62 protein-coding genes, 2 pseudogenes and 1 riboswitch (1 of these 65 running past the window's edge) are annotated in these 54,128 nt (G+C 61.5%); of the genes and pseudogenes, 32 read left to right on the top strand and 32 right to left on the bottom strand.

Features of this window, described 5'->3' with window-relative positions; translation table 11 throughout:
* The 6 genes in view from G3572_RS20545 to hutC are tightly spaced (at most 24 nt apart) and all read left to right on the top strand, a layout consistent with a single transcriptional unit that may run on beyond the window.
* On the top strand, positions 1–611 hold the 3' portion of the coding sequence (locus tag G3572_RS20545; protein ID WP_164615370.1) for an ABC transporter substrate-binding protein. Its footprint begins 937 nt before the window's first position; 611 of the gene's 1,548 nt are visible here — the last part of the coding sequence; the start codon falls outside the window, past its left edge; it ends in the stop codon at positions 609–611.
* Between the two features lie 24 nt (positions 612–635).
* The gene (locus G3572_RS20540; RefSeq protein WP_164615368.1) at positions 636–1,577 is read left to right on the top strand and encodes an ABC transporter permease; all 942 of its coding nucleotides are present in this window, start codon (positions 636–638) and stop codon (positions 1,575–1,577) included.
* Positions 1,574–2,467: an ABC transporter permease gene (locus G3572_RS20535; RefSeq protein ID WP_164615366.1), complete on the top strand. Its 894-nt coding sequence runs from the start codon at positions 1,574–1,576 to the stop codon at positions 2,465–2,467. Before G3572_RS20540 ends, G3572_RS20535 begins: the two co-directional genes overlap by 4 nt.
* A complete protein-coding gene (locus G3572_RS20530; protein WP_164615364.1) occupies positions 2,464–3,486 on the top strand; it encodes an ABC transporter ATP-binding protein in 1,023 nt (340 codons plus the stop codon). Before G3572_RS20535 ends, G3572_RS20530 begins: the two co-directional genes overlap by 4 nt.
* The gene (locus G3572_RS20525) at positions 3,479–4,450 is read left to right on the top strand and encodes an oligopeptide/dipeptide ABC transporter ATP-binding protein (RefSeq protein ID WP_164615362.1); all 972 of its coding nucleotides are present in this window, start codon (positions 3,479–3,481) and stop codon (positions 4,448–4,450) included. Before G3572_RS20530 ends, G3572_RS20525 begins: the two co-directional genes overlap by 8 nt.
* A 3-nt stretch (positions 4,451–4,453) precedes the next feature.
* The gene (hutC, locus tag G3572_RS20520) at positions 4,454–5,182 is read left to right on the top strand and encodes a histidine utilization transcriptional repressor HutC (protein WP_164615360.1); all 729 of its coding nucleotides are present in this window, start codon (positions 4,454–4,456) and stop codon (positions 5,180–5,182) included.
* Between the two features lie 5 nt (positions 5,183–5,187).
* On the opposite strand, the gene G3572_RS20515 is transcribed toward hutC, so the two are convergent.
* From G3572_RS20515 to G3572_RS20500, 4 genes are read right to left on the bottom strand one after another with little or no spacing between them, the layout of a single operon-like run.
* Positions 5,188–5,619, bottom strand: coding sequence for a YqaA family protein (locus G3572_RS20515; protein ID WP_164615358.1), 432 nt, complete (start codon positions 5,617–5,619; stop codon positions 5,188–5,190).
* A gap of 2 nt (positions 5,620–5,621) precedes the next feature.
* A complete protein-coding gene (locus tag G3572_RS20510) occupies positions 5,622–6,929 on the bottom strand; it encodes an MFS transporter (RefSeq protein ID WP_164615356.1) in 1,308 nt (435 codons plus the stop codon).
* A gap of 9 nt (positions 6,930–6,938) precedes the next feature.
* Positions 6,939–8,306 carry a cation diffusion facilitator family transporter gene (locus G3572_RS20505; protein WP_164615355.1) on the bottom strand — a complete coding sequence of 456 codons (1,368 nt, stop codon included), beginning with the start codon at positions 8,304–8,306 and terminating at the stop codon, positions 6,939–6,941.
* Positions 8,307–8,318: 12 nt separating this feature from the next.
* A complete protein-coding gene (locus tag G3572_RS20500; protein WP_008030594.1) occupies positions 8,319–8,600 on the bottom strand; it encodes a metal-sensing transcriptional repressor in 282 nt (93 codons plus the stop codon).
* A 609-nt stretch (positions 8,601–9,209) separates the two neighbouring features.
* Here G3572_RS20500 and G3572_RS20495 point away from each other — a divergent pair.
* The 3 genes and pseudogenes from G3572_RS20495 to G3572_RS20485 form a co-directional block, all read left to right on the top strand.
* Positions 9,210–9,938, top strand: a complete 729-nt coding sequence (locus G3572_RS20495) for a HupE/UreJ family protein (protein ID WP_164615353.1) — start codon at positions 9,210–9,212, stop codon at positions 9,936–9,938.
* A gap of 15 nt (positions 9,939–9,953) precedes the next feature.
* On the top strand, positions 9,954–10,889 hold the full coding sequence (locus G3572_RS20490) for a hypothetical protein (RefSeq protein WP_205518837.1): 936 nt from the start codon (positions 9,954–9,956) through the stop codon (positions 10,887–10,889).
* Positions 10,890–10,954: 65 nt separating this feature from the next.
* Positions 10,955–11,242 (top strand): annotated as a pseudogene (locus G3572_RS20485) (helix-turn-helix domain-containing protein); the annotation flags it as partial.
* A 132-nt stretch (positions 11,243–11,374) separates the two neighbouring features.
* Here the strand turns inward: G3572_RS20485 and G3572_RS20480 are convergent.
* The 4 genes from G3572_RS20480 to G3572_RS20465 form a co-directional block, all read right to left on the bottom strand.
* Positions 11,375–12,130 carry a CbtA family protein gene (locus G3572_RS20480; protein WP_164615351.1) on the bottom strand — a complete coding sequence of 252 codons (756 nt, stop codon included), beginning with the start codon at positions 12,128–12,130 and terminating at the stop codon, positions 11,375–11,377.
* 18 nt (positions 12,131–12,148) lie between these two features.
* A complete protein-coding gene (locus G3572_RS20475) occupies positions 12,149–12,325 on the bottom strand; it encodes a CbtB domain-containing protein (RefSeq protein ID WP_164615349.1) in 177 nt (58 codons plus the stop codon).
* Between the two features lie 35 nt (positions 12,326–12,360).
* Positions 12,361–12,576, bottom strand: a riboswitch (cobalamin riboswitch).
* A gap of 17 nt (positions 12,577–12,593) precedes the next feature.
* Positions 12,594–13,064 (bottom strand): Cu(I)-responsive transcriptional regulator, encoded by a 471-nt coding sequence (cueR, locus tag G3572_RS20470; RefSeq protein ID WP_164615347.1) that lies wholly within the window; start codon positions 13,062–13,064, stop codon positions 12,594–12,596.
* A 12-nt stretch (positions 13,065–13,076) separates the two neighbouring features.
* Positions 13,077–15,554, bottom strand: a complete 2,478-nt coding sequence (locus G3572_RS20465) for a heavy metal translocating P-type ATPase (RefSeq protein ID WP_164615345.1) — start codon at positions 15,552–15,554, stop codon at positions 13,077–13,079.
* 169 nt (positions 15,555–15,723) lie between these two features.
* Here G3572_RS20465 and G3572_RS20460 point away from each other — a divergent pair, with 169 nt between their 5' ends.
* From G3572_RS20460 to G3572_RS20450, 3 genes are all read left to right on the top strand, one after another.
* Positions 15,724–15,912 carry a heavy-metal-associated domain-containing protein gene (locus G3572_RS20460; protein ID WP_164615343.1) on the top strand — a complete coding sequence of 63 codons (189 nt, stop codon included), beginning with the start codon at positions 15,724–15,726 and terminating at the stop codon, positions 15,910–15,912.
* 29 nt (positions 15,913–15,941) lie between these two features.
* Complete coding sequence (copM, locus tag G3572_RS20455; protein ID WP_164615341.1) at positions 15,942–16,367, top strand: CopM family metallochaperone; 426 nt, start codon at positions 15,942–15,944, stop codon at positions 16,365–16,367.
* Between the two features lie 78 nt (positions 16,368–16,445).
* Positions 16,446–18,545, top strand: coding sequence for a copper-translocating P-type ATPase (locus tag G3572_RS20450; protein ID WP_205518836.1), 2,100 nt, complete (start codon positions 16,446–16,448; stop codon positions 18,543–18,545).
* A 126-nt stretch (positions 18,546–18,671) separates the two neighbouring features.
* On the opposite strand, the gene G3572_RS20445 is transcribed toward G3572_RS20450, so the two are convergent.
* From G3572_RS20445 to G3572_RS20435, 3 genes are read right to left on the bottom strand one after another with little or no spacing between them, the layout of a single operon-like run.
* Entirely contained in the window at positions 18,672–19,259 is a 588-nt protein-coding gene (locus tag G3572_RS20445) for a cobalamin biosynthesis protein CobQ (RefSeq protein WP_164615339.1), read from the bottom strand.
* Positions 19,260–19,263: 4 nt separating this feature from the next.
* Positions 19,264–19,983 carry a DsbA family protein gene (locus tag G3572_RS20440; RefSeq protein WP_164615337.1) on the bottom strand — a complete coding sequence of 240 codons (720 nt, stop codon included), beginning with the start codon at positions 19,981–19,983 and terminating at the stop codon, positions 19,264–19,266.
* A 44-nt stretch (positions 19,984–20,027) separates the two neighbouring features.
* Positions 20,028–20,591 (bottom strand): L,D-transpeptidase, encoded by a 564-nt coding sequence (locus tag G3572_RS20435; protein WP_164615335.1) that lies wholly within the window; start codon positions 20,589–20,591, stop codon positions 20,028–20,030.
* A 524-nt stretch (positions 20,592–21,115) separates the two neighbouring features.
* Here G3572_RS20435 and G3572_RS20430 point away from each other — a divergent pair.
* The 10 genes from G3572_RS20430 to G3572_RS20385 all read left to right on the top strand — a co-directional run bounded on the left by G3572_RS20430 (position 21,116) and on the right by G3572_RS20385 (position 29,386).
* On the top strand, positions 21,116–21,676 hold the full coding sequence (locus G3572_RS20430; RefSeq protein WP_164615333.1) for a L,D-transpeptidase: 561 nt from the start codon (positions 21,116–21,118) through the stop codon (positions 21,674–21,676).
* A gap of 510 nt (positions 21,677–22,186) precedes the next feature.
* Positions 22,187–22,867, top strand: a complete 681-nt coding sequence (locus G3572_RS20425; protein WP_164615331.1) for a c-type cytochrome — start codon at positions 22,187–22,189, stop codon at positions 22,865–22,867.
* Between the two features lie 2 nt (positions 22,868–22,869).
* Entirely contained in the window at positions 22,870–23,853 is a 984-nt protein-coding gene (locus G3572_RS20420; RefSeq protein WP_435530994.1) for a c-type cytochrome, read from the top strand.
* Complete coding sequence (locus G3572_RS20415) at positions 23,843–24,271, top strand: FixH family protein (RefSeq protein WP_164615329.1); 429 nt, start codon at positions 23,843–23,845, stop codon at positions 24,269–24,271. The genes G3572_RS20420 and G3572_RS20415 overlap by 11 nt, the downstream gene beginning before the upstream one ends.
* Complete coding sequence (locus G3572_RS20410; protein WP_164615327.1) at positions 24,261–24,752, top strand: hypothetical protein; 492 nt, start codon at positions 24,261–24,263, stop codon at positions 24,750–24,752. The genes G3572_RS20415 and G3572_RS20410 overlap by 11 nt, the downstream gene beginning before the upstream one ends.
* A complete protein-coding gene (locus G3572_RS20405) occupies positions 24,749–25,492 on the top strand; it encodes a ferric reductase-like transmembrane domain-containing protein (protein ID WP_240335663.1) in 744 nt (247 codons plus the stop codon). Before G3572_RS20410 ends, G3572_RS20405 begins: the two co-directional genes overlap by 4 nt.
* Positions 25,479–27,434: a penicillin-binding protein 2 gene (mrdA, locus tag G3572_RS20400; protein WP_164615325.1), complete on the top strand. Its 1,956-nt coding sequence runs from the start codon at positions 25,479–25,481 to the stop codon at positions 27,432–27,434. Before G3572_RS20405 ends, mrdA begins: the two co-directional genes overlap by 14 nt.
* A complete protein-coding gene (locus G3572_RS20395) occupies positions 27,431–27,907 on the top strand; it encodes a c-type cytochrome (protein WP_164615323.1) in 477 nt (158 codons plus the stop codon). The genes mrdA and G3572_RS20395 overlap by 4 nt, the downstream gene beginning before the upstream one ends.
* Positions 27,908–28,013: 106 nt before the next feature.
* Complete coding sequence (locus G3572_RS20390) at positions 28,014–28,742, top strand: DsbA family protein (RefSeq protein WP_164615321.1); 729 nt, start codon at positions 28,014–28,016, stop codon at positions 28,740–28,742.
* On the top strand, positions 28,739–29,386 hold the full coding sequence (locus G3572_RS20385) for a hypothetical protein (RefSeq protein WP_164615319.1): 648 nt from the start codon (positions 28,739–28,741) through the stop codon (positions 29,384–29,386). Before G3572_RS20390 ends, G3572_RS20385 begins: the two co-directional genes overlap by 4 nt.
* A 39-nt stretch (positions 29,387–29,425) precedes the next feature.
* Here G3572_RS20385 and G3572_RS20380 read toward each other — a convergent pair whose 3' ends face one another.
* The gene (locus tag G3572_RS20380) at positions 29,426–29,893 is read right to left on the bottom strand and encodes a DUF411 domain-containing protein (RefSeq protein ID WP_164615317.1); all 468 of its coding nucleotides are present in this window, start codon (positions 29,891–29,893) and stop codon (positions 29,426–29,428) included.
* 94 nt (positions 29,894–29,987) lie between these two features.
* Positions 29,988–30,599, bottom strand: a complete 612-nt coding sequence (locus G3572_RS20375; protein ID WP_164615315.1) for a hypothetical protein — start codon at positions 30,597–30,599, stop codon at positions 29,988–29,990.
* A gap of 182 nt (positions 30,600–30,781) precedes the next feature.
* Between G3572_RS20375 and G3572_RS20370 the strand changes: the two genes are divergently transcribed.
* The 3 genes from G3572_RS20370 to G3572_RS20360 all read left to right on the top strand — a co-directional run bounded on the left by G3572_RS20370 (position 30,782) and on the right by G3572_RS20360 (position 33,249).
* Entirely contained in the window at positions 30,782–31,138 is a 357-nt protein-coding gene (locus tag G3572_RS20370) for a hypothetical protein (RefSeq protein WP_164615313.1), read from the top strand.
* Positions 31,139–31,200: 62 nt separating this feature from the next.
* Positions 31,201–32,670, top strand: coding sequence for a multicopper oxidase family protein (locus tag G3572_RS20365; RefSeq protein ID WP_164615311.1), 1,470 nt, complete (start codon positions 31,201–31,203; stop codon positions 32,668–32,670).
* A 57-nt stretch (positions 32,671–32,727) separates the two neighbouring features.
* Positions 32,728–33,249 (top strand): TlpA family protein disulfide reductase, encoded by a 522-nt coding sequence (locus G3572_RS20360; RefSeq protein ID WP_240335662.1) that lies wholly within the window; start codon positions 32,728–32,730, stop codon positions 33,247–33,249.
* Positions 33,250–33,309: 60 nt separating this feature from the next.
* Here the strand turns inward: G3572_RS20360 and G3572_RS20355 are convergent, their stop codons facing one another.
* From G3572_RS20355 to lnt, 7 genes are all read right to left on the bottom strand, one after another.
* Positions 33,310–33,780, bottom strand: a complete 471-nt coding sequence (locus G3572_RS20355) for a DUF411 domain-containing protein (RefSeq protein WP_164615309.1) — start codon at positions 33,778–33,780, stop codon at positions 33,310–33,312.
* Complete coding sequence (locus G3572_RS20350; protein ID WP_164615307.1) at positions 33,777–34,940, bottom strand: M23 family metallopeptidase; 1,164 nt, start codon at positions 34,938–34,940, stop codon at positions 33,777–33,779. Before G3572_RS20350 ends, G3572_RS20355 begins: the two co-directional genes overlap by 4 nt.
* 16 nt (positions 34,941–34,956) lie before the next feature.
* Positions 34,957–35,499: an SCO family protein gene (locus tag G3572_RS20345; RefSeq protein ID WP_205518835.1), complete on the bottom strand. Its 543-nt coding sequence runs from the start codon at positions 35,497–35,499 to the stop codon at positions 34,957–34,959.
* 38 nt (positions 35,500–35,537) lie between these two features.
* Positions 35,538–35,945 (bottom strand): copper chaperone PCu(A)C, encoded by a 408-nt coding sequence (locus G3572_RS20340; RefSeq protein ID WP_354004076.1) that lies wholly within the window; start codon positions 35,943–35,945, stop codon positions 35,538–35,540.
* A 69-nt stretch (positions 35,946–36,014) separates the two neighbouring features.
* Positions 36,015–36,608 carry an SCO family protein gene (locus tag G3572_RS20335; RefSeq protein WP_108437554.1) on the bottom strand — a complete coding sequence of 198 codons (594 nt, stop codon included), beginning with the start codon at positions 36,606–36,608 and terminating at the stop codon, positions 36,015–36,017.
* 104 nt (positions 36,609–36,712) lie between these two features.
* Complete coding sequence (locus tag G3572_RS21945) at positions 36,713–36,886, bottom strand: hypothetical protein (protein WP_174213677.1); 174 nt, start codon at positions 36,884–36,886, stop codon at positions 36,713–36,715.
* Complete coding sequence (lnt, locus tag G3572_RS20330; protein WP_240335661.1) at positions 36,883–38,445, bottom strand: apolipoprotein N-acyltransferase; 1,563 nt, start codon at positions 38,443–38,445, stop codon at positions 36,883–36,885. The genes G3572_RS21945 and lnt overlap by 4 nt, the downstream gene beginning before the upstream one ends.
* A gap of 267 nt (positions 38,446–38,712) precedes the next feature.
* On the opposite strand from lnt, the gene G3572_RS20325 reads away from it, so the two are divergent.
* From G3572_RS20325 to G3572_RS20315, 3 genes are all read left to right on the top strand, one after another.
* A complete protein-coding gene (locus G3572_RS20325) occupies positions 38,713–39,306 on the top strand; it encodes a L,D-transpeptidase (protein ID WP_108437555.1) in 594 nt (197 codons plus the stop codon).
* Positions 39,307–39,653: 347 nt separating this feature from the next.
* Positions 39,654–40,307, top strand: a complete 654-nt coding sequence (locus G3572_RS20320) for a L,D-transpeptidase (RefSeq protein ID WP_108437556.1) — start codon at positions 39,654–39,656, stop codon at positions 40,305–40,307.
* A gap of 749 nt (positions 40,308–41,056) precedes the next feature.
* Positions 41,057–41,791, top strand: coding sequence for a cytochrome c biogenesis CcdA family protein (locus G3572_RS20315; RefSeq protein WP_164615303.1), 735 nt, complete (start codon positions 41,057–41,059; stop codon positions 41,789–41,791).
* A gap of 3 nt (positions 41,792–41,794) precedes the next feature.
* On the opposite strand, the gene G3572_RS20310 is transcribed toward G3572_RS20315, so the two are convergent.
* Entirely contained in the window at positions 41,795–43,120 is a 1,326-nt protein-coding gene (locus G3572_RS20310) for an Nramp family divalent metal transporter (protein WP_164615301.1), read from the bottom strand.
* A 121-nt stretch (positions 43,121–43,241) separates the two neighbouring features.
* Between G3572_RS20310 and mntR the strand changes: the two genes are divergently transcribed.
* Entirely contained in the window at positions 43,242–43,694 is a 453-nt protein-coding gene (gene mntR, locus G3572_RS20305; RefSeq protein ID WP_164615299.1) for a manganese-binding transcriptional regulator MntR, read from the top strand.
* A 5-nt stretch (positions 43,695–43,699) separates the two neighbouring features.
* Here the strand turns inward: mntR and G3572_RS20300 are convergent, their stop codons facing one another.
* Genes G3572_RS20300 through G3572_RS20280 form a run of 5 tightly spaced genes read right to left on the bottom strand, consistent with a single transcriptional unit; the run spans position 43,700 to position 48,199 of the window.
* Positions 43,700–44,359 carry a DsbA family protein gene (locus G3572_RS20300; protein WP_164615297.1) on the bottom strand — a complete coding sequence of 220 codons (660 nt, stop codon included), beginning with the start codon at positions 44,357–44,359 and terminating at the stop codon, positions 43,700–43,702.
* Positions 44,356–44,793: a disulfide bond formation protein B gene (locus G3572_RS20295; RefSeq protein WP_240335660.1), complete on the bottom strand. Its 438-nt coding sequence runs from the start codon at positions 44,791–44,793 to the stop codon at positions 44,356–44,358. The genes G3572_RS20300 and G3572_RS20295 overlap by 4 nt, the downstream gene beginning before the upstream one ends.
* Positions 44,780–45,265: a signal peptidase II gene (gene lspA, locus G3572_RS20290; RefSeq protein ID WP_164615293.1), complete on the bottom strand. Its 486-nt coding sequence runs from the start codon at positions 45,263–45,265 to the stop codon at positions 44,780–44,782. The genes G3572_RS20295 and lspA overlap by 14 nt, the downstream gene beginning before the upstream one ends.
* Positions 45,262–45,885 (bottom strand): methyltransferase family protein, encoded by a 624-nt coding sequence (locus G3572_RS20285; RefSeq protein ID WP_089258441.1) that lies wholly within the window; start codon positions 45,883–45,885, stop codon positions 45,262–45,264. The genes lspA and G3572_RS20285 overlap by 4 nt, the downstream gene beginning before the upstream one ends.
* Positions 45,886–45,889: 4 nt before the next feature.
* Entirely contained in the window at positions 45,890–48,199 is a 2,310-nt protein-coding gene (locus tag G3572_RS20280; protein ID WP_164615291.1) for a heavy metal translocating P-type ATPase, read from the bottom strand.
* An 89-nt stretch (positions 48,200–48,288) separates the two neighbouring features.
* On the opposite strand from G3572_RS20280, the gene G3572_RS20275 reads away from it, so the two are divergent.
* Positions 48,289–48,726, top strand: coding sequence for a MerR family transcriptional regulator (locus tag G3572_RS20275; RefSeq protein ID WP_164615289.1), 438 nt, complete (start codon positions 48,289–48,291; stop codon positions 48,724–48,726).
* Between the two features lie 399 nt (positions 48,727–49,125).
* Here the strand turns inward: G3572_RS20275 and G3572_RS20270 are convergent, their stop codons facing one another.
* The 3 genes from G3572_RS20270 to G3572_RS20260 all read right to left on the bottom strand — a co-directional run bounded on the left by G3572_RS20270 (position 49,126) and on the right by G3572_RS20260 (position 51,190).
* Positions 49,126–49,968 carry a hypothetical protein gene (locus G3572_RS20270; RefSeq protein ID WP_164615287.1) on the bottom strand — a complete coding sequence of 281 codons (843 nt, stop codon included), beginning with the start codon at positions 49,966–49,968 and terminating at the stop codon, positions 49,126–49,128.
* A gap of 217 nt (positions 49,969–50,185) precedes the next feature.
* On the bottom strand, positions 50,186–50,830 hold the full coding sequence (locus G3572_RS20265; protein ID WP_164615285.1) for a hypothetical protein: 645 nt from the start codon (positions 50,828–50,830) through the stop codon (positions 50,186–50,188).
* 60 nt (positions 50,831–50,890) lie between these two features.
* Positions 50,891–51,190 (bottom strand): hypothetical protein, encoded by a 300-nt coding sequence (locus tag G3572_RS20260; protein WP_164615283.1) that lies wholly within the window; start codon positions 51,188–51,190, stop codon positions 50,891–50,893.
* Positions 51,191–51,359: 169 nt separating this feature from the next.
* Here G3572_RS20260 and G3572_RS20255 point away from each other — a divergent pair, with 169 nt between their 5' ends.
* Positions 51,360–51,680 carry a hypothetical protein gene (locus tag G3572_RS20255; RefSeq protein WP_164615281.1) on the top strand — a complete coding sequence of 107 codons (321 nt, stop codon included), beginning with the start codon at positions 51,360–51,362 and terminating at the stop codon, positions 51,678–51,680.
* Positions 51,652–51,990 carry a hypothetical protein gene (locus G3572_RS20250; RefSeq protein ID WP_164615279.1) on the top strand — a complete coding sequence of 113 codons (339 nt, stop codon included), beginning with the start codon at positions 51,652–51,654 and terminating at the stop codon, positions 51,988–51,990. The genes G3572_RS20255 and G3572_RS20250 overlap by 29 nt, the downstream gene beginning before the upstream one ends.
* Before the next feature lie 250 nt (positions 51,991–52,240).
* Here G3572_RS20250 and G3572_RS20245 read toward each other — a convergent pair whose 3' ends face one another.
* The 3 genes and pseudogenes from G3572_RS20245 to G3572_RS20235 all read right to left on the bottom strand — a co-directional run.
* Positions 52,241–53,263: a nucleotidyl transferase AbiEii/AbiGii toxin family protein gene (locus tag G3572_RS20245; protein WP_164615276.1), complete on the bottom strand. Its 1,023-nt coding sequence runs from the start codon at positions 53,261–53,263 to the stop codon at positions 52,241–52,243.
* On the bottom strand, positions 53,256–53,849 hold the full coding sequence (locus G3572_RS20240) for a DUF6088 family protein (RefSeq protein WP_164615275.1): 594 nt from the start codon (positions 53,847–53,849) through the stop codon (positions 53,256–53,258). Before G3572_RS20240 ends, G3572_RS20245 begins: the two co-directional genes overlap by 8 nt.
* Positions 53,850–53,906: 57 nt before the next feature.
* Positions 53,907–54,029: pseudogene (locus G3572_RS20235) on the bottom strand (antitoxin of toxin-antitoxin stability system); the annotation flags it as partial.
* Positions 54,030–54,128: the final 99 nt, after the last annotated feature.

Here is a 54,128-nt window from a genome sequence, read left to right as displayed (position 1 = left end):
CGACCACGGTGCCGACTGCTGGAGCGCGCACTCCAGTCCCGGCGCGCGATGTGGCCGCTGCGCAGGCCGCGCTGACGGCAGGCGGCTGGACGGGTGACGCTTCGGGCTGGACAAAGGACGGGGCGGCGCTGGAGATCGCTTTCCTCGTTTCGGAGGAATCCTTCCCGGGGTCTCGCCGCATTGCCGAGATGATCCAGGGCATGTTGATGGAGGTGGGCGTCAAGACCAACATCGAGACGGTCGACAACGCCACAATGCACGAGCGTCGCCCGAACTTCGACTATGACCTGACCTTCTTCGCCACCTACGGCGCGCCTTACGATCCGCATGGTTCGCTTGGAGCGTCCTTCGTAACCGCGTCGGACACCGGGCCGGATGGCAAGATCTATGTTCACCCCGATCTGGATGCACTGGTGGCGACCGCGCTGGAGACCGGCGGTGATGCCCGCGAAGGCGCGATGCAGGCGGTCTACGATTGGTTGCGAGACAACACGGCGGCCTGCCCGCTGGTGGTGACGCAGCGGCTGTGGGCCGTGAACCCGCGGGTGAAAGGTTTCACCCTGCCGGCCACGGACTATGACCTGCCGTTCAAAGGCATCACGCTGGGTTGACCTGACCCAAGGAGGGCGACTTCGATGCAACGCATGTTCATGCGGCGGGTGGGGCTTGCCCTCCTTCTGATGCTGGCGGCGACGGCGCTGACCTTTTGGCTGGTTACAGCCGCCCCCGGAAACGTGGCAGCCCTGATCGCTGAACGGGCAGCGGGTGCGGGCGCAGATGGCGAGATGATCGCCAAGATCGCCGATGATCTCGGCCTGAACGATCCCCTGCCTGTGCGCTATGCGCGCTGGCTAGGGGATGCCTTGACCGGGGATTTCGGAGTCAGTCTGCGAACTGGCAAGCCGATGGCCGAGGAATTCGCCGAGCGTATTCCGATGACGCTCGCGCTGTTGGCGGGCGGTGGGGTTCTGGCGCTGGTTTTGTCCTTGGCGATGGGCATCGCCGGGGCTGCGTCGAACGGCGGCATTGTTGACCGGGTGCTGCACGGGTTGGCGCTGGTCGGGGCCTCGACCCCGAACTTCTTTTTTGCGGCTATGCTGGTGATCGTGTTCTCGGTCTGGCTCGGGATGGTGCCGACCTTCGGTGTAGCCGGCCTGACCTCCTGGCTGCTGCCCTGGATCACCATCGCGCTCTTCCCGGCTTCGGTGTTGGCGCGCGTCGTGCGCGTGAATATGCAAGACACCATGTCGCGCCCCTTCGCCACCACGGGTTTTGCCAAGGGCCTGACCCGCAGCGCGGTCTTGCTGCGTGAAGCTCTGCCAAACATCGCTATCCCCTACATGACCACCTTCGGCGCGCAGTTCACGCTGATGATCATCGGCGCGATTGTGGTCGAGCGGGTGTTCGGCCTGAACGGCGTCGGCGCCTTCTTCATCGAGGCGATCCGGTTTCGGGATTTCATCGGGATGCAGGCGATCCTGACGCTGTTCGTGGTGTTCTTTGTCTCGATCAATTTGCTCGTCGACCTTCTAGCGATGCTCGCCGATCCCCGTCTGCGGAGACCGAGAAAAGCATGAAAAACTGGCCCTGGGCGATCCTTGCCCCCGCAGTCATCTTCGTCCTGATCGGCATCTTCTCGCCCTGGATCATGACCCATGACCCCGCCGCGCAGGACTACGGCGCGCTTCTGCAGGGGCCATCCGGCGCGCACTGGCTGGGCACCGACTATCTTGGCCGCGACATGTTCAGCCGCATCATCGGCGGCGCGCGCACCTCGCTTGTGGCGATGGCCTTCGTTCTGATGGCGGCGCTGGCGATTGGCGTCGTGATCGGGTCCTTTGCCGGGTATGTCGGCGGCAAGACGGAACTGGTGCTGATCTCGGTCATCGATATCGCACTGGCGCTGCCGTCGCTGGTCATCGCCCTTGCGCTGATGGGCGTGTTCGCGGGCGAGAATTTCAGTTGGATGAGCGACTACTGGAAGATGATAGTCGCCCTGACGCTGGCTTGGTGGGCGAACTACGCCCGCATGAGTCGTGCGGTCGTGGTAGCCGAACTTCAGCAGCCCTATATCGAGGCTGCCCGCGTGATGGGGGCGTCGCATATCTGGATCTTCACGCGCCACATCCTGCCGCATGTTCTGGGGCTGGTTGTGGTCTATGCCAGCGCCGATGCGGGTGCGCTGGTGCTGGCAATTGCCACGCTCTCGTTCCTGGGTCTTGGCGTCGCTCCGCCCACGCCCGAGTGGGGCCAGATGCTGGTCGATGGCATGTCCTATATCGAAGAGAACCCGGCGCTGGTGATCATACCGGGCTTGGCGCTGACCGCCGTTGTCGTCAGCTTCAACCTGCTGGGTGAGGCCTTCGCCCTGCAGAAGGTGCCCCGCGCTGTGCGAGGACGCTTCCTTGCCCGCAAGAAGGCCGCCCGCGCTGCCGAAGAAGCTGCCCGGAAAGAGGTGGAGGCATGAGCCGGCATAGCCAGAATGGGCCGATCTACGAGGTCGAAGGGCTGGTGATCGACCTTTACACACCGACAGTGTCGGTCCGCGCCGTGGATGGGGCGGGGTTTTATGTGGCTCCGGGAGAGACACTGGCGATTGTCGGTGAGAGCGGCTCGGGCAAGACGGTGATGACCCTGGGGCCGTTGGGACTCCTGCCTGAAGGCGTTGCAGTCGACCTGCGCGGAACTGCACGGGCGGACGGGAAGGACATTCTTTCCATGTCGCCCACCGACCTCAGCCGGCTGCGCGGCGGTTTCTTTGGCGTGATCTTTCAAGACCCGATGTCAGCCCTGAACCCGATGCTCAAGATCGGCCCGCAGTTGGCCGAGCAGGCCCGCCGCTTTGCAGGACTGTCGGCGGAGGAGGCGAAGAAGGAAGCCGTCTCGCTGCTGGCACGTTCCGGCATCCCTGACCCGGAAGACCGCTATGATCGCTACCCGCACGAACTGTCCGGCGGGATGCTGCAACGCGCGATGATTGCCCTTGCGCTCGCCGCCCGCCCCCGCGTGCTGATCGCAGATGAGCCGACCACGGCATTGGATGCCACGGTGCAGGCGCAGATTCTTGCCCTGATCCGCCAGATCCAGAAGGAAGACGGCATCGCAGTGATTCTGATCACCCATGACATTGGCGCAGTGTCGGTGCTCGCCGACCGCGTGGCTGTGCTTTATGCAGGCCAGGTGGCCGAGGAGGGCAGCGCCATCGACGTGCTGACTGCACCCGTGCATCCGTACACCCGCGGCCTTCTCGCCTCGGTCCCCGACTTCCGCAGCAACAACGCGACGGGCACGAAGGAAATCCCCGGCATTCCGCCCAACCAAGCGCAGCTGGAACCCGGTTGCCGCTTTGCCGACCGCTGCGAACTGGTCCAGCCCCAGTGCCGAACCCACCGCCCACCGCTGGTCAAGGTGGGCGCAGGCCCGGTGCCACATCGCGTCGCCTGTCCCGTTGTCATGGCTGCCGAGGGGATTGTGACCCATGACTGATGCCATCGTCGCCAAGGGCCTCAAGGTCCACTTCCAGACCGCTGCAGGCCTCGTCCGCGCGGTCGATGGCGTTGATCTGACCGTCGCGCAAGGTGCGTTCCACGGCATCGTCGGCGAAAGCGGTTGCGGCAAGACCACGCTCGCACGCGCGCTGATCGGGCTGCAAAGTGCCACTGAGGGGCAAGTGCAGATCCTAGGCCGCGACCGTTCCGACTGGGCGCGATCCGACCGCAAGGGCTTTGCTCGCGCCGTGCAGTTCATCTTCCAGGACCCGCTCGGCAGCATGAGCCGCCGCCAGACTGTCGGCCAAACCTTGGAGGAACCTCTGCAGATCCACAGCGTCGGCGATGCGAAAGCCCGCCGGGCGCGTGTCGCTGAACTCCTCGACCTCGTGGCCTTGCCGGCAACGGTTCTGGACCGTTTGCCGCGCTCGCTATCAGGTGGGCAGCGGCAGCGCGTGTCTATTGCCCGGGCGCTGGCGCTATCGCCACAGGTCCTGATCTGCGACGAGCCACTGTCGGCGCTGGACGTGTCCGTCCGAGCGCAGATCGTCAACCTCTTCGCCCGGCTCCAGGCACAGCTTGGCCTGACCATCGTCATCGTCGCCCACGACCTGGCCATCGTCCGCGAGGTTTGTTCGGCCGTTACCGTCATGTATCTGGGTCGCGTCGCCGAGGAAGGGGTTGCGAAGGCTCTCTTCGCCGACCCCGCCCATCCCTACAGTCAGGCGCTTCTATCCGCCGTTCCCTCGCCCGATCCGCGGATCGAGGCGACACGTCCGCGCATCCTGCTGGCGGGCGACCCACCCAGCCCGCGCAATCCGCCGCCTGGGTGTCGGTTCTCAACGCGCTGCCCGGTGGTCGAACCACGCTGCCGCGAAACGGAGCCTGCCCTTCGGGCCGTGCAGCATGGTGGAGCTGCGGCCTGCCACCTTGCCGACGCAAACATTCATGCCATGATCTGACGCATGCACGACCACGCACCCGATACACGTCCGGCAACCTTGCACGCCCGTATTCGGGCCGAGGTGGAGGCACGCATCCTGTCTGGCGAGTTAAAGCCGGGCGATCGTCTTCCGACGGAAACGGAAATGATGGCCCGCTATAGCTGTTCACGGATGACGGTGAACAAGGCGATGGCCTCACTTGCAGCAACAGGACTGATCATCCGCAATCGCCGCGCGGGCACCAGCGTCGCCCGGCCAAAGATGCACGCAGGTGTGCTGACGATCCCAGACATTCGCGCCAACATCGAGGCGCGCGGGGCCCGCTATGGCTATCAAGCCGTCCTCGATGAACTGCGCCCGCCCTGCTGCGTGCATTTGGGGTCCGAAGGACATCATTTGGGCCAAAGCCGCTTCGTCCGCTCTATCCATCACGCAGATGACAGTCCCGTTCTTATCGAGGACCGGCACATCTTTCTCGATGCTGTGCCCGGTGCAGCAGAGGCGGATTTTCGAACCGAACCGCCCGGACCTTGGTTGCTGGGACATGTGCCCTGGACAGAAGCCGAACATCGGATTGCAGCAATCGCCGCCGATCCGCTGACGGCCCGCTGCCTTGAGATCAGCATCGGCATGCCCTGTCTATTGGTAGAGAGGAGGACGTGGCGCGGTGACGAAACCTTGACGATTGCCAAGCAGGTATTCCGTGGTGACTCCTTTGATCTGACAGCTAGATTTGGACCTTCGTCCTGATCCCGTCAGCTTGCTAGGCCGTGTGTGATCCACGCAAGCGCCAGATACCGACCGCCTTTGGCCAAGGCAACTATCAGCAAGAATCGCCCGAATGGTTCGCGCAGCACGCCCGCGACAAGGGTTAAGGGATCGCCGATCACGGGAACCCACGAGGCCAACAAGCTCCAATGTCCCCAACGCGCATACCAGCCTGTGGCCTTATCGATCTGCGTTACGGATGCTGGAAACCAGCGGCGGCCGGCAAAGCGGATAAGAAACCTACCCATCGCCCAGTTCACAGCAGAGCCGAGCACGTTGCCGACAGTTGCAACCAACAGAAGCAGCCAGACCGGTTGGTTCGCTGAAAGGATCAAAGCAACCAGCACCCCCTCGGACTGTGCAGGGATCAGCGTGGCGGCGGCAAAGGCTGCCAGAAACAAACCACCAAGCTCGATCATGATCAGGCCGCGCGTGGCCAGCGGCGGTGCAGATCGTCGATTACGAAGGTATGAGCGTGATGGGGCCCATGTTCGGCCAGATGCGGGTGATCAGGTGGCAGGTCCGGGTGGTCGTGCGCCATTTCACTGGCGTCCTGCGTCGGCCAGATGCGCAACACGGCCACAAGCCCTAGCGAGCCGATCCCGGCAAGAACGAGGGCCGCAGCCGTCAGCCCCGCCCCTGCGCCGATCCAGCCCGCCAGCGGATAGGTCACCAGCCAACAGGCATGCGACAGCGCGAACTGCGCGGCAAACACAGCGCCCCGGTCAGCTTCGCGCGCGGAACGGTTGATGATGCGGCCAATGGGCGTCTGCGTCAGCGAAAAGCCAAAGCCTATAACCGCCCAAAGCGCGATCAGCACGGGAAGGCTGCCCACCAGAGGCACCAGCGCCACACCCGCGACCATCAGGGCGGCGCCTCCGATCATCACCGGGCGGTCCGCCAGCCGGTCAAGGATGCGGGGCAGAAGGAACGCCGCCAGCATCGACCCCGCGCCAAAACCCGCGAAGGCCAGCGCCACGGATTCCTCGCCCAAACCCAGCCGGGCCTGCACCAGAACCACGGTGTTCACATAGACCATCGCACCGGCGGCAGCGACGGCTGCCTCCATCACCATCAGACCGCGCAGGCGCGGCGTTCGGGTGTAGATGCGGATGCCCTTGGTCACATCGGCCCAGAAATGACCGGGTTCGACTTGCGCCCGACCCGGCAAGCGCGCTGTGACCACCAAAAGGGCAGAGGCGACAAAGCCCACCACGGTGCCGGCGAACAGCACCGGAAAACTGACCACGGTCAGGAGAAGCGCCGCGATCATGGGCGAGGCGAGTTGTTCCAGATCCTCGGCCAGACGTAGCAGCGAAAGAGCGTTGGTATAGTCGTCTTCATCCTTCAAGACATCCGGGATCACCGCCTGGAAGGCAGGCGTGAATCCAGCCGAGGCGGCTTGGAGGAAAAAGATCAGCACATAAATCTGCCAGACCTGGTCAACGAAAGGCAGGCAGGCGATGACGCCCGCGCGGATCAGGTCCAGTGCCACCAGAAAGGCCCGGCGCGGCAAGCGTTCGGCGATGGCGGCCGCTACCGGGGCCAGCGTGACATAGGCCACCATCTTAATGGCCAGGGCGGTGCCGAGCACGGCACCCGCGTTGTCACCTGCGAGCTTCCAAGCCAGAAGACCAAGTGCCACGGTCGCAAGACCTGTGCCCACCAACGCCACGATCTGTGCGGCAAAGAGGTGGCGAAAGGTCGGGTTTTTCAATGTTCCAAGCATGTGTGGCTTTCAATGGTGATGCCCGTCCGGCTCCACCATGCGGAACGGAAGGGTTTCGGATGTGTTACTCGCGGTCAACACGAGCGTTGCGTTGAACTCATGTGGCTCGGCAGGCACGGCATGGCTGGTCAAGCTGTGGTGGTTGTCCATGTTCGGCATAAGCTCCAGAACTTCCGGGCCATCGGGGCGATCAATCACCACCTTTGCCGATAGTCCCTCGACGTGCCGCGCCAGCGTTAGGCGCATTCTTTCACCACCTGGCGTATCCACAATCTCTACCAGACCCGCAGCAAGCCCGGTTTCGAACCGGAACGGTTCTGGCGCATGGTGGTGCGAATGTGCGTCAGAATGGTGCGGCGCGGCAGCATGACCGGTGCTGTCATGAGCTGGCGCTTCGATCCGGATCGAGACCTGCGACAGGACCGGCAGATGTGCGAAGAGTTCCGTCCGCATGTGATCAACGATCCGCAACGCGTTAGCCAGGGGCAATGTCTCATCGATCTGGACGGACATTTCTGCGTGCAGCCGGTGGCCCAGCCAGCGCGCCTGAACCGCATGAACACGCTGCACCCCTGCGACATGCTCGGCGACGTGATCGATTTCGTTCAGGATGTCCGGCTCAACGCCATCCAGCATGCGGGTCAGCACGGCCCGTGCGGATTGCCAGACAATCATGAAGATGGCTGCCGTGATCACCAATCCAACAATCGGATCGGCCAGCGGAAATCCCATCCAGACACCGAGGGCTCCCAGAACGACGGCGAGGCTGGTAAAGCCGTCGGTGCGGGCATGATAGCCATCGGCGATCAGGGCGGCCGAATTGATTTCGCGCCCTACGCGGATGCGAAAAATGGCGACCGCCTCGTTGCCGAAAAACCCGATGACACCGGCAGCCAAGACCCAGCCAAGATGCGTGATGGGTTGCGGGTCAATGAGGCGCAAGATCGATTGGTAGCCCGCGACGATGGCCGAAAAGAGAATGATCGCCACGATGAACAGCCCGGCAAGATCCTCGACCCGGCCCAGGCCGTAGGTAAAGGTGCGCGAAGGCTTGCGGCGCGCCAGCATGAAGGCGATCCAGAGCGGAATCGCGGTGACCGCATCCCCGATATTGTGAATCGTATCGGCAAGCAGGGCGACCGAGCCCGAGATTAGGACCACGATCATCTGTGCCGCCGCGGTCAATGCCAGGAGCACGAACGACCATTTTATCGCCCAGATACCGCGGCTCGTGGTGGCGATGGTCGGGTCGATCACACCGTGCGTGTGACCATGCCCCCCGCTCCCATGGTCATGCCCCCCGGAATGGCCGTGTCCGTGGCCACCAAGAACGTGGTCGCCGTCCCCATATCCGAGCCAAGACAATAACGATTTCATGTGGTGTCCCTTTCACAGGTACTTGGCGATCAACTTGAACTCGTCGATCTGCGCCCGGTCGCCTTTGGCCAACGGCTCTGCGATCGCATCGAGGCAATGGTCGATGTGATCGTGGATGAGCGCCTTCTTGGCCTGAACGATGGCTTTCTCTACAGCGAGAAGCTGCTGGGCGATGTCGAGACAGGGTCTATCCTGTTCGAGCATCTGGATCACGGAGCGCAAATGCCCGTCGGCGCGGCGCAAGCGCTTGATGATTTCGGGATGACCGGTGTGGGTGTGTGCGTCGCTCGTCATGATCCTATCCCCCTGGAGGGGATACCACTAGGGCCGACCAACTCACATTGCAAGGGTCGACTTCAGGCCATGAGGCTTTCACCGACCCCAGATGCTCAATTTGCAGCGGTCGCCTTGATGCGTTGTCTATGTTGCTGTAAGGATTTGGAAACCTCGGGAGAGGGAAAAAACGTCAATAGGCGAGCAGGCGTGTCGGGCAAAAGTGCGCAATTGGGAACAAGACCAGTCTGGGCCAGAGTTTTCTGGTCCGTTGCTGTTATCTGCGCCTTGCTCATCGCGCCGCTGTTCACAATCACGACTCATGGCCCGGGTGCCTATGCCGAGGCAGTGGCAGCTGCGGCCGAGGATCTCGCTCATGGTCACTCACACGACTTCAGTGGCGACGGGTCCGCTTCCCATGATGCAACGGACCATGAGCATCAAAGCTTCGCAGTGATCCCGCGGGCTGAACATCCGATCCCGGACGAAGAGGCCGACGACCTGTACATCGAAGCATCTTTCGCATCTGGACTTGACCGGGGTGGGCCACGAAGGCCCCCGCGTCTCGACGTCTGACCTGCCGCCGTTTGCGGCGTCAACCTTTCGAGACACCTCTTCAAGGAAACAACCATGAGTCATAGGACGCAAACCTCGTGGTTTGCGGATCACGGCCCGTTAAGGGTCATGGTCCTGCTTGCCACAATCGCAATAACGCTTCTTTGGGCAGAAGCGGCACTCGCCCACGCCGTCACACTTGGCGACAAAGGCTATATTCAGGAAATCACCGGACCGCAGATCATCCCGTTCCTTTACCTTGGCGCCAAGCACATGGTAACAGGATATGACCACATACTCTTCCTCTTTGGCGTGATCTTCTTCCTTTACGGGATGAAGGAAATCGGAATCTACGTCACCCTGTTTGCCATCGGCCACTCAACAACGATGCTTGCCGGTGTCTGGTTCAACTTCGGGATCAACAGCTACATCATCGACGCAATCATCGGGTTTTCGGTCGTTTACAAAGCGCTCGATAACTTAGGCGCGTTCCAGCGATGGTTCGGAGTGCAACCGAATACAAAGGCGGCAACGCTGATTTTCGGCTTCTTGCACGGCTTTGGTCTGTCGTCGAAAATCCTAGACTACGACATTTCGCCGGATGGCCTGCTGGTCAACCTTCTCGCCTTCAATGTGGGAGTCGAGATCGGTCAGCTGACCGCCCTTGCAGCAATCCTGGTGTTTATGAACCGCTGGCGCGCGATGCCGGCCTTCGGGCGGCAAGCCTACACTGTGAACGTGATCATGATGGGCCTTGGCTTCTATCTGATGGGCTTCCAGCTCATCGGGCTGGCGATGGCATGAGAGGAGAAAACTGAAATGCAACAACGTTTTGATATCGGTCGTGCAGCACAAACTCCTCTTCGTGCAGAGCGTGCGCCTGGGCCGCAGACTTCTATGCACGATCAGGCCGGACACGTCCGAGGCGTCGAGGCGACGTCAGGCGGACTGATCCGGTCGACCGTCATCTCGGGGGCCGCTGCCCTGGCCGTCCTGACGATCTTCTACCTGCCGGCAGAATACGGCGTTGACGCGACTGGTCTGGGAGGCATGCTTGGGTTGACTGAAATGGGTCAGATCAAGCAGCAGCTCTTCGACGAAGCGGCGGCCGACGATGCTGCAGCGGCCGCAGCACCGGTCATCACACTTGACCCCGCCGTGACGGCTCGGTTGGACCGGATGGAAGCGCAATTGTTGGCCATTGGGGCTATCATCGGCGCGCCAGCGATCGACCTTCCCGCGCCCGCCTTCGAAAGTGCGCCAGCAGAGGAGCTGGTCGTCGTGGAACCGGAACCGCAACCCGCACCGGAACCCGTTGCGACAGAATCTGTGCCTGAGAGTGCCCCGGCGGTCGAAGATACGGAGGCAAACCCAGTGCCTGCGGCCGAAGCAGCCGCGATTGAGCCAGCCGTCGAAGCGGCGGTTGCCGAAGCGATCACGTCGGAATGGCGTGACCAGGTGAACTATACGCTGGCCCCTGGCGAAGGCATCGAGGTGAAGCTGGTCATGCAGGAAGGCCAGACCGCACGCTTCGAATGGACCGCAAACGGCGCTGTCGTGAACTATGACACCCATGGCGACGGAAGCGGACAGAAGATCAGCTACGACACCGGGCGCGGCGTGCCTGAACAAGCCGGCGAACTGACTGCCGCGTTCACTGGGAATCATGGCTGGTTCTGGCGCAACCGCACCGACGCCCCAGTGACTATGAGTTTGCGGACTGCCGGGGACTATGCAGAAATGAAAGCCCCCTAGACAGTTGGACATCGCAACGGCTCCAGCGGGGGCCGTTGCGTTCGGTCTGCTGCCGTTGGCTCTAACTCGAGGGACTGGAGATGGAATGCCTTACAGCGATGCGGCACCTCGACGATACTGAGGAATGGTCAGAGCGGGCAGAAACCGCGAAGGCTCCGCTCTCGGGCAGAACCCCCCCGACCTTGCGCGCCATGCTGACTCAATGGCCTCTCGCCTCAGCCCCTATGGCCGAGGTGCTGACCGTTGCCAGCCGCGCCGGCGTCCAGCGCAACCTCGCCTAGATGGAGGAGCGGGGTTTGATCCGCGAGGTAACGGGGCAGGGACGGTATCGGATGTGGCGCGCTACGGACTGACAGCTCTGCACAGGCGTCGGGCGTCAGCCACCCGAAAAAGTTCTCCTCGACGTCATCGTGCGGTTCAAGATGTGAAGGGCGATGATCGGATCACCGCCAAAACGGATCGCGTGGGACATTCCGACTGCTCTTTCAACGGGTGTCAACAGCTTCTGCGACCACAATAGGTTGCTCTCGCCCGTCTTCCGGCATCAATCGGAAGAGAAGGGATGCGAGAGCAAGCCAGCCGATCAGGCTCAGACCGAGTACCTGGGCACTGTAGAGCGCGGCCAGATCCGGAGGAATGACCGGGACGGAAGCGGGTGGCTGCGGTGCCCCGAGAAGGTGGGGGGCCACCATCAGAGCAAGCCCTGCGAGACGCCCTAGCCGGGACTTGACCCCGCTTAAGAAGAAAAGCCCCGCCACCGTCGCCGCCGCCGTCATGACCCACCAGATTTGCCTGTCCGACAGATCAGCGGCCTGCATGCCTGGCAACTCCGGTGGCAGTCCCAAGCTAGGTGACAGGGCGAATGCAGCGAAGCCGGAAAGGGCGAGCGCGGGCACAGAAATGCTGTGTGGACCCCACAGGGCACGGTGTGTCGCAAGAGCAGCTCCCGCGACCAGGCCAAAGCCTGACCAGGTCAAGACCAAAGTCAGGACCGTCAGGCCGTTTCGCACGACGATACCAACCTCTTCGTCAGCGTCGTCGGTATTGTGCGCAGGCAGGACAGGATCGCCACTCGATCCCGAGGGGTCATCTTGCGCCACCCCCATCAGGACAAGTTCGCCGGTCTCGTATCGCTCGGCTTCGATGATAAGTGGCTGGATCAGAAAAAACTGCAAAAAGGCAACCGCGAGGCCCGTAACGGCACCAGCAATCACCCCGCCGGACAGCAGGGACTTCGTCATGTCAGCTAACCCGATCTGTCAGTGGCAGGGAAAGCCGGTGGCGTGGCGGGTATCATGTGTTGCGGCATGCAGCGCATCTGAAGAGGCGAAACCTGCCGCAAAGATGAGAAACACACCAAGGACAGCACTGGTCAGGATGGGCCGAACCAGACCTGCGTGCTGTACGGACGCGGTGGAAAGAGTGGTGGCAGACATGATGTCTCTCCGCTCATCACACCCGACGGGATTGGGGTTAAGTCTCCTGTCTGGCCGGTCTCCTGGCTCACGGTCACTGCAACCCTTCGCCTTCCCGGGCAGTTGCCCAGTGGCATATCCAAGGGCCACTACCGCATACAGTCGCGGGGGCGGCTCAGGTATCGGGCGCCGCAACTGGGCCCGCCCTTCCTCATTCCCGATTGAGTTCGGGGCTTCTGCATCCCATGAACACCAAACAAAATCACGATCATGCGCACGCCGCAGAATGTCAATGCGCTTGAAGTCCGGCAGCCTTGCCGGAGCGGGGCGCGGATTGTTGATCTTCCTCGCGCGCTCCGCTGCCATGATCGGGGCCATTCACGAGGTCGGCAAGGATCGGACAGTCCGGGCGGTGATCGCCGCAGCACGCATCTGCCAGATGACGAAGCGTGTCCATCATTGCCTGCATTTCACGAATTCGAACTTCAAGACCGGCGATCTGCTGAAGGGCAATCTGTTTCACATCGGCACTCTGCCGCGAACGATCCTGCCAGAGCGCCAGCAACTCTTCGATCTTCTCGACGGAAAAACCCAAGTCCCGCGCCCTTCGGATGAAGCGCAGTAGCTGAACATCGGTCATCGTGTAGACGCGATATCCTGCTACCGTCCTTCCTGCTTCCGGGATGAGCCCGATCGACTCATAGTAGCGAATCATCTTGGCGGAAACGCCCGAAGATTTTGAAGCTTCACCGATGTTCATCTCAGGGCCTCCTTACGCGGCGATTGAAGGTGCAAAGCGCCGCAGTCGCAGCGCATTGCCAAGAACGAAGACCGACGACAGCGCCATCGCAGCGGCGGCAAAGATCGGCGACAGCAGGATACCGAAGGCGGGCCAGAGTGCGCCTGCGGCAACCGGGATCAGCATGGCGTTGTAGATGAAGGCCCAGAACAGGTTCTGGCGGATGTTTCGCATCGTGGCCTTGGAAAGTGCGATGGCATCCGAGACGGCAGTCAGCCTGCCCGACATAAGTACGACGTCCGCCGCTTCGATGGCAATGTCGGTGCCGGTTCCGACGGCAAGGCCCACATCCGCTTCGGCCAGGGCGGGCGCATCGTTGATCCCGTCGCCGACATAGGCCAGCGCGCCCAGTGCCTTCAGACGTTTCACCGCAGCGACTTTGCCGTCGGGCAGCACCTCGGCCACCACTTCGTCGATGCCAAGCTGGCGGGCGATGGCGTTCGCCGTGCGGCCATTGTCGCCGGTGATCATGGCAACCTTCAGCCCCAGCCGGTGCAATGCCTGGATCGCCTGCGGCGTGGTTTCCTTGATCGGGTCCGCAACGGCGATGATTGCAGCAAGTTTGCCGTCGATCGCGGCATAGAGCGGTGACTTGCCCTCGTCGCCGAGCCGGGTCGCAGTGTCGCCGAAGCCGGAGACATCGAGGCCGAGCTTGACCATGTAGCGGTCGGCGCCGACGTCGACCCGCTGTCCGCCCGCCGCCGCCATGACACCGAAACCGGTGACGGAATCGAAGGCAGTGACCTCAGGAAGGATCAGGCCCTCGGCTTCGGCCGCCGCGACAATGGCGCGGGCGATCGGATGCTCGGACTTCGCTTCGACAGCCGCCACCACGGCCAGCACTGCGGCGCGGTCGAAGCCCGGTGCCAGCGCCATGTCGGTCAGGCGCGGCTTGCCCTCGGTCAGGGTACCGGTCTTGTCCAACGCGACCACCTTGACGCTCTGCAAGGCCTGCAGGGCCTCGCCCTTGCGGAAGAGCACGCCCATCTCGGCACCACGCCCGGTGCCGACCATGATCGACGTTGGCGTGGCCAGACCCATGGCGCAGGGACAGGCAATGATGAGGACGGCGACGGCGTTGACCAGGCCAAAGGTCAGGGCCGGATCAGGCCCGAAGATCAGCCAGACGGCGAAGGTCAGCACGGCAAGCGCCATGACGACGGGAACGAACCACATCGTCACGCGGTCGACCAGCGCCTGGATCGGCAGCTTGCCGCCTTGCGCGGCTTCGACCATGCGGATGATCTGCGCCAGCATCGTGGCCTCGCCCACCGCCGTCGCCCGGAAACTGAACGCACCGGTCTGGTTTACTGTGCCACCGGTCACGGTGCTGCCCTGTGCCTTCTCGACCGGCACGGGCTCGCCCGAGATCATGCTTTCGTCGATCCAGCTGGCGCCCGTCGTGACCTCGCCGTCGACCGGCACCCGCTCGCCAGGGCGGACTTCAACGACATCGCCCGGGCGGACTTCGGCGACCGGCACTTCGACAAGGCCGCCATTGCGAAGAACACGGGCGGTCTTGGCCTGAAGTCCGACCAGCCGCTTGATCGCCTCTGAGGTCCGGCCTTTGGCGCGAGCTTCAAGTAGACGACCAAGGAGGATCAATGTGACGATGACTGCCGCCGCCTCGTAATAGACATTTTGGGTGCCTGGGGGCAGGATTCCGGGGGCAAAGGTTGCCACGAGGGAATAACCGAAGGCAGCCAACGTTCCGACCGCGACCAGGCTGTTCATGTCAGGAGCCAGACGCGCCAAGGCCGGAAACCCCTTGCGGTAAAACCTGAGGCCAGGACCAAGGAGGACCACGGTCGTCAAGGCGAACTGAATGTACCAGTTGTTCTGCATGCCAATGCTGTTCATCACCGCCATGTGGACCCACATGAACAGATGCGATCCCATCTCGAGGACAAACACCGGCAGCGTCAGAGCCGCAGCAAAAAGCACATCGCGCCTCAATGCGGCTTCCTCGCCCGTTTTCCTCGCCGCGGACTCTTCCGACATGATGGCGGTTTCGGCCGCTGCTCGCGCCTCGTAACCCGCATCCGCGATGACGCCGATCAGGGAGGCAAGGTCCGCCGTTCCGGTGACCGTGGCGCGTTCCGTGGCCAGATTGACATTGGCTGCGGTCACACCGGGCACCGTCTTCAACGCCCGCTCTACCCGTGCCACGCAGGAGGCGCAGGTCATCCCCTCGATGACGATATCGACGGGACGCGTTGGCACATCATAGCCCGCGTCCTCGATTGCCTTGACCAGAGCCGACCGGTCTAGGTCCGGTCCGATGATTTCTGCCCGTTCCGTCGCGAGGTTGACGGCTGCAGTTTTTACCCCGGGGACAGCCTGCAGTGCGCGTTCAACGCGCCCGACACAAGATGCGCAGGTCATGCCCTCGACGTCGATCACGATCCTGCCAAGGTCTGCAGTGGCGTGTTGAGGGGCTTGTATGTTCATCGCGGCACTCCGGTGGCGAGTTACTCCGCTGACTGAGATAGGGCTTCCCATGATGGTAAGGTCAAGCCCTGATTTCAATTTGTATGATCACGGAATTGTTCTCTTGACCTTACAACGGTGGGAAGGCCCATATCAAAGTGCATGAGGCGACTGTCCAAAGGAGACACTCATGCAGTTCCACATCGAAAACATGACCTGCGGCGGCTGCGCGCGCAGCGTCACCAAGGCGATCCAGTCGGTGGACCCCTCCGCTGAGGTGACCGCAGATCCGGCCTCGCACAAGGTCGAAGTGAAATCAGCGGCTTCTCGCGATCGGTTGGTCGCTGCGCTGACCGAGGTCGGCTACGCGCCTGCCTGACAAAGCATAATCATCGAAGGAAAATCTGAATGAACAAACGTACTCTCGCGCTGTCTATTGCTGCAGTTGCTGTTGTCAGCGGAATCGCATTCGCCCAGCAAACCATGGAGGGCATGGACCACTCCAACATGGGTGGCATGGGCATGGGGGATATGGGCATGATGAGCCATGCGACCCTGATACCCCCGGAACTCGCCAATGACCCGGCTACCGTCGCCAACGCTGCCGCGATGGACAAGATGATGGCCGACATGATGGTGCCCTATACCGGCGACCCGGATATCGATTTCGCCCGGGGCATGATTCCTCACCATCAGGCCGCCATTGACATGGCGAAGATCCAGCTTGAATTCGGCAAGGACCCCGAAATGCGCAAGCTGGCGGAGGCGATCATTGCGGCGCAGGAATCCGAGATCGCTACGCTCAAGGCCTTTCTCGCCACCAAGGGCATGTAAGCCCGGGATGACCTTGAGCGGCGCGGTCGGGATCGGCCGCGCCGCCTGTTAATCCGGGACGCAAAGGAGTTCGGTTCGATGGCCAACAGCGCGCAGAAACCGGACAACCACCCGCCGAACGCCGGAATGGACCATGCCGGGATGGGTCATGGTGCCAAGCCCTCAGTTGATCACACCTCGATGGGGCATGCGCCACAGGGGGGTAGTGCCCACGCAGGACACGGCGACATGGTGGCCGATTTCCGCCGCCGGTTCTGGGTATGCCTCGTCCTGACCGTCCCGGTCTTGGTGCTGTCGCCGATGGTGCGGAACTTCACGGGGCAGGGGATGGCACCCCTGTTTGCCGGCGAAGAGTGGGTCGCGCTGGCCCTGTCTTCGATCATCTATTTCTGGGGCGGCTGGCCTTTCCTGAAAGGGGCGCTTCCAGAAATCCGCAGTGGTCGTCCGGGCATGATGACGCTGGTCGCGCTTGCCATCTCGACAGCCTATTTCTACTCGGCTGCCGTCACGCTGGGACTGCCCGGCGGAGAGCCGTTCTATTGGGAACTGGCCACGCTCGTCACGATCATGCTTTTGGGACATTGGCTTGAGATGAGGTCCGTCCTCGGCGCTTCTCGCGCTTTGGAGGAACTGGTACGCCTGCTGCCCGATACCGCACTGCGGGTCACCGCGGACGGTGGAACGGAGGACGTGCCCGTCGCGGCCCTGATCGCCGGCGACCGGGTCGTGATCCGCCCCGGCGCCAAAGTGCCGGTCGATGGAACGATCATCGAAGGCACATCATCCTTCAACGAGGCCATGCTGACCGGGGAATCGAAACCTGTCACGCGGTCTGCGGGCGAGGTTGTCATCGGCGGTGCGGTAAATGGCGAAGGTGCTGTTACCATCGAGGTGAAGGCGACGGGCGAGGCGACCTACCTGTCACAGGTCATCGCCATGGTGAAAGTGGCGCAGGACAGCCGCTCGCGCACACAGGATCTGGCTTCGCGCGCAGCGACTGTCCTGACTTGGATTGCCATCACCGTCGGCCTCGGATCGTTCGGCTACTGGTATGCGGTCGGGGCGGGGGCCACTTTTGCGCTTGAGCGGATGGTGACGGTCATGGTCATCGCCTGCCCGCATGCGCTTGGCCTTGCCGTGCCGCTCGTCGTGGCCGTCTCGACATCGCTGGCAGCGCGCAACGGACTGCTGATTCGCGACCGTGCGGCCTTCGAGCGTGCGCGGGATCTGAATGCCGTGGTCTTTGACAAGACAGGCACACTGACCGAGGGCAGGTTCGGCGTCAGCGATCTGGTTTTGCTGCAAGATGGCGACGAGACAACCGCCTTGCGCCTTGCGGCATCGGTTGAAAGCCAGTCGCAGCATCCGATCGCCATGGGAGTCGTCGCCGCCGCGAAAACCCGTGGCATCGGATTTCCGGCCCCGGAAGGATTGCAGAGCATCACTGGTGCTGGCGTAACGGCGCGCGTTGAAGGGCAGGAAATCGCGATTGTCAGCCCCAGTCATCTCCTGCGGCAGGACAGACCTGTAACCGACCCCCGACTCGCCCTGCTGGAGGCGGCCGGCAAGACCGTCGTGGTGCTGGAGGTGGGCGGCCAGCCCTATGCGTTGCTGGCTTTGGCAGACATCGTGCGCACGCAATCGCGTGATGTCGTCGCGCGTCTCAAGGCAAGGGGTGTCAGGTCCATCATGATGACGGGAGACGCGGAGGGGGTCGCGAAATCGGTCGCTGCAGAACTCGGCCTCGCTGAATATTTCGCACAGGTTCTCCCGGAGCAGAAAGCGGCCCGCGTGAAAGAACTTCGCGCCAGGGGTCTGAAGGTCGCAATGGTTGGAGACGGGGTGAACGACGCGCCGGCGCTCGTCGAAGCCGATCTTGGAATTGCCATTGGTGCGGGCACGGATGTCGCCGTGGAATCCGCCGACGTGGTCCTGGTGCGGTCTGACCCACGGGATGTGGAGGCCATTCTTGGCCTGTCCCGAGCGACGTATTCGAAAATGGTGCAGAACCTGATCTGGGCGACCGGATACAACGCATTTGCCATTCCAATGGCTGCTGGCATCACGTTCGGCACCGGCTTCCTCATGACACCTGCAGTCGGCGCCGTATTCATGTCGGCATCGACCATTATTGTAGCGATCAATGCACAACTCCTGCGGCGATACAGATCGAGCTAAGGGAACATTGAGCGCCTAGCAAGACCAAGCGGCCCTTTCGAAAAGCTCAGAGGGGGCGCGATCAATCCCGATTGACAATGCAAGCCTTACGGAGCGAGAATCCGGAGCATGTTGCGGTGCGCTCTTTCAGCCCATGCCGTGAAGTCCGTGGAAGCCGCCTGTAACTATCACGGGTACGACGATCAGAGCGGCCAAAATGACGATCACGACGCGCTGCCAAAGTTTTCGGTGCCGCCAGCAGAGAAAGGCAGTGGCGAACAGAACCAGCCCTAGTTCCACCACGCCGATGATACCGCCGTAATAGTTCGGGTCCCAGTAGCTGACCGGACTGCGGAATACCCAGTCCGACACGGGCCAGAATTGGCGGCGAGCATCGTCATGATGGGTGATGAAGTCGGTGGCCGCGTGCAAAAAGCCGGCCCCTGCAAAGGCGGTGAGAATGAGGTGACGTCGCCAGTGTCCAAGAGCAAGAAGCAGGCCCCAGACGAAAAAGCTGTGATCAACGGCAAAGACGGCCTGCCATGAGTGCGAGTAGAAGAGGTCTCCAAAAACTTCATGCTGCGGAATTCCGACCAGGCGTGTCGAAAATAGGACCAACGCAAACATCGGAACATCAGGAGCGAGCCCGCCCAGTATGGCCGCTACCAGAGTGGACGGCACGACGGGCCGCGCAAAGACAGCGGCCCCGATCAGCATATGAGTTGGTGTGTTCATCGCATCAACAGGCCGGAAATGGTTCGGCCTTCTCTTCTTCCGCAATCTGTCGGAGAAGGGAAAGGGGAACCGCACCGCTGAGCACGGTCCGTCCGATCACCAGACCTGGGGTGCCGATGAACCCGAAGAGATCGGCAAGTGCGCGTGTTCGGTCGAGTTCGGCCTGGACCCCGGCGGAGGACATGTCGATTAAGAGCTGCTCGACATCCAGATCAAGGGACTCCGCAACACGACGTACCGAGGCCTCTTCGGCAACCATCGGTGTCCGCATGAAGCGGCGGCGAAGCTCCTGTTGCTTGCCCTGACGTGCGGCGGCAACGGATGCCCGGGCGGCCAGCTCAGACGGCGGCCCGAAGATCGGAAGTTCGTGTTGCACGAGCCGGAATGCAGTTGGGTCCTCGGCCAGTAGGCTTTCAAGATCTCGCTCGAGAGCACGGCAGAACGGACAACGAAACTCGCTGAAGTAGGCGATGGGAACCTCAGAATTGGAGGCGCTGTTCCCAAATAAGGCCGGGCATGGGTCGGTGCGCAGGGTCTCCATGCGCGCCCTGCGTGCTCCCGCTTCAGGTAGTGGCCCATCGAGACCGACAAGTGCGATGTTTGCCGTGGAGGTCTGACCGGCCAGCTCCAGTCGACGAAATGGCGGCACACCCTCGATGTCGACATAGGAAAGTCCGCGTCCGCCAAGCCGGTCCCAAGGCAAGGCCCGCAGTCCATAGATCACGGCAATGATGCCCCCCACTACAAAGAGATCACGACGCCGAATCGTCACAGGACTGTCACCGGTGTTCCGACGGGTACCTGCTCGTAGAGTTGGATCACATGTTCGTTCAGCATCCTGATGCAGCCGTTCGACACAGATTGTCCAATCGACCAGGGCTCTGTCGTGCCGTGAATCCGGTAGTAGGTGTCGCGCCCGTCGCGGTAAAGGTAGAGGGCTCGGGCGCCCAGTGGGTTGCCCGGTCCGCCCGGCACCCCATCGGCGAATTGGGCATAGCGATCGGGATTCCGGCGGATCATGTCGTTTGTCGGGCGCCATGACGGCCATTCGGCCTTTCGTTCGACGATTGCCGATCCCTTGAATGCCAGACCGGCCTTGCCGACGCCAACACCGTACCTGACGGCCCGCTCGGAATCGAAAACATAATAGAGAAAGAAACTTCGCGGGAAGACCAGGATCTGACCGGGGGCATGTTGCTCTCGGACTCGGACCTCACGAGGTTGAAATTCGTCGGCCAGGACAAAGGGTTCTTCGGTATGGGCGCGAAGGACAGTTGGCATCGACAGGGTTGCGGCGGCTGCGCCGGTGAGAAAGGATCGACGGAAAATCATGCGAACTCCTGAGGGGAACGTGAAGGACGAGGGTTCACTCAGAAGAAGGTTCGCGGAGGTGGGCGTCGGGGGGCAAAGGCTCGGCTCGAAGCCGAGACCGGCGTGATCACGAATTGCTCTGACTTGGCAGACGGTGCCACCTCGAAAAATGACAAGGTGGCAGTTGCGACAAGCTGGCAGGAGGCATGGCCTGATCCGTCGCTGCAAAAGGCGTCCTGGTCCACAGCTGCGGTTTGAGCATGATCTGCATGCGCGCCGTGGGATGCGTGATCAGGAAGCGCCGCCCATAGAAGGGCGACGAGCAAGCACAAACCGCACAAGATGTTCGCAAACTTACGCATAGGCGCAGAATAGCGCTCTTGGTGTATGGGAGTGGTGTTCACATCGAAGTGAGCAGAGAATTTCCCAACAAAAATCGGCGAAAGCGCCACGGCTTCACCTCTTTGTGACCACTGTGAGACGGGAAGCGATTTGACCTTCCCACGTTGGAACCCGGCAAAAGTTACAAAAAAGAGGAGCAGACCATGCGAGTCAGTCGACGACTTTTCGTTGCCGGAGCCCTTGCCGCGCCTTTCTTGACGGGTCGGGCAGCCTTCGCAACCGAGGATAACCAAGGGCCCGTCCGAAACAACATCTCGGCGTTCCGTACCCATGAGTGGCAGAACCACTTCGACTCGCTTGGGGTGGGGGTTATCATCTCTGACACCACAGCCAAGGTTCTCCAGCACTGGACGAGCGATGGTCAGATGTTTCTCTACCCCACTTCGGTTCCGCTGTCGGATGAACTGACCCGGCGGGGATATACCGAGGTCGTCGAGAAGCGGGAAAACCCGAGCTGGGCTCCGACACCCTCGATGCGGGAGCGCAACCCGGAATGGCCAGCCTTTGTGCCAGGAGGCGATCCAACCAATCCGCTTGGCACCCGCGCCCTGTATCTCTCGTGGCAGTACTACCGGATTCATGGTACCCACGATACGCGCAAGATCGGTCGCCGTTCATCGAACGGCTGCATCGGGCTTTACAACGAGCACATCGAAGAAGTGTTCGACCGCACGCCGGTCGGAACGAAAGTCAAGCTGATCTGAACAGATGAGAGCGACAGCATACCCATTGGCCTTCCCGCAAAACCTGCTTGTACGCAGGTGGTTGCGTTTCGCGTCGATGTGGCTTCTGACTGTCGCTCTGGTCATGGGCTTGATGTTGGGACAATCTGCTGAAGCAGCGTCTGGCAACGAGCATCATTCCGGCCTCACCGTCGAGGCTGCAGATACCCCCGAACAGCAATCTTCGGTAACGCCTGCCTGCCATCCCGGCGTCACTTGCACAGCGTTCGTTTTGCCGGATGCTCTGGCATCGATACAGCCCAAGGCCGTTCCGGCTGTGCTTCAGCCCGACGCTGAGCAGTCGCAACGCCGTTTTGGCGGCCCGGCCATCACACTTCCTCCCCCGCGAACCCTGACCTGACAGTCAGGCCGAACGATTGTTCGATGACCAGAAGAGCCGGTTTGAAAGACTGGCTCAGGTTCGACCCTTTCTCAGCCTGACTCCAGAATTCATCCCAAGGTGCGAACCGCCTGACCGGCAGGGCGCAGCCAATGAGCAACAACAAAAAACCAAGGGCAGTCAGGCAGATGAAATCTCAATGGACGGGCGCGATCGCGCTTGCCGTTTCCGCCGTCGCGGCAGTGGCACTGGCACATACGGGGGCGACGGGCGTCGTCCTGGACCGAATGAACGGAATGACGGCAATGCGCGACACCATCGCAGAATTGGCACCGATGATGCAGGGCACCGTGCCCTACGACACCTTCATTGTGTCTGAAGGCGCCAGCGTCATTGCAAGTCATGCGGGCGGGACGATGCTGTCGCTCTTCCCTGAAAACAGCCTTGAAGGCGTCACCTATGCCAAGCCAGAAATCTGGGCCGATTGGCAGGAGTTCGCGGCCCTCTCCGAAGAGCTGAAGGCCTATGCTGATGCCTTGGCTGAAGTTGCCCCGAACGGCCTCGAGCCCGCGATTTCGCCAGCTGGCGAGATGGCTGGCATGGATCACTCGGGCATGGACATGACCGGAACACCGCAACCAACGCAGGGCTTCACGGTCGCGGAATTGATGGGATACGGAGCGGCTTCGGAAAAGATCGCGGTGACACGAGGGACATCCGACCCGACAATTTTGGAGCTCGATCTGACGACACTGGCGGCGGACGACCTCTTCAACCGGATCAGCGCGACATGCTCTTCCTGTCATGCGCAGTTTCGTGCGGGCCGGAACTGACCATGCGGGGTTTGATCCGGCTTTCCTTTGTCTTCCCAGCCATCGTGGCAGGTATAGGTGCCGGAGTGTTGGCACTTTGGCCGATCGGGGAGGTCGAGCCCGCGAGCTTTCCTTCCGGCGATGCCGAACGTGGGGCCTATCTCGCGCGCGCAAGTGGCTGCGTGTCCTGTCATACCAACTCGGCCGCCAAAGGACTGGCGCTCGCGGGAGGTGCGCCTCTTGACACGCCCTTCGGCACCTTCGTGCCACCGAACATCACACCGCATCGGGAGGCCGGGATCGGGCGATGGACTGTGCAGGATTTCGCCAGGGCCGTGCGCCAAGGGGTGTCGCCCGACGGAGACCCCTACTATCCGGTTTTCACCTACTCTTTCTACGGCGTTTTTACCGATCAGGACATTGCCGACCTCTGGGAGGCGTTCCGTACCGTCCCGGCTGTTGGCGATGCAGCCCCACCCCACGACGTCGGCCTTCCGTTCAGTTTCAGATCGGGGCTGAAGCTCTGGCGCGCGGCCTACCTTGACACGCCCGAGACGGACGCACTTATGGGCGCATCTTCCCCGTGGAACCGCGGACGGCAACTGGTCGAGGGGGCTGCACATTGCGCTGCCTGTCATACGGGCCGGACCCTGGCAGGAGGTCTGGATGACAGCGCTCGCTTTGCTGGAAACGATAGTCTCCCAGGCGGCAGCAAGGCTCCCGCGATCCTGACGAATGAGCTTGTCGCAAGAGGATGGACCGTAGCCAATCTCGCCTATGCGCTTCAGTCCGGAATCCTGCCGAACGGGGACGCGTTTGGCGGCAGTATGGCCGAAGTCGTAGTAGCGGGCACCTCATTCCTTACCGATGCGGACCGCGAAGCGATTGCAACCTATCTCCTCGATCCCGAGGGCACCGGAGAAATTCCGGAAGCTGCCCCGGCACCGGTCGAGACCCCGATGGCCGGAATGGATCATTCACAAATGGATATGGGAAATGGGAACTAGAGCTCTCGCCGCCATTCTGGCCCTCGGCGTTCTTGCCTTCGTCGGCGTATTTATCTTGACGACAGTCTGGACCCTAGACCCACGCGAAACGACGTCGGCCGATGGCAGCCCAACAGCCTCTGTGTCCGAGCGGCTTTCGGATGGACAACTTGACGTTCAAGTCTTTGCGCTCAGCAACCAAGAGGTTCGCCTCGAAATCCAGTTCATGCCCAATGCCGACGCAATCGAAACCGCAGGAATGCGGCCAGATGTGAACTTTGCAATGGCCGCTATGCACATGGACGGGGTCACTCCGCCGCTAGCTTTGGTCGAGGCAGGCGTCTGGCGGGCAAAAGTGAAGCTGCCGATGGCCGGTCGGTGGGTCGTCAGCGTGGGCTTTGGTGAAGAATTTGCAGAGGTCGAGTTTGATGCGCGATAACCCAAGTCCGGCAACTTTTCTGAATGATGACAGCCTTCGCCGCAACCTGCGCGGCCTGGCTGTTGGCATCACCCTGTTTGTGGTCCTCGGCACGGTCGCTGCCGTATGGGCGAACCCACTTTTTGTCCGGATGACTCCAGTCGGGCCTTGGGAGTTCGTCGCGACCGTTCTGACGGCCTTCCTTGGAGGTGTGACAGCGGCGATGTGGGTCCCTCAGTGCAACTTGCGCGCTTCCGGGACGGGTGGGCTTGCCAGCTTTCTCGGAATCGCCTGCCCAACCTGCAACAAGGTGCTCATGCTGGTCTTCGGTGGACCGGCACTTCTTGCCTGGTTTGATCCGCTCCGGCCGTGGCTTGCGACTGCCGGGCTCGTCATCATGGGCACCGCCGCGTTGACAACGTGGCGCCGGTTTCGCGCTGTCCGCACTGGCAACAGGAAGGTGCAGGGACTGCGGGGCCTTGACCGGGGTGACGTGAAATGAAGACAGTCACGGTCCATGACCCAATGTTCCGACGGCTGAGCCGGAATGTACTTTTGCGGCACGGGCTGATGGCCCTCCTCTCTGCTGGCTTGGTTCTGATTTTTGCGGCTATCCATGGCGAGTGGAGTCCGATGCACCGCTGGAACCGGGCACTTGCCGACGCCTCGCTGGTGCTGGTTGCGCTTTCGATGGGTCTGGGTCCATTGGCCCGGCTCCTTAGACCCGCAGTGTTGGTGCTGCCCTACCGCCGCGAGGCGGGCATCTACGGCTGCCTTCTGGCGCTTGCGCATGCTGGAATCATTCTTGTCGGCTGGGTCGAATGGGACCTGATGCGCCTCTTCGGCTTCGAATGGCATCCCGACCTCCTCAGTTATGTCATGCTTCAGCATGGCTTTGGTCTGGCCAACGCAATCGGGATCGCCGCCTTGCTCCTCGCGATCCTCCTGGCTACAACCTCAAGCGAGGTCGCAATGCGCCGCCTTGGCGTTTCCGGCTGGAAGTTCCTGCAGATGGGTGTCCTGCCGCTTTGGTGGCTGTCTGTAGCGCATGTCGCCTACTTCCTGTTCATGCACTTCCTCAGCTTTCACCGGGCGACGCCCGAGCCTAACCCCCTGCAGTATTGGTTCGTCGGACTGGTTCTCTTGGTCCTGGGACTGCGACTTGCCGCTTACCTGAAAACCATCGGCGGCAGACGCATACCGGAGTCTCAGGACGAGAGGGCCAAGCATGCGCCGATCTGAACGAGATCTTGCCCGGGCCGCACGGGTAACGACGCGTCGGTCGCTGTTGCTTGGCGGTGTGATGACCTCGGTGGTCGGCGTGCTTGGTTTCCGGATGTGGCAACTGGGTGTACGCGATGCTGAGGAATACTACCTCCTCGCCGAGGAAAACCGGATCAATTTGCGGCTGGTGCGCCCCGACCGGGGCCGCATCTTCGACCGCTCGGGTAAGATCGTCGCGGACAATGAACACACCTACCGGATTACGCTCGTGAAGGAGGAGGCCCGGGACGTCGATGGCGTCCTTGCGAAACTGCAGCGGCTTCTTGGTCTGACGGGTGAGGTTATCGACCGGATTCGGGAGCAACTTGACCGCGTTCGGGGCTTTGTCCCGGTGACCGTGAAGGACAGGGTCACCTGGGAAGAGTTGTCAATCATCGCCTTGAACACCCCGGCGCTTCCGGGTGTCCACCCGGAGATGGTCCTGTCCCGGGTCTATCCCTTCGGGCCAGACTTTGCCCATCAGGTCGGCTATGTGGGACCCGTCAGCGACAGCGATCTCACAGCCAATGACGGGGAACCCGATCCGCTTTTGCGCTCGCCGGACTACCAGATCGGCAAGACGGCGCTTGAGCGGATCCACGAGCGCGCGCTGCGCGGTGAGCCGGGAGCTCAGCGGGTGGAGGTCAACGCCGGCGGCAGGACCATGCGCGAGCTGGCACTTGATCCGCCGACCCCCGGCTCGGACATGCAGATCACACTGGATCATCATTTGCAGAACTTCATGCGTGTGCGCCTCGAAGGACAAAGCGCGGCAGCAATCGTAATGGATGTGACAAATGGTGATCTCCTTGGCTGCACGTCTGCCCCCGCATTCGATCCGAACCTTTTCGTGCGGGGGATCTCAAGAAAGGACTACAGCGGACTGCGCGACAGCGAGTTTCGCCCGCTTGCCGACAAGACCGTTCAAGGGGCCTATCCGCCGGGGTCCACGATCAAAATGGCGAATGCGCTCGCCGCTCTGGAAAGCGGGGTCATGGATCCAGCAGAAACCGTGACCTGCAACGGGTACGTGGAAATCTCTGGTCGCAGGTTCCATTGCTGGAAAAGCGGCGGCCATGGGCGGGTCGACATGGTCGGTGCGTTGCGGCAGTCCTGCGACGTCTACTTCTACGAAGTTGCGCAACGGATCGGGATCGATGGCATCTTTGCGATGAATGACCGTCTCGGACTGGGCCAGAAATACGACCTTCCGCTGTCGGGAATGGTTCACGGCAACAATCCCTCGCGCGCCTGGAAGCAAGAGCGTTACGGTCAGGATTGGTTGATTGGCGACACGATCAACGCGTCCATTGGCCAGGGCTTCACGTTGACCTCGCCAATTCAGCTAGCCACGATGACCGCGCGCCTTGCCTCAGGAACGGCAGTCCTCCCGCGTCTCGTGCGCCCGCCTGGTGGGGCCAGCCCGGGTGAACCTGCGCCTGTCTCACTTGGACTTTCGGCAGAAGCGCTTGCGATCGTGCGACAAGGGATGTTCGAGGTGTCGAACCACGAGCGCGGCACCGCATACGGGTCACGGATCGCGGATGTGACCAAAGCCATGGCCGGGAAGACCGGAACGAGCCAGGTGTTTTCGATCACAGCGGCCGAGCGCGCAGCCGGTGTCCGATCGCAGGACGAACTCCCATGGAACAGGCGGGACCATGGGCTGTTCGTGGCCTTCGCACCCTTTGATGCGCCTCGATATGCCGTGACTGTTGTAGTGGAGCATGGCGGCGGCGGCTCAACGGCGGCGGCACCGATCGCGCGCGACATCATGCTCTTTGCCCAACACGGCGGCCTGCCGCCCGAAGATGCCTATCCTACTGCTCAGCGGGCCCGAATTCGGGAGGATCTGGCTCAACTGTCCGAACGGATTCTCCCGCCGGATGGGGTGACACCGATCACCGTGAGCCGGACATGAAGGCCTCCAAGCCAAGAAATGGCAGGTTCAGAGGCGCTGCGGTTGTTGCGCCCGCGGCAATCTTTCTGCTGTCCGCGCCGCAAGCAGGCGCGTTCTTCCACAATAGCCCAGATCTCGAACAAGGTCGCGCCATCTATGGGGCGCAATGCGCGTCGTGCCACGGCGCCGATCTGGAAGGGCATCCCGACTGGCGGTCGGCGAATGAGGACGGGACCTATCCCGCCCCGCCGCATGATGCGAGCGGCCACACCTGGCATCACGGCGACATCATGCTGCGCGACTACATCAAACGCGGCGGGCAGGCGGTCCTTGACGAAATGGGCGTTGCCTTCAGCTCCGGCATGCCGGCTTTCGGCGACCGTCTGACGGACGAGGATATCGAAGCTGTTCTGGATTACATCAAATCGACTTGGCCCGACGGCATCCGCGCCACGCAAGCAGAGCGCAGCGCCGTCGAGGCGCTCGCGCCATGATGCCTGGCCCGAACGATAGGCTGTCGGTCCAAGTTTGAACTTGCCCCTCTAGTTACTTGAGGAAGCATCAACCCTCAAAGAATTTACGAAATGAAAGGTCCGCCCGATGCGAATGAAATCCCTGCTATTTGCCAGTGTCTTCTGTTTCCAGGTCGCCATGCCGTCCTTCGCGCAGGAGGTCTCGGATGAACGCATCAAGGCTCTCGTGGCCGAAGCCCTGCGCGAAAACCCCGAACTGATCCTCGAGGCGCTTCAGGCCCTCGAAGAACGGCAGGCTGAAGCACAGGCAGCCGCCGCAACCGCAGTATTGGCCAACGAGCGCGACACATTGGAACGTGACCCCAACGCACCGGTTCTCGGCAATCTGGAGGGCGATATCACGGTGGTCGAGTTCTTTGACTACAACTGCCCCTACTGCAAGCGCGCCATGCCGGAAGTCGACGCTCTTCTGGCCGAAGACGGCAACATCCGGTTGGTGATGCGCGAATGGCCAATCCTCAGCGAGGGATCTGCCTTTGCCGCACGCGCCGCGCTCGCATCCCGGAAGCAGGGCAAATATGCTGAGCTCCACAATGCTCTGATGGGCATGCGTGGCAAGGTAGAAGCCGACACGGTGCTGCGTGTTGCCGGCGAAATCGGCTTGGACTTGGACAGACTCAAGGCAGACATGCAGGCGCCAGAGATCGACGAGCACATTGCAACCTCGATGCGTCTGGCCGAGGCGCTCGGTTTCAACGGGACGCCGTCCTTTGTCGTGGGCGATCAGTTGGTGCCGGGTTTTGTTGAAAAGGCGCAGCTTTCCGAAATCGTGGCTTCTGTTCGGGCATCAGAATGAGTGGTTCGAAACGAGTCGCTTCGGAATGCTCCCGTTGCACCGCCTTCCCTGCTCGCAGGACGATCTCGGCCGTCCCGGCCCTCGCGGCGGTACTATGGATCGCTCTGTCTGGAATTGCGGCAGCGCATTCGTTCACCGCAGCAATTCTCGTCGTCGGTGAGAATGTTGAGCAAGACCTTGCGGAGGCTGTCCGAGGATTCCTGCTGGCTGCCGACGAGCGGGACGGGCACCCAAACGAAACCTCCGACGGGCATCTGGGCGGCGTTGACGTGCATGTTCTTCCGCTTCCGGCCGAAGCCACCAGTCTGGTCCAGGAGTTGACTGGCCCACCAGACGAGGCGGCTGATGTCATCATCGTCCTTGGACCGAAGCCTTCCGCCGACGACGCGGCGAGCAAATACAGCCGTGCGAGCACCGTTCTGTTGCAAGCACTCCTTGCGGAGGGCTGGAATGGTGATGACCGCATGGACGGTTTCATCGCACGCTACCGGCTCGCCTACGGCAAAGAGCCCGGTCTTTTGGCCGCCTCAGCCTACCACGCGGCGCGCAGGTTGGATGTCGCGATCAGACCGCTTGACGGAGCGGGGCCGCGGGATGAGCTTCTGGAAGCCTGGCAAGCTTCCGAGGTCGGCTTGCCAAGATGATCCTGTGGTGTCTGGCGCGGCGCTCACCGGGTGGGGTTCTCACGCCGCCGGATAGCTGGTGAAGACCGTACTGCTTCCGTCTTGACCGACCAGGACCACGTCATAAGCCTGACGCTCTGTCTCTGGACCCATTCCCGGTGAGCCGAATGGCATGCCCGGAACGGAAAGTCCTACCGCCAAGGGGCGTTCCGCCAACAGCCTGCGGATATCCGCTGCTGGAACGTGCCCTTCGATGGTGTAGTCGCCCATGGTCGCCGTGTGGCAGGACGACAGGTTCTCCGGGATGCCGCGCTCCCGCTTGTAGGTCGCGAGATCTTCGACACTGCGCTCTTCAAAGCTGACGTTGAAGCCGTTTTCGCGCAAGTGGCCGATCCAGGCGTTGCAACAGGGGCAGCCAGGGTCCTTCACCACATGGATCCGTTCGTCCCCTTCGGCCAGCAAAGGCACAGTGCTCATGGCAAGGATGGCCGGTCCGGCAAGAAGAAGAGTACGGCGCGCAAGGATCATCAGAAGCCCCATTCTATGTGTGACCGCAAAATACTGCCAAAGGCCGGGCGTGGCGAGCGTAGTATGGCTCCCAATAGGCCTGATCACCAAGAAACTACCGAAGACGCGTGTCCCCGGCCTGCACCAGAAGGACGCCGTGATTCTCATCTGCGTCATCGTCCGTAACCCGGCGGGTCTGAACGCCCTGCAGATCTGCGAAACCTTCCATCATCCGTTTCGGAAACCAGGTCATTGGAAGGCTTTCGAAGCCGGGAACGCCGTCAAGTACGCGCGATATTGCAATCGTGCAATTCGCCTTGGGCACCGCGCCGTACACTTTGGCACGCGCCATGATCAGGTCCGCAACTTCTGGCGAAACCATGATTGTCTGCTCAACAACGTCGTAAGTTTCGCGCGCATGGTAGTCGATGTAGAAGTCGACCATCTTCGGCGTGATCCCGAAATGGACGTCGTTGCGCTCTGGAAGCTTCGGATGTCGCCAAGTTCCCGCCGGGTCAAAGAGAACACGCTCTGAGCCATTGATCAAAAGCCCGGCATGCGCACCGGCGCCGCTGCGGGTCGACATGACGGTATAGAGCGTGACCGAGGTCGGGCCGACATGTTCATAGCGCGCCTTAGCCACGGCTTCATCTGGCGCCCAGATCGGTTCGGCACCGCAGGCGGACAGCCACAGGGTTGCGAAAAGGGCGAAGAACAATCGTTTCATGGCGTGTCTCGTCAGACGAGTGATGTTTTCTCGACCCTAGTTCGGTTGCCAGTAAACTCTGCGCTATCAAGTCAAGACGAGGGAAAACGCGGCAATTCTGCTGCAGTCGACGCTATGGCCATGTGGTCCAGACACCAAACTGTCAGATGACGGGACCAGGCCACACTGATACAGTCGAGATCATGACCCATTCGTCGTTTCCTATGCGTGCATTGATCCTCGCCGCCTATCTTTTGGCGGCGATCCTGCCGATGCTTGCCTTCGCCGAGGGTCGGCAACAGACTCAGGCAGACCATGAACAGATGATGGCGATGGCTGGCCATGTGGCGCATATGTCATCCGCAGGCAGCCCGATTGACGATGCACAACGTCTGCTGTGCCAGCAACATTGTCTTTTTGCAGGTGCGGCTCTTCCCGCACCAAGCCCGGGCGTCGTCGCCATCGCGCGTTCGGTTGAAATCAACTTGAACAATGACCTGCTGGCCGCATCGCTGGCGCTCCCGCCACCTGGCCCACCTCCGAAACGCACACTGATCTGACCCTACAGCTCCGGTTCGCCGGGGCCTTCAGTCTTTTCACATTGCGATACAGGAGAATTCGCATGATCGCTCTCTCTCGCCGCGGCTTTCTGGCCGCTTCTGCGGCTACTGCCGCCTCACTTATTCTGCCTGCGCGCGCTCGAGCCCAATCAGCCCGTATGTCGCTGACGGCGACGACCCGGACGCTCGATGTCCGGGGCAAGGCAGCCACCGTCTGGGGGCTATTGGACGGCAACGGCCGGTCTGGATTGGTTCTCGACCCGGGTCAGGCATTTGCCGTCGATCTGGCGAATACCTTGGCTGAGGCGACCATCATCCATTGGCATGGACAGATCCCGCCGAACGTGCAGGACGGCGTGCCGGACATGCCCATGGCCACGCTGCAACCGGGCGAAAGCCGCGCCTATGACTTTGCCGCGCGCCCGGGCACGCACTGGATGCATGCTCATATCCCCGAGCACGAGATGCTGCTGCTGGCCGCACCCCTGGTCGTGCGGCGACCCGAGGACGTCGCTGCCGATCGGCAGGACGTTACGATGTTCCTGCATGACTTTTCGTTCAAGTCGCCTGCGGAGGTGCTGGCAGAGATTACGGGTGGCGCGTCCATGGCCGGGATGGACCACAGCCAGATGGGTCAGGACGGCATGGCCGGCATGGACATGGGCGCGATGGGTCAGGGGGACATGATGGCCATGCCGGGCATGGACGGCATGGCGATGGACCTGAACGACTACAACTTTGACGCCTACCTTGCCAATGACCGGACGCTGGACGACCCCGAAGTCCTGCAGGTGGACAAGGGCAGCAAGGTCCTTGTTCGGGTGATCAACGCGGCCGCCGCGACGGTGTTCTGGATCGACACCGGCGCACTGACCGGGCGGCTGGTTGCTGTGGACGGAGAGCCGGTGCAGCCCCTTCCTGGCAGCCGTTTCGGAATCGCGATGGGCCAGCGGCTTGACATCGAGATTGATGTTCCAGCCGAAGGCGGGGCCTTCCCGGTCCTCGCCTTGCGCGAGGGTGCAAGAGAACGGACGGGTCTCGTCCTTGCGACGCCGGGGGCCACGGTGACGAAGGTTGCCGACATGTCCGACGCCGACCATCCTGCCTTCAGCGCCGATCTGACGCAGGAAGCGGCCCTGCGCGCCTTCACCCCACTGCCGGAGCGCGCGGCATCGTCGCAGCCAATGTTGATGCTGGGCGGCTCGATGATGCCCTACGTATGGACCATCAACGGGCAGACCTGGGGCAAACATTCCCCGGTGAGCGCGAAAACCGGCGAGCGTGTCGAGATCATGTTCCACAACATGTCAATGATGGCACATCCCATGCACCTGCATGGCCACGCTTTCCAGGTGGTCGGAGTGGGCCAGGATCGGATCGCAGGTGCTGTTCGTGACACCGTTCATGTGCCGCCGATGGGGATGGTGACGGTCGCGGTGGATGCGGGTGAAGTGGCGCGCTGGATGCTGCATTGCCACCACATGCCGCATCTCTCGACGGGCATGATGACTGAGTTCGCGGTTTCGGCCTGACGACGGTCCGGACCCACAGATTGCCTGCGGGTCCGGCCTTCCGCGAAGGGAAAACCAATGTCTGTTCAGATGGGTCGTCGACCTCTCCTTGCCGGTCTCGCAGCGAGCTTCATTGCGGGACCCGCCGAGGCGCGACCGCCTTTCCGGCTGCGAAAGGACCCGCAGCCTGTGCTTTCCCCGCCTATCCAGGATGAAGCAGGAACCACCAGGGTTCTTGGGGACTTTGCCGGGCGTGTGATCCTTCTGAACATCTGGGCGACTTGGTGCCCGCCCTGCCGGGAAGAGATGCCAGCACTCGACCGATTGGAAGGGCTGCTTGGAGGCCCGGATTTTGCCATACTACCTCTTTGCATCGACGAAGGCGGGATCGAAAGGGGCCGACGTTTCTATGATGAGGTCGGACTTGTAGACCTACCGCTTTACTGGGCGGAGCCGCTGCGGGTTCAACTGGCACTCGCCTTCATCGGACTGCCGACGACGCTTCTGATCGACCGCGAGACGCGTGAAATCGGGCGGCTTCAGGGCCCTTTCGACTGGGGAAGCGACGAGGCTGTCCGTCAGATATCGGATCTGCTTTGATCGGTCGCCATTCCCTTGGCTAAATCCCTGCCTAGCCCGTTGGGTTCGGAAATGGACAGATCAGGCTGCCTGATAACTGGTGAAGATCTCGAGACTTCCATCCCGGCGAACCAGCAGGACGTCATAGGCGTCTCGACTGTCTTCTGATCCCATGCCGGGGGAGCCGTAGGGCATGCCGGGCACTGCGAGGCCGACTGCGTCAGGACGCTCGTTGAGCAGCCTGCGGATATCGGCAGCCGGGACATGGCCTTCGAGCGCATAGCCGTCAACGGTGCCCGTGTGGCAGGAAAAGGCCTTTGCCGGAATGCCCTGATCCATCTTGAAGCGGATCAGCAACGTTCCCATCGACACCTCGTCCGTTACTTTGAACCCTTGTTCGCGCAGGTAATCCACCCATGCCTCGCAGCACTCGCAACCGCGCCCTTTGACGACATGGATCGGTGGTTCTTCCTCTGCCCTGGCGGCAGGGGCCAGGGCGACGGCTGCTGATGCAAGCATGAGTTCACGGCGACCGATAAGATACCTTTTCATCCACGTTCCCCATCAGTTTCTGGCATGAAGCCGGTTTCGCTGCGCCAAGTGGCGAGTGCATCAAGGTCAGCAGCAGTAGCAATCTCTTGCTCCGGCAGGGCGTCCTGGTCTTTCGGGTCGACCGGTCGGCCATCGACACGCACTTCGTAATGGAGGTTCGGGCCGCTCACGAGCCCGGTCGCTCCGACCGCGCCAATCTCGTCGCCCGCCTTGACCCGCGTTCCGACGCGAACGTCTTCAGCAATCTCAGAGAGATGCGCATATCGCGTGACGACCCCACCGCCGTGGTCGATGTCGATCGTGATGCCATAGCCGCGGATCGAGCCCGCAAAGGTCACCCGCCCGGCGCCGGTCGCCGAGACTTCAGTGCCCACGGGGGCCGCGTAATCGATCCCGGTATGCATACGGACCCCGCCCAACACGGGATGGTTCCGGCGGCCGAAGACGGACGACAAGCGGGCACCAAGGATGGGAGCGGCGGAACGCTGCACGGCTTCGCCATCTTCAAAGACGATGACCGGGCCGGCGGCTTCGGTCGCAACGAGTTCGAGGACGCGATCTGTAAGCTCCAGTCGCGCGTAACTCAGGCGCGGCTCTCCCGCGATGCTGCCATCGGGAAGCTGGTCTTCCTGCCAGACCAGCGCGAAGGTCTCTGCGCCTTTGAGGTCGCGCCTGAAATCAACCTGACCCGCAAGAAGTGCGGTTAGGTCAACCGCAAAGCGTTCCGGTGCATTCCGGGCCGTCAAAGCGTCGTAAAGGGTTCCGTCGAGGGTTAAGGTCTCACTCCGGTCCGTCACACGAACTGGTGGGTCAAGCCGTTGTGCTGCGATCGGCCCGTCGAAGGTGAGAGCAATTTCCACTCCATCTTCCACGAACAGTGAAAGGCGCGTTAGCGATGCCGGATCACCGGACGCTGCCGTCCATTCGATCCGGTGGCCAGGTCGCAGGTCCGTCAGATCATACACTCCCGAGAGTGCCAGGGCGGCTTCCGCCCGGATCGTCGGGGGGACTCCAGCGTGTCCAAGGACACTGTCCAAAGTGTCACCGGGGGCGATTGTGGTTTCGAATGCCATCGGCAATTGCGCGGTCGGGGGATCTGCCACTGCCTGGAGCGGGGCGAGAGATGCGACAGCAAGGATCAGAAATGCAGAGCGGATCATCTGGCAGAATGACCTTTCAACTGAGGGTTCGGCGGATTTTGGGAACGGCGAAGCGCCGGTCTTCATGGAAGTCGATGATGCTGGCAAAGCGCCCATCGGGGTGGAACAGGAACACACCGGCGGTGTGGTCCATCGTGTAGTCGCCGCCATCCTTGTCGACACGGCGATAGGTTACGCGAAAATCTGCGGCCGCCTTTGCCACCTCGTCGGCGGGACCCGTCAACCCGATGATGCGTGGGTCGAAGCTGCTGACGTAGTCCGCAAGGACAGCGGGCGTGTCGCGTTCCGGATCGACCGAAATCAACGCGACAATCATGCGATCGGCGTCGGCACCCAGTTCTTCGAGCCAGAGCGATATGTCGCTCAATGTGGTCGGGCAGACGTCCGGGCACCAGGTGAAGCCGAAGAACACCATGACCGGGCGACGGGCCCAGTCTGTGGGTCGGACGGACTGACCCCGGTGGTCGGTCAATGCCCAGGACATCTCGCCGATTGGCAAGGGCAGGACCTCGCTGAGAGCTGGCCTGTTGCGCGTGCGATAGGCTCCGACGCCCAGCATGAAGGCGACGGCTCCGATGGCACCTCCAGCGCCGAGGATTATTGCCCTGCGTCGGCGCAATCCGGACCCTCCGCGCGCAACGAAAGGACATCGACATTCATCGTGACCTCTCCGGCCTTTTCAAAGATGAGGGTGACCGGAAAGCTGTCCCCTTCCTTCAGGGCTGTCGTCAGCCCCATCAGCATGCCGTGGTATCCGCCAGGCGAAAGCTGCACGCTCTGGCCGGCCGGCACAGGGATGGACATCGCATGCGGCATTGATGCGATGCCGTCCTGAACGACAGTCTCGTGCAGCATCGGCATACCGGCTGCAGGCGTTGCAATGCCGATCAGCGCATCGTCCGCAGATCCAGCGTTGGTGATCCCCACATAGAAAACGCCGGGTCGCCCCGCGCCAATCGTCGCCTTGGACCAGGCGTGCTCAACGGTCAGATCACCGATGGTCACGGTCTCGCAGGCCATGGCGGCAGGCGCGGACACGATCAGAGATGCGGCAAGGAGGAAGTGTTTCATGGGTCAAAGTCTCGATTGAAGGTCGGAGAGGATTTCGGCCGCCGGAGTGCCGTAGGTGAATTGACGCAGCCACGCGCCATCTGGGCCGATCAGATAGAGGCCAGGGCTGTGCGCCATCGTGTAGCCGTCCGGCGAAGTGGTGTCGGCCTCCCGCTCGTAGAAGATCTTGAAGCTTGCGGCCGCAACTTGTGTTTCGGCCTCGCTGCCGGCCAGACCGAGGATCGCTGGGTGGAACGCCTTGGTGTAGTCAGTCAGTCCAAGCCGTCTGTCCCGTTCGGGATCGATCGAGATGAAGATCGGCTGCACCGATCCTGCCTCGGATCCAAGGTCATCCATGACCTGTGCAACTTCGGAGAGTGTCGTGGGGCAGACATCCGGGCAGCTTGTGAAGCCGAAGAACACCAACAGGAACTTTCCGCGGAATTCGTCCGTCGTACGGATACGACCTTCGCTGTCTGCAAGTGCGAAGGTGGGCGTGAAAGCAGATGCTGCAGCTGCGCTGTCCTCCGTTGCAGGCCACCACCGCGCCGCCGCAAAAGCGACGACCGCCGCAGTCGCGGCGACCCAAAGGATGATCTGAAGAGAACGAAGACGCATGAACAGTCCAGGCGATGAGAACAGCGTGCGGTCTAGAACCTCGAGCAACTAGAGGTTCAACCGACAAAAAGGTGAGGAGTGCAGCACCGGCGAGGTTTCGCCGATCAGGCCGCCCCAAGAAACCGGGCAAGGGCAACGCCAAGGAGGGTGCCAAACAGCCCGAAAGCGATGGCGAAGCCTGCGCCATATTGCAGGCGGTCCAGCGTCTTGCCGCCGCGCTGTCGGGCGAGATAGTAGCCCCACAGGAATCCGACGATCCCGAAAACTGGTCCGATCATTTCTGGCTTCCTTTCAAGACCGTTTTTTTCCGCCAAACCCAGAAGGCGAAAACTCCCCAAGAGCCAAGGATAAGGAGAAGTGCGGACCAGTCGCCAAGACGGGCGTAGAGGGTCGGTGGCAGGGATCTCGGTAAGCGCATGTCGATTACGCCAGAAGTCTCAATGTCCAGCATCGCCAGTGTCTCGCCGTAGGCATCGACCACCGCCGAGATTCCCGTATTTGCGGCCCGCACGAGTGGAAGCCCCTCTTCGATGGCTCGCATCCGGGCTGAAGCCAGATGTTGCTTTGGACCAATCGAGCTGCCGAACCAGGCGTCGTTGGTTGCATTGAATATCCAGTCCGGTCGGATGGCATCATCGACCACATGCCCGGGAAAGATGATCTCGTAGCAGATAGCGATGCCCGCATAGGGATGTGGGCCGAATGCAAGGGTGCGGGGACCCGGACCGGGGAGGAAATCACCTAAAGATTCGACCAATCGCTGGAACGGCAGGACACTCCGCCACGGCACGTATTCACCAAAGGGCACAAGGTGATGCTTGGCGTAGCGCGTCAGGACGGAGCCATCCGGCGCGATGGCGAGCACAGAGTTTCGGTACACTGTTTCGTTAGAGGTAACCTCCCGCTCAGGACTGCCCGCCAACAATACGGCGGTCTTCGGCAAGAGCCACCCAAGCATGATACGGGCCCCAGTGTCTTCGGCGAGAAACCCCGGCCATGCGGTTTCGGGCCAAAGCAGGATATCGTAGTCGCCCGGGCGCGCAGAAAGAGCCAGAAGCCGAAGGATGTTGGCTTTCCGGGATCCTTCATCCCACTTGGCGCTTTGCGCGATGTTCGGTTGCACGACGCGGATTTGAGTGCCGCGCTCCGACGGGGGATCGGACAAGGTCAGGCGCGCAAAACCGAAACCAGCGACGGTGACCGCAATTGCGGTGGCGCTGGCGAAACGGATGACTTGCAACCTGCGAGCGGGCGCGCGGAAAGCCAGCCCGACCAGTGCTGAACAAAGCACCAAGAGGAACCCCAGCCCATAGCTGCCGACCAGGGAGGCCATCTGCGCGAGAGGCAACCAATCGGCCAGCGTGTAGGCAGCAAGGTTCCAAGGAAACCCCGTCAGAACATGCCCCCGCAGCCATTCAAGGCCGGTCCAGCCTGTCGCAAGCGAAAGCGAGAGCGGCAATCCGGCGCGCGCCATGCGGGCGGCAAGGGCACAGGCAAAAGCCGGAAACACTGCCAGCAGAGCTGCAAGGCCGAACACGGCTGGCAAAGCCAACCATCCGAACCGATCTGCCTCGACCTGAAAACTTTCGGTGATCCAGAAAAGCCCGGGCACGAACTGGCCTAAGCCAAACAGATATCCGATTCGAAACGCGACAGGCCACGGCGTGCCATGCAACATAATTGCCAGCACAGCGAAGGCGATCAGCGCAAAGGGCAGGATCGAATATGGCGGCAAGGCGAGGACAAGTGCGGCACCAGCGGCCAGGGCCACGCCCAAACCGGGCAGACCTTGAAGCAGCTTTCCGCCGGAAAAGGGATGAGCGTCTGAAGTGATCAATCCTGCGAAAGCCCCCGTCTTGAGTGGCGAGGGCTAATTGCTCTAGCTACTTGAGATGCAAGGCATGCGTTGCCGGATCACGGCAATGTCAGAGTGTCGAGACCTGTTGGTCGACTTCCATGGGCCCATCAGAAACCTCGCAAGAAGAACGGCGCAGTGATTGTAGCGCTTTCGGCCCAAACCGTGCTCTGTTGACGGCTCTTTGATTTGTCCCGGAGGCAAGAGGACGATACTGCCCATTCCGACACGTAGGTGAAGGAGTGATCCATGGCCGAGGAACGGATCGGGCGACGGGCTTTGATGGGCGGAGCAGTCGGGATGGCGGGTCTTGCGGCCCTACCAGCCTTGGCGCAGGACGGCACGACCGAGTTTCAGGCTCCTGTATCCGGCAGCGTACGGAACAACGTGTCCAGCTTCCGGATGCCTCAGTGGCGGGACTATTTTGAGAATACTAAGGGTGGTGCAATTCTGGCGGACACAAAATCACGCGCACTGCATTACTGGTCAGAGGATCAGTCGATCTACCGGCTCTATCCCTCGTCCGTCCCCCTGTCCGAGGAACTGACGCGGCTCGGGCGGACCGAGATTGTCCGCAAGGCTGTGAACCCGCCGTGGCGTCCGACGGCATCCATGCTCGAGCGCAACCCGGACTGGCCGAAGATGGTCGAAGGCGGATCCAAGGACAACCCGCTTGGTGTCCGCGGATTGTATCTGTCCTGGCCTGCCTATTTGATCCACGGCACCCATGATACCCGGAAGATCGGTCGCAGATCATCGAACGGGTGCATCGGCCTCTACAACGAGCATGTCATTGAACTTTACGAGCTTGCACAAGTCGGCACTCAGGTGCTGCTGATCTGACGATCAAGGGGCAAGCTGTCGGACCGCTTGGCAAAAGACCTTTTGCATCCGGCTCAGAGCTTACCGCCTTAGCCCACCGTTCTGCGTGAGAAAGTGAGAGCGTTTCGGCCGCATGAGATGCAAATGTATCGAGAAAAGCACAGGGCGGTGTTACATCGAAAGGCGCATTAGAGCTGGTGGTCTGTTCTGGGAAAAATTTGTGTCCGGCAGTAAGCGCGACAGTCTTCGTCTTGCTGTATTGCGGAGGTAACAGTGACTTGACTGGACTTGAGACCAGAAAGCGGTGCCGTTAACGACTAACCCTTCTGGTGTATTCGGGAGGCACTCATATTGTGAAAGCGAAGCGGATGGTCGATCGACGCGGATTTTTGGTAGGCGCCGCCGCGCTAGTTTCCTCTCCAGTGGTGGCGGGCTCGCATCTTCAAGACCAGTGGGACGCGTGGGACGCAGAGGTGACACCACTTGGCTATGAACCTACCACAACGAACCCTTGGGGACTTCATCCGCGCCTGTTGCCGACGCGCGTCCAAGCGCGCACTGGTCTGGTTCCCGGTGACATCCATGTTGATGCGATCGCCCGGTACTTATACCATATTCAACCAGATGGATCAGCTATGCGCTACGGTGTCGCCATCGGCCGCGACGGACTTTACGAACCTGGAACCTACACGATCAGGCGCAAGGCGAAGTGGCCCAACTGGACACCAACCGCGTCGATGATTGCGCGGGAACCAGAGATCTACGCCAAGTTCGCTGACGGGATGGCACCGGGTCCAGGCAATGCCTTGGGATCACGCGCACTTTATCTCTACCTGGGCGAAAGGGATACGTATTTGCGCATTCATGGAACCCCACTCCCGCGGTCTATCGGCAGCCGGGCAAGCTCAGGTTGCGTCCGCATGGTAATGCCACACATCAATGATCTTTACGATCAGGTCCAAACTGGTGTGACAGCCCACCTTTATCCAGCTGAAGAAGGCGATAGGGTCACCACCGCATGACCCTTCCGCTTGGCCGCGCGTTCCATGGTCAACACTACAACATGGACACGCTCGACCGAAAGTGGACGTTTGTTCGTATCGCGACTATTGGCTCAGCCCGTTACTTCGGATTGAACAGCAGCCTGTGTGCAGATTGGGCGCCCCGCGACGGTTCGCAGTGGCAGCATTGTCGTCTCGACCGGCCCGACGTAGCGGTACCAGTAGCAACCGTCCTCTGGCCTCAAAAGCACTTCCTGAAGATTCTGGTAAGGTGCGGCAATCGCCCCAACCCCTTCCGGCAATTCTTTGAGAAACCCTGTTTCCTTGTCGATTGACTGACTGGCCGGAACTGAGCAGGCACCCACAATTAAGCAGCACCCAAGTCGCACAAGAATTAGCGTCGATCTGCCTAACATAAAAATTCCCCTTGCTCGGGCTGAACGCCACCTCAGACCGTGCGGAAGTAAACAAGCCAGCGATGGAGCGCTAAAGTCGTCCCATGCTTGCCCCAGAGAGCAGTTCGGACGACAATCTCTGACGGCACGGATACACCCACTTATGGATCGAGGTTCAAGTCTTGTCGGCGAACTGCGCGCGCGGTTCACTCAAATGTGTACCATGATCGTCTTGATTCCTGCCCTGCATGGAAGCGGGAGGCAAGAACCTGCTTGCTGCTCAGGTTGCTTGAGGTGTTAGCGAACTCTCAGGCTTATCGCGTCGAATGTCGGGCGATGGTGTCAATTTCATTTGTCGAAAAGAGAGCAGGACCCGTGTTTGAAATTTCTGGCGTTGGAGTCCTCGCGGCCTTTTTGGGAGGGGCTCTGTCATTCCTGTCCCCGTGCGTGCTGCCGCTGGCGCCCGGTTATGTGTCCTACATAGCAGGGCAACCGGGCCAGAGTGCGCACGGTGGCGTGCAGATGAAAACTCGCCTGAATCGCCTGCTCTTGAGCCTTTATTTCGTTATGGGTTTCTCGACAGTATTTATTTCCTTGGGCGCTGGTGCCAGCCTTCTCGGTGGCTTGCTTTTGCAATGGAAATACGAGCTCGGCATTGTCGGCGGTGCGCTTATCATCGTGTTTGGATTGGTCATGACCGGGCTTATACGGCCGGGCATCCTGCTCCGTGACACGCGATTCACATTTGATGCAAAAGGCGGAAACCCTCTTGGCGCCTATTTGCTTGGGCTCGCGTTTGCTTTTGGCTGGACGCCTTGCATTGGGCCAGTTTTAGGGTCGATCTTGACGGTGAGTGCGGCTTCGGGGGCAGATGGCGTGGCCCTTTTGACAGTGTACTCGGTCGGCCTTGGTGTTCCGTTCCTGTTGCTCGCCGCATTTACGAATGAACTGGCCGCACGCATCAGGCGACTTGGTCGTGCAAGCCTCTGGCTTCATCGGGTAGCGGGCGTTGTCATGATCGCTATGGGTATCGCTGTAATGACCGGGCAGATCACGGATATTGCTTTCTGGTTGCTAGAGACATTTCCTGTTTTGGGAACGATCGGCTGAGGGTCAGCCCAAAAGCACGGTCGACAGCAGGTTCACGTTCAGCACGATAATCACGGCCGCAATCAACCAACAGAGGCCGGTCAGCCAGCGGGGTGCGACCAGTTCGCCCATCTTGGCGCGGCTGGCTGTGAACATCACCAAGGGCACTATGGCGAAGGGAAGCTGGAATGACAGCACCACCTGACTCAGGATCAAAAGCTCACCCACACCACCGCTGCCGTAGAGCAGGATCACGAAGATCGCTGGGATGATGGCAAGGCCCCGGGTAATCAGCCGCCGCGCCCAAGGGGCGATGCGCAGCCGAATGAACCCTTCCATCACGATCTGTCCGGCCATGGTGGCGGTGACAGTGGAGTTCAGCCCCGCGCACAAGAGCGCCACCCCGAACAGGACCGGCGCCAGTGATGACCCCAGCAAGGGTTCCAGCAGCAGATGCGCCTTGTCGATCTCGGCCACATCGTTTTCGCCCACGGTGTAGAAAGCCGCGGCGGCGAGGATCAGGATCGAGGCATTGATCGTCAGCGCGAACATTAGCGCAATGGTGCTGTCCCAGGTCGCCAGCCGCAGCGCCTCGCGCTTGGCGGGCAGATCAAGCCCGAAGGCCCGAGTCTGCACGATGCCTGAATGCAAGTAGAGGTTATGCGGCATGACCGTCGCCCCGATGATGCCAAGCGCGAGGTAGAGCATCGTCGGGTTGCTGACGATCTCGCTACTGGGCGCGAACCCGGCGATCACCTCGCTCCAGACCGGGTCGGCCTGCGCGATCAAGACAACGAAACATGCCGCGATCAGCGCCATCAACGAAATGATCAGCGCCTCGATCCAGCGGAACCCCTTGTTCTGCAGCCACAGGATCAGGAACACGTCGGCGGCGGTGATGAAGATGCCGATCTCCAGCGGGATGCCGAAGAGCAGGTTCAGGCCGATCGCGGTGCCGATCACTTCGGCCAGGTCGGTGGCGATGATCGCCAGTTCGGCAAAGATCCAGAGCGGGACCGACATCCATTTCGGAAAGGCGTCGCGGCAGGCCTGCGCCAGGTCGCGCCCCGAGGCGACCGCCAACCGCGCGCAGAGCGATTGCAAGAGGATCGCCATGATGTTCGACAGAAGCGCGACGAACAGCAGAGTGTAACCGAACGCTGCACCACCGGCGAGTGAGGTCGCCCAGTTACCGGGGTCCATATAGCCCACGGCCACCAGATAGCCGGGACCGATAAAGGCGAGAAACCGGCGGAACCGGCTGGTGCCGCCGTTGCCGACCGCGATGGTGCGGAAAACTTCCGAAAGGGAGGGTGTCTCGCTCTCACGACGCCAGGCTTGGGTCGACATGGTTTTTCGGAACTCCTTGCTTGACCACGATCCCGAGAAGACGCGGCACATAAAGTTAGACAAGGCTAACATTCTGCCCCGCGCCTTTACTTGTCAATCCGTCCCGTGCGAGATTGCTGTAATGAAAGAGTTCGACCCTGCTCCCCACGCCACATCGGATGACCGGCCTCCGGACCTGCGCGCCGGAGCGTTTCAGGGCGTACGGGAAGCACGGCGTAATGAGCTGGCCGAAGATTACGTCGAACTGATCGCAGAGCTGATCCACGACCAAGGCGAGGCGCGGCCGGTGGACATCGCCGCGCGGCTTGGCGTGAAGGTGCCGACGGTGAGCAAGACGCTCGACCGCCTGGCGCGGGAGGGGCTGATCACGCGCGCGAAGTATCGGTCGGTCTTTCTGACAGAGGAAGGCCGCGCATTGGCCAAGGAATGCCGACGGCGGCACGAGATCGTGCTGCGCTTTCTCATCAGTTTGGGTCTCGATCCCGAGACGGCGGAGCGCGATGCCGAGGGCATGGAGCATCACGTGAGCGAACGAACTCTCGCCCTGTTCGCGGCCTTTGCCAATCGATCCTGAGTGCTTCAGGAATTCTCGACTGCAAACCGCACATCGGCGATCAGGCTGTCGGCGCTGAAGTTTTCCAGCCGCTTGCCGTTTAGAAAGAAAGTTGGCGTCTGGCGGATGGCCAAAGCTTCTACGTCGGCCGCGTCCTGGTTCAGGATGCCTGTGATCCCCGGGAAGAACTGGTCGGTTTCGGCCTTCTCCAGATCGAGACCAGCAGCCCCGGCGATTTCCCAGGCGACATCCATCTCGGGCGAGCCATGAACGGCCCAGCCGGGCTGCTGTTCCAGAAGCGCGTCCAGCACCGGCTCGAACTTGTCCTGCATCCGCGCGGCTTCGAGTATCCGCACCGCCTCGTCCGAGCCTTCATGGAAGACGGTATAGCGGAGCACGACGCGGACCTGGGTCGGGAACTGCCGCCGGATTTCCTGCACCACAGGGTGGTAGGCGCGGCAGGCCTCGCAGGATGGGTCAAAGAATTCAACGAGAGTGACGGGCGCATCGGCGGGGCCGAAGCTGGGGGAATAGTCCCGCACCAAAAGTGCCTGATCCTCGGTTTGCGTGGCGGCAGCCGCAGCCTCTGCCTCGGCCGCACGACGACGGTTCAGGACGATGGCGCCGCCCGCAAAGGCGGCGATCCCGAGTGCAGAGGCCCCGATCAGGAGGGTGCGGCGGTTCATGGGCGGTGCCCTTTCGGCAAGAGGAGACAAACAAGGATCGCCGCGAAGGCGACCGCTGAAAGATAGGGGATGGGCAGGCCGAGGATCATCTGTGCCTCGCCGGTGCAGGATGGGCCATTCTCAGTGCAAGGCACGATAGGCGCGGGCAAGAGGCCGGCGTATAGACCCGAATGCCAGGCCGCAAGTGCCAGCCCGGCCAAGGCCAACGGTAAGGCGTATGTGCGCGCTATGCCGTCTGCGCGCCAGAGCGACAGACCAAGGATTGGCGCGAGCGGGAACATGGCGATGCGCTGATACCAGCAGAGCGTACAGGGCATCTGTCCCAACACTTCGCCGATAAAGAGCGCGCCAAGCGTCGCCGCCAATGCAATCAGGAAGGCGGCGATCAGTGAGAGATCGTCGCGCGACAGACTCTGCGGGTCAGCTTTGGTCAAGAACATGCTCCTTGCGGCGTCGAAGGGGAAGAGAGGCGGCAAGGATCAAGACCGCGCCCAGAGTGATCGCAATATCGGCGACGTTGAACGTGGGCCAATGCCAGTCGCGCCAATAGAAATCAAGAAAATCGGTCACGGCACCCTGTCGCAGGCGGTCGATGATGTTGCCAAGCGCGCCACCCGCAACCAGGCCATAACCTATTCGTTCCAGCGGGTGCTGCGCCCGAAAAGCCATGACGGCGAAGGCAAGCGTCAGCGCGCCCGTCAGCGCCGCCATCAGGAGCGGCTTGCCCGCCATGACGCCACCCATCATACCAAAACTCGCACCCTCGTTGAAGCCAAGGGTGAGGTTGAAGCCCGGAAAAACCGGGACCGCAGTCCCCTGCGACAGCGCAGACAGGGCCGCTGCCTTGGTCAATTGGTCTGCCACCACTGTGGCAGCGATCAGGCAGATCAGCACCGCTCGGGTCATCGTGCAGCCTTTCGGTTTATGCCGATCCAGCGCGGGACCGATGCGGCGTAACGGTCATAGTCAGACCCGATTGCGTCATGCAGGGCGGCCTCTTCCGACCGGACTTGCGTGCTGGCCGACCAGAGAAACAGGATTGGCGCGAGGACTGTCGGGACTGCCGGGACCGCCATCGCAACACCTGCCAGCAGGGCAAACTGACCGACAAAGGTTGGGTTGCGGCTAAAGCGGTAGAGCCCGTTCGAGACCAGATCGCCGGTCTCGCCGCCTGCCACGCCGACGCGCCACGACGATCCCATCGACATCTGTGCTGCAAAGGCGACCATCGCGCCAAGTCCGGCGACAAATACTCCGATCAGGCCGAGGACCACGGCACCCCCCTCGGTCCAGAGGGGATCGACCTTGTGCAGGGCAGGCATGGCGAGCCAGAGGAGTGGCCCGAAAAAGGCAAGTACGAAGGCGAGACGGAAGCCCATCGCAGCCAGACGGTCGCGTCCAGTGGCGCGCGAAAACAGCCAGACAGGCCGACCCGCCGCTTGCGCCGCCAGCGCACTACCCCAGAAGAACAGAGCCAGATAGCCGAACAGAAGGGCCAGCGCGGCCCAGCCAAAACCTGAGATCATGATGTCAGCTCTCACGCTCAGGGTTGAACCGAAGCAGGCGCAGGGCGTTCAGGGTCACAAGCACTGTCGCCCCGGTATCGGCCAAGATCGCAATCCACAAGCCGGTCAGACCGAAAACCGAGGTCACCAGAAACACGGCTTTCAGCCCCAATGCGATGGTCACGTTCTGGCGGATGTTGGCCATCGCTACACGCGACAGGCGGATCGTGGCGGGGATGTCTGTCACCCGGTCGCGCAGGATTGCCGCATCGGCGGTTTCCAGCGCCACATCGGTGCCCGAGCCCATCGCCACGCCGACCGACGCCTGCTTCAGCGCCGGCGCATCGTTGATACCGTCGCCAATCATCATGACGCCGCCCTTGGAGCCGATCTCGCGGATATAGGCGAGCTTGTCTTCGGGTAGCATGTCGGCCTCGAACTTCAGGCCGAGGCTTCCGGCAATCGCGGAGGCTGTGCGGGGGTTATCCCCAGTCAGGATCACCGAGGTCACCCCCATGGCCGTCAGCTGGCGCACAGCATCCTTGGCGTCCGCCCGTGGCTCGTCTCGCATGGCGATCAACCCAAGTGGGGTCTTCTCGCGGAACACCGCAACAGCGGTCTTGCCATCCTCTTCGAAGATTGTGGCCTGTCGCAAACCAAGGCCTTCAAGCCCACCATGTTCCATCGCGTAACGCGGAGAGGCGACCCATGCCGGCGCACCACCCACCGTCGCGACCACGCCTTTCCCCGTCAACGCCTTTGCATCCTGCGACGACAGCGCTGCCACGCCTGCGTCCTTTGCCTTGTTCAGGATGGCGATGGCCAGCGGGTGGCTCGACCCCGTCTCGACCCCGGCCGCAACGGCCAGAAGCTCGGCTTCGGTGGTGGCCCCGAACGGCACGACGTCCGTCACCTGTGGACGACCATGTGTCAGCGTCCCGGTCTTGTCGAAGGTCACGACATCAACCTTCGCCGCCGCCTCGATCACGGCACCGCCTTTCATCAAGAGGCCGCGCCGCGCGCCCGTGGACATAGCCGAGGCAATGGAAGCGGGGACCGAAATGACCAGCGCGCAAGGGCAACCGATCAGCAGTAGGGCAAGACCGCGGTAAACCCAGATGTCCCAAGGCTGGTCGAACGCCAGCGGCGGCACCAGCGCCACCAGCGCCGCCACGGCAACGATGGCGGGCATATACCAGCGGCTGAAGCGGTCGATGAAGCGCTCGGTCGGCGCGCGGGCCTCCTCGGCCTCTTCGACCAGACGGATGATGCGGGCGATGGTGTTGTCTTCCGCGCCCTTGGTGACTTTTACCCGCAGCGCTGCCTCGGTGTTGATTGCGCCTGCGAAGACCGCATCCCCCGGCCCGCGCGTCTTGGGCACGCTTTCGCCAGTGACCGGGCTTTCATCGACGCCCGACGTGCCGTCCACGATCTCGCCATCCGCCGGAATCCGGTCGCCGGGGCGGACCAGCACGGTCTGGCCGACGTTCAGGCTTGCGGCAGGCACCTCGCGCGTGGTGTCGCCGGTGACGAGTTGCGCGGTCTTCGGGACAAGATTTGCCAGTGCCCGGATCCCGTCGCGCGCTTTGCCTGCCGCGACGCCTTCCAAAACTTCGCCCACGGCGAAGAGGAAAACGACCAGCGCCGCCTCTTCGGCCGCATTGATGAACAGCGCGCCGATGGCAGCGATGGTCATCAGGCTTTCGATGGTAAATGGTTGCCCCATCCGCAATGCCGCAAAGGCACGCTGCGCCACCGGGGCCACGCCGATCAGACAGGCCGCGACGAAGGCCCATTTGCCGATCTCGGGCGCAAGATATTCGATGATCCAGGCGGCACCCAGCAAAAAGGCAGTGAAGATCACCAGCCTACCCTTGGCCGTTTGAAACCACCGCTTGCTCCGGTCAGCAGGGTCGTCATGGATATGGCCGGCGCTACCGTGGCTGGACTCGTCCTGCTTGGTGCCGGCTGCCTTTAGGCCGTGATCGTGACCGGCATGATTGTGACTGGCATGATCGTGTTTGGCGTGATTGACATCCGCATCCGCGTCAGTCTTTTCGACTGCAGCTTGTCCGGGCAAAACGAACTCCTTCTTCGCCGATGCCGTGCGTGGCGCAATCTCGTAGCCAAGTGCGCGGACAGTCTTTTCGATCCTGTCTTTCCCGGTCTGTGTTTCATCGAGCATCAGTCGCAGGCGCTCCGACATGATCCCGACCTCAACGCCGCTTACTCCCGGCAGACGCGCGACAGCATCTTTGATTTTAGTTGCGCAGGACCCGCAGTCCATGCCTGTCACTGTCCAGTCGCAGGACGTTTCGCATGCAGCTTCTGGCATCGTCATTCCTCCTGCCGCAGGGCGGGCAGTTGATTTCATCGAATCAGTAACCTAATGTCTCTAGCAACTATAGCTTCAAGAGGAATCTGATGCTGACCATCGGAAAATTGGGCGAAGCCGCCGGGGTGAAGGTTCCGACGATTCGCTACTACGAGCAGATCGGCCTTTTGCCCGAAGCGGAGCGTAGCTCAGGTAACCAGCGGCTTTACAGCCGCAAAGCGCTGGAACGACTGGCCTTCATCCGCCACGCCCGAGACCTGGGCTTCAGCCTCGAGGCAATCCGCGACCTCCTCAGCCTGTCGGACAAGCCCGACCAATCCTGTGCCGCCGCCGATGCCATCGCCAAGGCGCAACTGGCTGAGGTCGAAAGCCGTCTTGCGAGGCTGACGGCGTTGAAAAGCGAACTGGAACGCATGGTCGTGCAATGCGCAGGCGGGAAAATCGCCGATTGCAGGGTGATCGAAGTGCTGGGCGACCATTCCCTATGCTCTGCTGATCACCGCCACCCCGAGCCTGAGCCGAATTGACGGCCACCACAAGCGCGCGTGCGGTTGATGCCGGAGCAGCGTCGGCGCGAGATCGCGGTGTGCTTCATCTATTGGACATATACGCGCCAAGTCGCAACAAAACTTTGACTGGTTCCCGGTTTGGCAAGTCCTGCCATCTTCTCCAGTCTGTTAACCTTGGTACTTTCGAATCTTGCAAGAAGGTCGGGTGCGGTGAATGATGAGATCTACATCATTTCCTTTCGGTTCCTGGCGTGCAGAGCAGTAGTGGTCGAATCATGTCTGACTAACGCACCAGTCGTTCTTTTTTCCCTCCTGACCGGCGCGAGACGTCACGTAACAAGCAATCGCTCAAACCAAAAAGCTGGTCAACGACTGCTTACCGTGGCCACGATGAATTAGAATTCGGAGTTTCTCTTCTCATCGCGATATCTCAGTCGCGATGACCGCGTGGCCATGGACCGCAAGGATGGCCGCGAATCTTGCGCATCCGAATTGTTCAGCGACTCTAATAACCCGGGCATCGTAGGCCGCTTTGCCAATAAGCCTGCAGAGATCAGATGCGTGAAACTGCCAATTCTTGCTCGGAGCAGCCGAAATCAGCCGCTGCAGTTCCTGTTCCTTCAGGGTTGCCGCGCGCTTCGGCTCTACGTGCACAGCGCCTTTCACTTTCGTTTCTGGCAAGGCGCGCCACCGCCGCATGAAGCCCAGAAGAAACCCCGCGGGCACAGCTGCATTCCCGCGCGCTCTGTTGAACGCAAGGAAGCGCTCCCAGATGACCTGCGCATCGACGTTCCAGCAGGCGAGCGACGCTTTCGCAGCCTTGATCGGATCCGCCCAAGGTGTGCGATAAACGTTGCTCCCTGCATCAATGTCGATCCTGCCTGCAAAGATAGTTTTGTTCTTAGAGTCTCTAGATAGTGATGTGTCGCCTGAGGCTGACACGACATCTGGCGGCGCATCGGCAGCCTCGTGCCCCCCAAACCTGAAGAGCCACGGCGCGAACTTACCGTTTGGCTTCCACCGGACCAGCGCCAATCCTGAAGCCGCAAGCTCGACCAACAGTGCCGTGAGGTGCTGACGCGACACTCCCATCTTCTCGGCGAGATGCGCCAGCGTGAACGCGGCCGTTCCGCGTTCCAGCCCGTTGTAGCCGTCCTTCCAAGCAATCCCGTCGAGGATGATCGTCGCGAGCTTGTGCGCCGCCGTGGAGAGCGGCGTTTCGGTGATACGGCGCAGGATGGCACCGGTCGTGAGTTCCATGATGTGTCGTTCCGTCTTGGGGCGACACCAGACCGTGAGGCGTGCAAAATTTCGTTCCGGCAAAGGCATTTGCCGGTTGAACGGGTCCAAAGCTCGCGCTAGATTCCCACTACCACGAGGAAATCAGTGCGGCGTCGGGCTTATGGTCTGGCGTCGTTTCTGTTTGTGGGGGTCTCAGTCTTTCGATCGTATCGGTTGAGACGGTATGGCTAGCTCATCAGTAGCGCACCTCCTCGAAGCCGTAGGTGCCCTCGTAATCGGTCCAGTCGACGAAGACCCCGCGGAACCAGTAGTCAGAACAGCTAGTCCCCGGGCGGAACGCTGAAGCGGACGGAACCCGGGCCGGCGTGGACCGCGCCCAGGCGAAGTCACCCTGTTCTCCGTAGGCCCCCTCGCGGATGGTCGACCAGGTGTTGCAGTCACCGTCCCTGTTTCGGTGCCGCCGGTATTCGATCTGAAACACATGGATCGAGCGCACGAAGTCATAAGCCGGATCCGATATGTCGACGTCCGCACGGTCTTGGGCCAAGTGAAGCTCGCGGGAGCTCTCGACCTGTGACTGGGGCCGTGGCCCGCCCTCTGGCCATAGCGCAATCTCGAACAGCCGCTCCATAGGGGCTATTTCGCGGTTCAGGGACGCCCGCATCGGACAGTTCCAGATCTGCAGCGGCGGCTCCACCGGCCAAGGCGTGATCCGGGCGATGAACACAGCGCGGGCGTTGGCGCATTCCGCCGAAGCTGGCCATCCGCCAGCGAGGCAGAGAAGGATCGCACAATCGACGGGATAGGCGGCAGCGGGCGCCGAAAGAGAAACTGAGACGGCAGTCGCTGCGACGGCGGCCACAGCTCGTAGGGAGTTCATTGCTGGTTTCCTTTTGAAAGATCCGGGAGGGGAGGGGCAAGAAGACCTGATCTGGCGCGATCAACCGTCAGGCTCCGGGCCGAGGGACTGGTAGTCGGGGATGACGCGGTTGATCTCTTCAGACACCGCGGCTCGGGCGGCATCGAGACAGCGCAGATATGCCTGCGCCTCATCGAAGTAGGCTGTGAACTCCTGCCCGATCTCCGTCCGATACTCGGCACGCGTGGCTGCATCGGTCACCGGTGCAGGCGGGACCGGCGGCAGGCAGTCCAACACCGTCACCGTTTGCGCTGCCCCGCAGACAGGCATCGTGAGCAGGGTGGCGGCGAGGTAGGCGCGTCTAGAGAAGAAAAGTGGCATGCATGGTCCCGGGGTTTCAAAACATGTGCATGAATTGCAAAACACCGCTATTGACGCAATAGGATTCTACCGCTAGTGGTGCCGTCACGTTGCGCGACGACATGTTTCTCATCAGCGCGACATGCACTATGTTCTGCCGTGAGCGTGTTGCTTCGGAAGGTGCCAACCCATGAGGAACTTGACCCCGGTGATCTTGCAGGCCGGACTGAAGGAGGCCCTGACCGAAGGCGGCATCGTCGAAGCCCTCTGTGTCGAGGACGCAAAGAAGGTTCTCAATGTCTGGCAAGGCACCTGGCGCATCCAGTTGCGCCTTGGCGACCAGACAGCCCTTCTGGTGATCTCGCGTGGGCTCGAACCCCGGGAGTTCAAGACCGTCACCGGTCTGATCTCCTTCGCGGTCGAGCTGGGTCTGACCACGGTCCCCGTTCCTTTGAAGAAGGGCGAGAAGGCGACCTGGACCCATGACCCGGAGGCAGAACCTACCCCTTGATCTGACCCTCTGTGGCGGGCTGGCGCTTTGGCTCATCGCCGCACAAGGTGCTGTGGCCGAGGTCATCGACCTCGGGGCAGGGGCAGAGGACCTGCGGGTTCGGGCCAGCGTTCTCGATTTTGGCAAAGAGCTCCCCAAACGCGGCGACCTGAACGGCGCCGAGTTCGCAGATGGAGCTGAAGCCGATGCTGATGACGAAGGTCTCGTCGTCCTCGCCTCCTACAGCACATCTCAAAAGCGCAGCGGACGCCGTGGTGTTTGGCCTGCTTCCACGCGGGCCCAGTATCCTCGGGGCGGTTTCGGCACTTGAAGGCGCGCGCAGAGCTTGGCAACGGCAACGTCCGAGATGCCCATGTCACGCGCGACCTCCACGGTCGGCTTCTCCCAAATGAGCGCAAAAAGCTCCTCGCGCGATATGTCCATTCTCAATGTCCGGCGACCACAGGCTTCTGTTCTCAATAAGACTTTTGAAATTCACAGGCCATGCCTCCGCCCTGCCTAAGGCAAGGCGCCGCACGAAGCGGATAACGACGTAGGCGGGAACAAGTGGGAGTGGCGATCTAGGAAGATTTGGAAGCTGCGTTGGCCCTTCTGGCGATGTCAGCGCAGCGGTCCATCAAGTCGCCAAAGGGCTCTGGTGTCGTTGCAAGCAGGCCGTCCTCGGCCATCCGGCGGTAATCGTCAGCGAGAGCGTCGAGGGCTGCACCGCTTGGGGCCAGTTGCAGTTGCCCAGAGGTTGCGGTGCCATAATCGATCCACGTGGCATCCGCCGCCTTCTCTGCAAAGAACATCGTCTTGTGCCGGGCGACAGCGGTCGCAAGCGCGCGATCTTCGATGGCCGCAGCGGCGATGCCCGCATCGTCCAACCGGGCGACATCATGCCAGTGGCGAGAAAAGCGATCCCCTCGCATACGGTTTTGCAAACAGAAGACGTGGATCGCTGTCGCCTTTTCCCAGAACGTCCGTTCCGCATGCATCACGCGCGGGCGGGCTGTGGGAAACTCAACGCCTTCGATCGCCGACGCGGCATCGCAAACGATATCGCGTGGGGATGCGGGCTCTCCTGTAGAACGCGCGCCGAATTCCAGCATTACGCTCGGAGAAACGTATCCCGTGCCTTGGGCGAGGTGCGGGTAGTCGACAAACAGCTTGTCGCCGTCAATCCGAAGCCTGGCATCGTTTCCCTCTTGATCAATCGCCTGTTGCAGGATCGGCTGAATGGTCCCGGCCACCCATTCAGGCAATGCGTGTCGAACACGTTTCGACCAGCGCCGCTCTTCACTGGATGTGGCGGGCATGGCGTCTTCACGGCCCTCGAGCAGATCCGGGATCAGCGCTCTGATATCGAAGGTCAGATCCACATCCTCGGAAAACCGGTCAATGACCTGGTAGGCCTTCGACAGAGAGGTGCCACCCTTGAAGACGAGGTTTGTACCAATGGGCGATCCAAACAGCTGCTGGATCGCCCAGACCACCCAGACGTCCTTTTCGAGGAGATGGGCTGGTCGGCCGAGCCGATCGGCCGCGACACCAAGAGCATCCAGTCGGTCCTTGCCGCTGAGGCGCAGGAATGCCTCAGCCATGGACCATCTCTCCGACCAATCGTGCCAGCCAAGTCGGAAACTGCGGCGCGGCGGACATCAGCTCAGTCTTTGCCGTCTCCGTAAGCTTGGATCGCAGGATTTGCAGGGCCTTGGGAGCCTCATCCGGCCCGAGCCATGCCAGCGCACGGACGGCCTGGCCTGAGGTCTTGCTCCCAAGGGCCAACTGCCAGCGCGGCGCATGACGCAGTTCGACCGCTTGCCGGCCAAGGTTCAGCACACGGCTTCGACCGGAAGTAAGGTAAACCGACTTGACCGGCACCTGTGTCGTGAGGCCCAGAGCGTTTGCCGCAGCAGCACCGCTCGGGACGATCGTCTCGCCCCGCTGCACAGCGAGCGCTTCAATCGCCTGTTCAGCCGACGGACTGCGCGGACCAAAGCGTGTCTGGACGGGGCGCATGTAAATGCCGCGTCCCGCACGGATCAACTCGCCGCGCGCGGCCAGACGCGACAACGTCTGATCGACCGCCGCGCGCGAGCCCAGGTGCAGGAGCCCCTTCGCTGCCAAGGGCACTCCCTCCGGCAACGTCGTCGCGACATTCATAATGCTCTCGGCCATGCGCTCCATGATCGCTCCTTTGTCAGAAACATACACGGTTTTCTGACAGTTTTCAACCGTGCGCTCTCACCCGAACCGCCGCCCGGCTTCGGTGAAGGTGTACTCGTTGACGATGATCCCCTCCTCGATGGCCTCGTCCGAAGTCAGATGGTCGTATTCCGCCTCAAGCTGGCGGTAGAGCCAGCGGGCCGACAACGATTCATTATGCACCTCATTCTAAGTGTTTGTAATCATTGGAAGTGTAGTTTGCCGGGGATCGCGACACGGGGCATTTCGGTGCCTCAGGGC

This window comes from Pseudotabrizicola algicola, from assembly GCF_010915705.1.
Taxonomy (GTDB): Bacteria; Pseudomonadota; Alphaproteobacteria; order Rhodobacterales; family Rhodobacteraceae; genus Pseudotabrizicola; species Pseudotabrizicola algicola.
Note: the sequence above shows the minus strand (reverse complement) of the source record. Positions and strands in the feature narration are given on the sequence as shown.

Excerpts from the sequence above, each read along its gene's own strand:
- G3572_RS20325 (WP_108437555.1), top strand. The coding sequence starts at position 38,713 with ATGGCCGAGGAACGGATCGGGCGACGGGCTTTGATGGGCGGAGCAGTC.
- G3572_RS20355 (WP_164615309.1), bottom strand. The coding sequence starts at position 33,780 with ATGAAAAGGTATCTTATCGGTCGCCGTGAACTCATGCTTGCATCAGCA.
- G3572_RS20505 (WP_164615355.1), bottom strand. The coding sequence starts at position 8,306 with ATGAAATCGTTATTGTCTTGGCTCGGATATGGGGACGGCGACCACGTT.
- G3572_RS20515 (WP_164615358.1), bottom strand. The coding sequence starts at position 5,619 with ATGATCGAGCTTGGTGGTTTGTTTCTGGCAGCCTTTGCCGCCGCCACG.
- copM (WP_164615341.1), top strand. The coding sequence starts at position 15,942 with ATGAACAAACGTACTCTCGCGCTGTCTATTGCTGCAGTTGCTGTTGTC.
- mntR (WP_164615299.1), top strand. The coding sequence starts at position 43,242 with ATGAAAGAGTTCGACCCTGCTCCCCACGCCACATCGGATGACCGGCCT.
- G3572_RS20335 (WP_108437554.1), bottom strand. The coding sequence starts at position 36,608 with ATGCGTCTTCGTTCTCTTCAGATCATCCTTTGGGTCGCCGCGACTGCG.
- G3572_RS20410 (WP_164615327.1), top strand. The coding sequence starts at position 24,261 with ATGCGCGATAACCCAAGTCCGGCAACTTTTCTGAATGATGACAGCCTT.
- G3572_RS20280 (WP_164615291.1), bottom strand. The coding sequence starts at position 48,199 with ATGCCAGAAGCTGCATGCGAAACGTCCTGCGACTGGACAGTGACAGGC.
- G3572_RS20310 (WP_164615301.1), bottom strand. The coding sequence starts at position 43,120 with ATGTCGACCCAAGCCTGGCGTCGTGAGAGCGAGACACCCTCCCTTTCG.
- hutC (WP_164615360.1), top strand. The coding sequence starts at position 4,454 with ATGCACGACCACGCACCCGATACACGTCCGGCAACCTTGCACGCCCGT.
- lspA (WP_164615293.1), bottom strand. The coding sequence starts at position 45,265 with ATGACCCGAGCGGTGCTGATCTGCCTGATCGCTGCCACAGTGGTGGCA.
- G3572_RS20480 (WP_164615351.1), bottom strand. The coding sequence starts at position 12,130 with ATGACGAAGTCCCTGCTGTCCGGCGGGGTGATTGCTGGTGCCGTTACG.
- G3572_RS20350 (WP_164615307.1), bottom strand. The coding sequence starts at position 34,940 with ATGATCCGCTCTGCATTTCTGATCCTTGCTGTCGCATCTCTCGCCCCG.
- G3572_RS20465 (WP_164615345.1), bottom strand. The coding sequence starts at position 15,554 with ATGAACATACAAGCCCCTCAACACGCCACTGCAGACCTTGGCAGGATC.
- G3572_RS20475 (WP_164615349.1), bottom strand. The coding sequence starts at position 12,325 with ATGTCTGCCACCACTCTTTCCACCGCGTCCGTACAGCACGCAGGTCTG.
- G3572_RS20460 (WP_164615343.1), top strand. The coding sequence starts at position 15,724 with ATGCAGTTCCACATCGAAAACATGACCTGCGGCGGCTGCGCGCGCAGC.
- G3572_RS20510 (WP_164615356.1), bottom strand. The coding sequence starts at position 6,929 with ATGCTTGGAACATTGAAAAACCCGACCTTTCGCCACCTCTTTGCCGCA.
- G3572_RS20390 (WP_164615321.1), top strand. The coding sequence starts at position 28,014 with ATGCGAATGAAATCCCTGCTATTTGCCAGTGTCTTCTGTTTCCAGGTC.
- G3572_RS20530 (WP_164615364.1), top strand. The coding sequence starts at position 2,464 with ATGAGCCGGCATAGCCAGAATGGGCCGATCTACGAGGTCGAAGGGCTG.
- G3572_RS20285 (WP_089258441.1), bottom strand. The coding sequence starts at position 45,885 with ATGATCTCAGGTTTTGGCTGGGCCGCGCTGGCCCTTCTGTTCGGCTAT.
- G3572_RS20425 (WP_164615331.1), top strand. The coding sequence starts at position 22,187 with ATGAGCAACAACAAAAAACCAAGGGCAGTCAGGCAGATGAAATCTCAA.
- G3572_RS20405 (WP_240335663.1), top strand. The coding sequence starts at position 24,749 with ATGAAGACAGTCACGGTCCATGACCCAATGTTCCGACGGCTGAGCCGG.
- G3572_RS20300 (WP_164615297.1), bottom strand. The coding sequence starts at position 44,359 with ATGAACCGCCGCACCCTCCTGATCGGGGCCTCTGCACTCGGGATCGCC.
- G3572_RS20525 (WP_164615362.1), top strand. The coding sequence starts at position 3,479 with ATGACTGATGCCATCGTCGCCAAGGGCCTCAAGGTCCACTTCCAGACC.
- G3572_RS20430 (WP_164615333.1), top strand. The coding sequence starts at position 21,116 with ATGCGAGTCAGTCGACGACTTTTCGTTGCCGGAGCCCTTGCCGCGCCT.
- mrdA (WP_164615325.1), top strand. The coding sequence starts at position 25,479 with ATGCGCCGATCTGAACGAGATCTTGCCCGGGCCGCACGGGTAACGACG.
- G3572_RS20380 (WP_164615317.1), bottom strand. The coding sequence starts at position 29,893 with ATGATCCTTGCGCGCCGTACTCTTCTTCTTGCCGGACCGGCCATCCTT.
- G3572_RS20320 (WP_108437556.1), top strand. The coding sequence starts at position 39,654 with ATGGTCGATCGACGCGGATTTTTGGTAGGCGCCGCCGCGCTAGTTTCC.
- G3572_RS20450 (WP_205518836.1), top strand. The coding sequence starts at position 16,446 with ATGGCCAACAGCGCGCAGAAACCGGACAACCACCCGCCGAACGCCGGA.
- G3572_RS20415 (WP_164615329.1), top strand. The coding sequence starts at position 23,843 with ATGGGAACTAGAGCTCTCGCCGCCATTCTGGCCCTCGGCGTTCTTGCC.
- G3572_RS20255 (WP_164615281.1), top strand. The coding sequence starts at position 51,360 with ATGAGGAACTTGACCCCGGTGATCTTGCAGGCCGGACTGAAGGAGGCC.
- G3572_RS20270 (WP_164615287.1), bottom strand. The coding sequence starts at position 49,968 with ATGGAACTCACGACCGGTGCCATCCTGCGCCGTATCACCGAAACGCCG.
- G3572_RS20265 (WP_164615285.1), bottom strand. The coding sequence starts at position 50,830 with ATGAACTCCCTACGAGCTGTGGCCGCCGTCGCAGCGACTGCCGTCTCA.
- cueR (WP_164615347.1), bottom strand. The coding sequence starts at position 13,064 with ATGAACATCGGTGAAGCTTCAAAATCTTCGGGCGTTTCCGCCAAGATG.
- G3572_RS20245 (WP_164615276.1), bottom strand. The coding sequence starts at position 53,263 with ATGGCTGAGGCATTCCTGCGCCTCAGCGGCAAGGACCGACTGGATGCT.
- G3572_RS20275 (WP_164615289.1), top strand. The coding sequence starts at position 48,289 with ATGCTGACCATCGGAAAATTGGGCGAAGCCGCCGGGGTGAAGGTTCCG.
- G3572_RS20260 (WP_164615283.1), bottom strand. The coding sequence starts at position 51,190 with ATGCCACTTTTCTTCTCTAGACGCGCCTACCTCGCCGCCACCCTGCTC.
- G3572_RS20345 (WP_205518835.1), bottom strand. The coding sequence starts at position 35,499 with ATGCTGGGCGTCGGAGCCTATCGCACGCGCAACAGGCCAGCTCTCAGC.
- G3572_RS20385 (WP_164615319.1), top strand. The coding sequence starts at position 28,739 with ATGAGTGGTTCGAAACGAGTCGCTTCGGAATGCTCCCGTTGCACCGCC.
- G3572_RS20420 (WP_435530994.1), top strand. The coding sequence starts at position 22,870 with ATGCGGGGTTTGATCCGGCTTTCCTTTGTCTTCCCAGCCATCGTGGCA.
- G3572_RS20540 (WP_164615368.1), top strand. The coding sequence starts at position 636 with ATGCAACGCATGTTCATGCGGCGGGTGGGGCTTGCCCTCCTTCTGATG.
- G3572_RS20395 (WP_164615323.1), top strand. The coding sequence starts at position 27,431 with ATGAAGGCCTCCAAGCCAAGAAATGGCAGGTTCAGAGGCGCTGCGGTT.
- G3572_RS20240 (WP_164615275.1), bottom strand. The coding sequence starts at position 53,849 with ATGGAGCGCATGGCCGAGAGCATTATGAATGTCGCGACGACGTTGCCG.
- G3572_RS20500 (WP_008030594.1), bottom strand. The coding sequence starts at position 8,600 with ATGACGAGCGACGCACACACCCACACCGGTCATCCCGAAATCATCAAG.
- G3572_RS20535 (WP_164615366.1), top strand. The coding sequence starts at position 1,574 with ATGAAAAACTGGCCCTGGGCGATCCTTGCCCCCGCAGTCATCTTCGTC.
- G3572_RS20375 (WP_164615315.1), bottom strand. The coding sequence starts at position 30,599 with ATGAAACGATTGTTCTTCGCCCTTTTCGCAACCCTGTGGCTGTCCGCC.
- G3572_RS20435 (WP_164615335.1), bottom strand. The coding sequence starts at position 20,591 with ATGATTTTCCGTCGATCCTTTCTCACCGGCGCAGCCGCCGCAACCCTG.
- G3572_RS20495 (WP_164615353.1), top strand. The coding sequence starts at position 9,210 with ATGAGTCATAGGACGCAAACCTCGTGGTTTGCGGATCACGGCCCGTTA.
- G3572_RS20490 (WP_205518837.1), top strand. The coding sequence starts at position 9,954 with ATGCAACAACGTTTTGATATCGGTCGTGCAGCACAAACTCCTCTTCGT.
- G3572_RS21945 (WP_174213677.1), bottom strand. The coding sequence starts at position 36,886 with ATGATCGGACCAGTTTTCGGGATCGTCGGATTCCTGTGGGGCTACTAT.
- G3572_RS20370 (WP_164615313.1), top strand. The coding sequence starts at position 30,782 with ATGACCCATTCGTCGTTTCCTATGCGTGCATTGATCCTCGCCGCCTAT.
- G3572_RS20250 (WP_164615279.1), top strand. The coding sequence starts at position 51,652 with ATGACCCGGAGGCAGAACCTACCCCTTGATCTGACCCTCTGTGGCGGG.
- G3572_RS20445 (WP_164615339.1), bottom strand. The coding sequence starts at position 19,259 with ATGAACACACCAACTCATATGCTGATCGGGGCCGCTGTCTTTGCGCGG.
- G3572_RS20365 (WP_164615311.1), top strand. The coding sequence starts at position 31,201 with ATGATCGCTCTCTCTCGCCGCGGCTTTCTGGCCGCTTCTGCGGCTACT.
- G3572_RS20360 (WP_240335662.1), top strand. The coding sequence starts at position 32,728 with ATGTCTGTTCAGATGGGTCGTCGACCTCTCCTTGCCGGTCTCGCAGCG.